General features: G+C 59.0%; 47 protein-coding genes and 12 tRNA genes (1 of these 59 running past the window's edge). 46 read left to right on the forward strand and 13 right to left on the reverse strand.

The genetic code is table 11. The features are described from left to right. The first annotated feature begins 50 nt into the window (after positions 1–50). The 20 genes from KJS47_RS22955 to KJS47_RS23050 all read left to right on the forward strand — a co-directional run bounded on the left by KJS47_RS22955 (position 51) and on the right by KJS47_RS23050 (position 14,320). Positions 51–126: transfer RNA gene (locus tag KJS47_RS22955), tRNA-Asn, on the forward strand. Position 127: 1 nt separating this feature from the next. Beyond that, positions 128–200: transfer RNA gene (locus tag KJS47_RS22960), tRNA-Thr, on the forward strand. A 9-nt stretch (positions 201–209) separates the two neighbouring features. Continuing rightward, positions 210–281: transfer RNA gene (locus KJS47_RS22965), tRNA-Glu, on the forward strand. A gap of 47 nt (positions 282–328) precedes the next feature. Further along, positions 329–404: transfer RNA gene (locus KJS47_RS22970), tRNA-Val, on the forward strand. Between the two features lie 37 nt (positions 405–441). Continuing rightward, positions 442–517: transfer RNA gene (locus tag KJS47_RS22975), tRNA-Thr, on the forward strand. A gap of 8 nt (positions 518–525) precedes the next feature. Continuing rightward, a tRNA-Gln gene (locus KJS47_RS22980) sits at positions 526–600 on the forward strand. Positions 601–603: 3 nt separating this feature from the next. Then, a tRNA-Lys gene (locus KJS47_RS22985) sits at positions 604–679 on the forward strand. A 6-nt stretch (positions 680–685) separates the two neighbouring features. After that, positions 686–766: transfer RNA gene (locus KJS47_RS22990), tRNA-Leu, on the forward strand. 58 nt (positions 767–824) lie between these two features. Beyond that, positions 825–899, forward strand: a tRNA-Gly gene (locus KJS47_RS22995). Positions 900–903: 4 nt separating this feature from the next. After that, positions 904–980 (forward strand) — tRNA-Arg (locus KJS47_RS23000). A gap of 16 nt (positions 981–996) precedes the next feature. Then, a tRNA-Pro gene (locus KJS47_RS23005) sits at positions 997–1,073 on the forward strand. A gap of 8 nt (positions 1,074–1,081) precedes the next feature. After that, a tRNA-Gly gene (locus KJS47_RS23010) sits at positions 1,082–1,155 on the forward strand. Positions 1,156–1,613: 458 nt separating this feature from the next. Continuing rightward, complete coding sequence (gene ppc / locus KJS47_RS23015) at positions 1,614–4,406, forward strand: phosphoenolpyruvate carboxylase (protein ID WP_213528134.1); 2,793 nt, start codon at positions 1,614–1,616, stop codon at positions 4,404–4,406. Between the two features lie 438 nt (positions 4,407–4,844). Further along, a complete protein-coding gene (gene sigW, locus KJS47_RS23020) occupies positions 4,845–5,435 on the forward strand; it encodes an RNA polymerase sigma factor SigW (RefSeq protein WP_213528136.1) in 591 nt (196 codons plus the stop codon). A gap of 52 nt (positions 5,436–5,487) precedes the next feature. Then, a complete protein-coding gene (locus tag KJS47_RS23025; RefSeq protein WP_213528138.1) occupies positions 5,488–6,093 on the forward strand; it encodes a zf-HC2 domain-containing protein in 606 nt (201 codons plus the stop codon). Between the two features lie 135 nt (positions 6,094–6,228). Then, complete coding sequence (gene cdaA, locus KJS47_RS23030) at positions 6,229–7,056, forward strand: diadenylate cyclase CdaA (RefSeq protein ID WP_213528140.1); 828 nt, start codon at positions 6,229–6,231, stop codon at positions 7,054–7,056. Then, a complete protein-coding gene (locus tag KJS47_RS23035; RefSeq protein ID WP_213528142.1) occupies positions 7,049–8,419 on the forward strand; it encodes a CdaR family protein in 1,371 nt (456 codons plus the stop codon). The genes cdaA and KJS47_RS23035 overlap by 8 nt, the downstream gene beginning before the upstream one ends. A 123-nt stretch (positions 8,420–8,542) precedes the next feature. Then, positions 8,543–9,883: a phosphoglucosamine mutase gene (glmM, locus tag KJS47_RS23040; RefSeq protein ID WP_213528144.1), complete on the forward strand. Its 1,341-nt coding sequence runs from the start codon at positions 8,543–8,545 to the stop codon at positions 9,881–9,883. Between the two features lie 652 nt (positions 9,884–10,535). Continuing rightward, on the forward strand, positions 10,536–12,365 hold the full coding sequence (gene glmS, locus KJS47_RS23045) for a glutamine--fructose-6-phosphate transaminase (isomerizing) (RefSeq protein WP_213528146.1): 1,830 nt from the start codon (positions 10,536–10,538) through the stop codon (positions 12,363–12,365). Between the two features lie 509 nt (positions 12,366–12,874). After that, positions 12,875–14,320, forward strand: coding sequence for a DHA2 family efflux MFS transporter permease subunit (locus tag KJS47_RS23050; protein ID WP_213528148.1), 1,446 nt, complete (start codon positions 12,875–12,877; stop codon positions 14,318–14,320). 100 nt (positions 14,321–14,420) lie between these two features. Here the strand turns inward: KJS47_RS23050 and cyoE are convergent, their stop codons facing one another. Continuing rightward, a complete protein-coding gene (gene cyoE, locus KJS47_RS23055) occupies positions 14,421–15,338 on the reverse strand; it encodes a heme o synthase (RefSeq protein WP_213528150.1) in 918 nt (305 codons plus the stop codon). A gap of 182 nt (positions 15,339–15,520) precedes the next feature. Here cyoE and KJS47_RS23060 point away from each other — a divergent pair, with 182 nt between their 5' ends. The 3 genes from KJS47_RS23060 (at position 15,521) to KJS47_RS23070 (ending at position 18,869) form a co-directional block, all read left to right on the forward strand. Continuing rightward, a complete protein-coding gene (locus KJS47_RS23060; RefSeq protein ID WP_213528152.1) occupies positions 15,521–16,159 on the forward strand; it encodes a TetR/AcrR family transcriptional regulator in 639 nt (212 codons plus the stop codon). Between the two features lie 258 nt (positions 16,160–16,417). Next, positions 16,418–17,845, forward strand: coding sequence for an MBL fold metallo-hydrolase (locus KJS47_RS23065; protein WP_213528154.1), 1,428 nt, complete (start codon positions 16,418–16,420; stop codon positions 17,843–17,845). A 292-nt stretch (positions 17,846–18,137) separates the two neighbouring features. Beyond that, the gene (locus KJS47_RS23070) at positions 18,138–18,869 is read left to right on the forward strand and encodes a class I SAM-dependent methyltransferase (protein ID WP_213528156.1); all 732 of its coding nucleotides are present in this window, start codon (positions 18,138–18,140) and stop codon (positions 18,867–18,869) included. A 203-nt stretch (positions 18,870–19,072) separates the two neighbouring features. Here the strand turns inward: KJS47_RS23070 and KJS47_RS23075 are convergent, their stop codons facing one another. Together KJS47_RS23075 and KJS47_RS23080 are read right to left on the reverse strand one after the other, a co-directional pair. Beyond that, the gene (locus tag KJS47_RS23075; protein ID WP_213528158.1) at positions 19,073–20,314 is read right to left on the reverse strand and encodes a CynX/NimT family MFS transporter; all 1,242 of its coding nucleotides are present in this window, start codon (positions 20,312–20,314) and stop codon (positions 19,073–19,075) included. Further along, positions 20,311–21,009 carry a FadR/GntR family transcriptional regulator gene (locus tag KJS47_RS23080; protein ID WP_213528159.1) on the reverse strand — a complete coding sequence of 233 codons (699 nt, stop codon included), beginning with the start codon at positions 21,007–21,009 and terminating at the stop codon, positions 20,311–20,313. Before KJS47_RS23080 ends, KJS47_RS23075 begins: the two co-directional genes overlap by 4 nt. Positions 21,010–21,302: 293 nt before the next feature. Here KJS47_RS23080 and KJS47_RS23085 point away from each other — a divergent pair, with 293 nt between their 5' ends. The 3 genes from KJS47_RS23085 (at position 21,303) to KJS47_RS23095 (ending at position 25,728) form a co-directional block, all read left to right on the forward strand. Next, positions 21,303–22,004: a response regulator transcription factor gene (locus tag KJS47_RS23085; protein WP_249716684.1), complete on the forward strand. Its 702-nt coding sequence runs from the start codon at positions 21,303–21,305 to the stop codon at positions 22,002–22,004. Next, positions 22,001–23,383, forward strand: a complete 1,383-nt coding sequence (locus KJS47_RS23090; RefSeq protein WP_213528161.1) for a sensor histidine kinase — start codon at positions 22,001–22,003, stop codon at positions 23,381–23,383. The genes KJS47_RS23085 and KJS47_RS23090 overlap by 4 nt, the downstream gene beginning before the upstream one ends. 131 nt (positions 23,384–23,514) lie before the next feature. Beyond that, a complete protein-coding gene (locus KJS47_RS23095) occupies positions 23,515–25,728 on the forward strand; it encodes an MMPL family transporter (protein WP_213528163.1) in 2,214 nt (737 codons plus the stop codon). 107 nt (positions 25,729–25,835) lie between these two features. On the opposite strand, the gene yedF is transcribed toward KJS47_RS23095, so the two are convergent. The 3 genes from yedF to KJS47_RS23110 all read right to left on the reverse strand — a co-directional run bounded on the left by yedF (position 25,836) and on the right by KJS47_RS23110 (position 28,269). Continuing rightward, entirely contained in the window at positions 25,836–26,108 is a 273-nt protein-coding gene (yedF, locus tag KJS47_RS23100) for a sulfurtransferase-like selenium metabolism protein YedF (protein ID WP_283772114.1), read from the reverse strand. 3 nt (positions 26,109–26,111) lie between these two features. Then, positions 26,112–27,479 (reverse strand): selenium metabolism membrane protein YedE/FdhT, encoded by a 1,368-nt coding sequence (gene yedE / locus KJS47_RS23105; protein WP_483874603.1) that lies wholly within the window; start codon positions 27,477–27,479, stop codon positions 26,112–26,114. Positions 27,480–27,555: 76 nt separating this feature from the next. After that, complete coding sequence (locus KJS47_RS23110) at positions 27,556–28,269, reverse strand: DedA family protein (protein WP_213528167.1); 714 nt, start codon at positions 28,267–28,269, stop codon at positions 27,556–27,558. A 342-nt stretch (positions 28,270–28,611) separates the two neighbouring features. On the opposite strand from KJS47_RS23110, the gene KJS47_RS23115 reads away from it, so the two are divergent. Both KJS47_RS23115 and KJS47_RS23120 read left to right on the forward strand, forming a co-directional pair. Next, positions 28,612–29,712: a citrate/2-methylcitrate synthase gene (locus KJS47_RS23115; RefSeq protein ID WP_213528169.1), complete on the forward strand. Its 1,101-nt coding sequence runs from the start codon at positions 28,612–28,614 to the stop codon at positions 29,710–29,712. Positions 29,713–30,031: 319 nt separating this feature from the next. Next, the gene (locus KJS47_RS23120; RefSeq protein WP_213528171.1) at positions 30,032–30,688 is read left to right on the forward strand and encodes a S4 domain-containing protein; all 657 of its coding nucleotides are present in this window, start codon (positions 30,032–30,034) and stop codon (positions 30,686–30,688) included. 210 nt (positions 30,689–30,898) lie between these two features. On the opposite strand, the gene KJS47_RS23125 is transcribed toward KJS47_RS23120, so the two are convergent. Beyond that, positions 30,899–31,444, reverse strand: a complete 546-nt coding sequence (locus KJS47_RS23125; RefSeq protein WP_213528173.1) for a hypothetical protein — start codon at positions 31,442–31,444, stop codon at positions 30,899–30,901. A gap of 578 nt (positions 31,445–32,022) precedes the next feature. After that, positions 32,023–32,580 carry a DJ-1/PfpI family protein gene (locus tag KJS47_RS23130; RefSeq protein WP_213528175.1) on the reverse strand — a complete coding sequence of 186 codons (558 nt, stop codon included), beginning with the start codon at positions 32,578–32,580 and terminating at the stop codon, positions 32,023–32,025. Positions 32,581–32,748: 168 nt separating this feature from the next. On the opposite strand from KJS47_RS23130, the gene KJS47_RS23135 reads away from it, so the two are divergent. Together KJS47_RS23135 and KJS47_RS24435 are read left to right on the forward strand one after the other, a co-directional pair. Next, positions 32,749–33,099: a hypothetical protein gene (locus KJS47_RS23135; RefSeq protein ID WP_213528177.1), complete on the forward strand. Its 351-nt coding sequence runs from the start codon at positions 32,749–32,751 to the stop codon at positions 33,097–33,099. After that, positions 33,099–33,194, forward strand: a complete 96-nt coding sequence (locus tag KJS47_RS24435; RefSeq protein WP_374707070.1) for a putative cross-wall-targeting lipoprotein signal domain-containing protein — start codon at positions 33,099–33,101, stop codon at positions 33,192–33,194. The genes KJS47_RS23135 and KJS47_RS24435 overlap by 1 nt, the downstream gene beginning before the upstream one ends. A 277-nt stretch (positions 33,195–33,471) precedes the next feature. Here KJS47_RS24435 and KJS47_RS23140 read toward each other — a convergent pair whose 3' ends face one another. Continuing rightward, on the reverse strand, positions 33,472–34,854 hold the full coding sequence (locus KJS47_RS23140; RefSeq protein ID WP_213528179.1) for an extracellular solute-binding protein: 1,383 nt from the start codon (positions 34,852–34,854) through the stop codon (positions 33,472–33,474). Between the two features lie 272 nt (positions 34,855–35,126). On the opposite strand from KJS47_RS23140, the gene KJS47_RS23145 reads away from it, so the two are divergent. Continuing rightward, positions 35,127–36,752 (forward strand): FAD-dependent oxidoreductase, encoded by a 1,626-nt coding sequence (locus KJS47_RS23145; protein WP_213528181.1) that lies wholly within the window; start codon positions 35,127–35,129, stop codon positions 36,750–36,752. A gap of 70 nt (positions 36,753–36,822) precedes the next feature. Here the strand turns inward: KJS47_RS23145 and wrbA are convergent, their stop codons facing one another. After that, the gene (wrbA, locus tag KJS47_RS23150; protein WP_213528183.1) at positions 36,823–37,452 is read right to left on the reverse strand and encodes an NAD(P)H:quinone oxidoreductase; all 630 of its coding nucleotides are present in this window, start codon (positions 37,450–37,452) and stop codon (positions 36,823–36,825) included. 503 nt (positions 37,453–37,955) lie between these two features. Here wrbA and KJS47_RS23155 point away from each other — a divergent pair. From KJS47_RS23155 to KJS47_RS23170, 4 genes are all read left to right on the forward strand, one after another. After that, complete coding sequence (locus KJS47_RS23155) at positions 37,956–39,950, forward strand: glycoside hydrolase family 15 protein (RefSeq protein WP_213528185.1); 1,995 nt, start codon at positions 37,956–37,958, stop codon at positions 39,948–39,950. 387 nt (positions 39,951–40,337) lie between these two features. Further along, positions 40,338–41,426, forward strand: a complete 1,089-nt coding sequence (locus tag KJS47_RS23160) for a Gfo/Idh/MocA family protein (protein WP_213528187.1) — start codon at positions 40,338–40,340, stop codon at positions 41,424–41,426. 102 nt (positions 41,427–41,528) lie between these two features. After that, a complete protein-coding gene (locus KJS47_RS23165) occupies positions 41,529–42,089 on the forward strand; it encodes a cysteine hydrolase family protein (protein WP_213528189.1) in 561 nt (186 codons plus the stop codon). A gap of 2 nt (positions 42,090–42,091) precedes the next feature. Then, on the forward strand, positions 42,092–43,558 hold the full coding sequence (locus KJS47_RS23170; RefSeq protein WP_213528191.1) for a nicotinate phosphoribosyltransferase: 1,467 nt from the start codon (positions 42,092–42,094) through the stop codon (positions 43,556–43,558). A 371-nt stretch (positions 43,559–43,929) separates the two neighbouring features. Here KJS47_RS23170 and KJS47_RS23175 read toward each other — a convergent pair whose 3' ends face one another. Continuing rightward, positions 43,930–45,114, reverse strand: a complete 1,185-nt coding sequence (locus tag KJS47_RS23175; protein ID WP_213528193.1) for a conserved virulence factor C family protein — start codon at positions 45,112–45,114, stop codon at positions 43,930–43,932. A 206-nt stretch (positions 45,115–45,320) separates the two neighbouring features. Between KJS47_RS23175 and KJS47_RS23180 the strand changes: the two genes are divergently transcribed. After that, a complete protein-coding gene (locus KJS47_RS23180; protein WP_213528236.1) occupies positions 45,321–45,785 on the forward strand; it encodes a mycothiol transferase in 465 nt (154 codons plus the stop codon). A 156-nt stretch (positions 45,786–45,941) separates the two neighbouring features. Here the strand turns inward: KJS47_RS23180 and KJS47_RS23185 are convergent, their stop codons facing one another. Both KJS47_RS23185 and KJS47_RS23190 read right to left on the reverse strand, forming a co-directional pair. Further along, on the reverse strand, positions 45,942–47,432 hold the full coding sequence (locus KJS47_RS23185) for a DEAD/DEAH box helicase (RefSeq protein WP_213528195.1): 1,491 nt from the start codon (positions 47,430–47,432) through the stop codon (positions 45,942–45,944). A 179-nt stretch (positions 47,433–47,611) separates the two neighbouring features. Continuing rightward, positions 47,612–48,322, reverse strand: coding sequence for a YhcN/YlaJ family sporulation lipoprotein (locus tag KJS47_RS23190; RefSeq protein WP_213528197.1), 711 nt, complete (start codon positions 48,320–48,322; stop codon positions 47,612–47,614). 296 nt (positions 48,323–48,618) lie between these two features. Here KJS47_RS23190 and coxB point away from each other — a divergent pair, with 296 nt between their 5' ends. The 10 genes from coxB to KJS47_RS23240 form a co-directional block, all read left to right on the forward strand. Further along, positions 48,619–49,611: a cytochrome c oxidase subunit II gene (coxB, locus tag KJS47_RS23195; RefSeq protein WP_213528199.1), complete on the forward strand. Its 993-nt coding sequence runs from the start codon at positions 48,619–48,621 to the stop codon at positions 49,609–49,611. Positions 49,612–49,640: 29 nt separating this feature from the next. Beyond that, on the forward strand, positions 49,641–51,521 hold the full coding sequence (gene ctaD / locus KJS47_RS23200; protein WP_213528201.1) for a cytochrome c oxidase subunit I: 1,881 nt from the start codon (positions 49,641–49,643) through the stop codon (positions 51,519–51,521). After that, positions 51,521–52,135: a cytochrome (ubi)quinol oxidase subunit III gene (locus KJS47_RS23205; protein WP_213528203.1), complete on the forward strand. Its 615-nt coding sequence runs from the start codon at positions 51,521–51,523 to the stop codon at positions 52,133–52,135. Before ctaD ends, KJS47_RS23205 begins: the two co-directional genes overlap by 1 nt. A gap of 4 nt (positions 52,136–52,139) precedes the next feature. Continuing rightward, a complete protein-coding gene (locus tag KJS47_RS23210) occupies positions 52,140–52,454 on the forward strand; it encodes a cytochrome C oxidase subunit IV family protein (protein WP_213528205.1) in 315 nt (104 codons plus the stop codon). A gap of 118 nt (positions 52,455–52,572) precedes the next feature. Further along, positions 52,573–53,439 carry a cytochrome c oxidase assembly protein gene (locus tag KJS47_RS23215; RefSeq protein ID WP_249716687.1) on the forward strand — a complete coding sequence of 289 codons (867 nt, stop codon included), beginning with the start codon at positions 52,573–52,575 and terminating at the stop codon, positions 53,437–53,439. Positions 53,440–53,756: 317 nt separating this feature from the next. Further along, the gene (locus KJS47_RS23220) at positions 53,757–54,479 is read left to right on the forward strand and encodes a hypothetical protein (RefSeq protein ID WP_213528207.1); all 723 of its coding nucleotides are present in this window, start codon (positions 53,757–53,759) and stop codon (positions 54,477–54,479) included. Between the two features lie 34 nt (positions 54,480–54,513). Beyond that, positions 54,514–54,918: a GntR family transcriptional regulator gene (locus KJS47_RS23225; protein ID WP_213528209.1), complete on the forward strand. Its 405-nt coding sequence runs from the start codon at positions 54,514–54,516 to the stop codon at positions 54,916–54,918. Further along, a complete protein-coding gene (locus KJS47_RS23230) occupies positions 54,915–55,817 on the forward strand; it encodes an ABC transporter ATP-binding protein (RefSeq protein ID WP_213528211.1) in 903 nt (300 codons plus the stop codon). Before KJS47_RS23225 ends, KJS47_RS23230 begins: the two co-directional genes overlap by 4 nt. A gap of 34 nt (positions 55,818–55,851) precedes the next feature. Beyond that, positions 55,852–56,754, forward strand: coding sequence for an ABC transporter ATP-binding protein (locus KJS47_RS23235; RefSeq protein ID WP_213528213.1), 903 nt, complete (start codon positions 55,852–55,854; stop codon positions 56,752–56,754). Further along, on the forward strand, positions 56,747–57,671 hold the 5' portion of the coding sequence (locus tag KJS47_RS23240; protein WP_213528215.1) for an ABC transporter permease. 368 nt of this gene lie beyond the right edge of the window; the window shows 925 of its 1,293 coding nt (coding positions 1–925); its start codon is at positions 56,747–56,749; its stop codon lies off the right edge, out of view. Before KJS47_RS23235 ends, KJS47_RS23240 begins: the two co-directional genes overlap by 8 nt.

A 57,671-nucleotide genomic window follows, 5' to 3' on the forward strand; every position in this document is an offset into this window, starting at 1 on the left:
TACTTGAACCGAAGGGTTCCGGGAGAGTAGGACGTTGCCAAGCAGTGCATTCCCTGATAGCTCAGTTGGTAGAGCACTCGACTGTTAATCGAGTTGTCACAGGTTCGAGTCCTGTTCGGGGAGCCATGCTTCCATAGCTCAGTAGGTAGAGTGCATCCATGGTAAGGATGAGGTCACCGGTTCGATCCCGGTTGGAAGCTTATTATTTAGGCCCGTTGGTCAAGGGGTTAAGACACCTCCCTTTCACGGAGGTAACAGGGGTTCGAATCCCCTACGGGTCATATCTTCTCCCACATCGCGGCAGCCTCGGCTGCTACGAAAAAGCTTTGGACGCTTAGCTCAGCTGGGAGAGCATCTGCCTTACAAGCAGAGGGTCGGCGGTTCGATCCCGTCAGCGTCCACCAGATATGTATATCCACGATTAGATCGGGAATACTATATGCCGTTGTAGCTCAATTGGTAGAGCAACTGACTTGTAATCAGTAGGTTGGGGGTTCAAGTCCTCTCGACGGCACCACGCAGTAATGGGGATTAGCCAAGCGGTAAGGCAACGGACTTTGACTCCGTCATGCCCAGGTTCGAATCCTGGATCCCCAGCCATGCGAGCCATTAGCTCAGTTGGTAGAGCACCTGACTTTTAATCAGGGTGTCGAAGGTTCGAGTCCTTCATGGCTCACCACCGTTTGCGCGTGTGGCGGAATTGGCAGACGCACTAGACTTAGGATCTAGCGTCTTTGACGTGGGGGTTCAAGTCCCTCCACGCGCATTCTTATTACTTGCCATTCAGAAGCTGTTATGGTAAGGTTAACAAGCTTCATTGTTTTGCGGAAGTGGCTCAGCGGTAGAGCATCGCCTTGCCAAGGCGAGGGTCGCGGGTTCGATTCCCGTCTTCCGCTCCATTATGTGCCCTTAGCTCAGCTGGATAGAGCGTTTGACTACGAATCAAAAGGCCGGGAGTTCGAATCTCTCAGGGCACGCCATTTACCATCTTTATTACGGGACGTAGCTCAGCTTGGTAGAGCACCTGGTTTGGGACCAGGGGGTCGCATGTTCAAATCGTGTCGTCCCGACCATAAAGCAAGCGGGTGTAGTTCAATGGTAGAACTCCAGCCTTCCAAGCTGGTAGCGTGGGTTCGATTCCCATCACCCGCTCCATTATTAGACCTTAAGGGTCTTTTTTTTATTATGTCTGTTGGATTGATCCTCGGATACATACTTGCGAAAAATGGCCGCACTCCGAGTGGCCCGTTTGCTTAAAAAAGGCTTCCGCTTGCGGAAGCCTTTTTGTTTGCTCGGGAAACGGCTCGGGAAACGGCTCGGGAAACGGCTCGGGAAACGGCTCGGGAAACGGCTCGGGAAACGGCTCGGGAAACGGCTCGGGAAACGGCTCGGGAAACGGCTCGGGAAACGGCTCGGGAAACGGCTCAGGAAGCGCACGTGGGCCTCTGAGCGATGCTGGCAAGCTAGTTCGTTCGGTGGACTGGCTCATGTCTCTTTTATGCCTTTATCTGACAGGGGGATTCTTTTTGGACGTTGCTGTGTTAAAATAATAAAATGTGAAGAATTTGTGCCACAGCAGAAGCAGTTCGTAGAGAAAACAACGGGGTGAGGATATGGCAGAGGAGATCAATGCTGTAACAAAAAGTCCGTCCGGCAATTTGCTGCGCCGGGACGTCCGCTTTTTGGGAAACATCTTGGGAGAAGTGCTCGTCCACCAGGGCGGCAACGAATTGTTGACGATTGTTGAGAAGATCAGGGAAATGAGCAAGACCATGCGGACTCATTACGATCCGGTACTGTATCGGGAATACAAGGAAACGATCAAGTCTTGCGCTCCCGAAATCCGGCACCAGGTCATTCGGGCGTTCGCCATTTATTTTCAGCTGGTGAACATCGCCGAGCAGAACCAGCGGATTCGCCGGAAACGTGAATACGAGCGGTCGGCCGGAGAAATGACCCAGCCGGGCTCGATCGAGAACGTGATCAAGGACCTGCATGCTCGTCAGCTGCCTGTAGAAGAAGTCAAGGAAATCGTGAAGACGATCTCGCTGGAGCTCGTCATGACGGCCCACCCGACGGAGGCTATGCGCCGTGCGGTCTTGAATATCCATCAGCGGATCGCCAAAGATGTGATGGAGCTCGACAATCCAATGCTGACCTACCGGGAACGAGAGCAGCTGCGGGAGAAGCTTCTAAGCGAAGTTCTGGCTCTATGGCAGACGGACGAAATTCGCGACCGCAAGCCGACGGTCATCGATGAGGTCCGCAACGGACTGTATTACTTCGACGAAACCCTCTTCGACGTCCTGCCGGATCTCTATGCCGAGCTAGAGCGTTGTCTGCATAAGTATTACCCGAATGAATCGTGGCATGCTCCGAATTTCCTGCGGTTCGGCTCCTGGATCGGGGGAGACCGCGACGGCAATCCGTCGGTGACGGCAAGCGTCACTTGGGAGACGCTGGGCATGCATCGGGAGTTGGCTTTGTCCAAGTATAAAGACAGCCTGCGCGCTATTCTGGAGCATATGAGCTTCAGCCTAAACATTGTGAAGGTAAGCGACGAACTCCTCGAATCGATCCGTCAAGACCGGGAGAACATTCCGCTGCGCTCCGAAGGACCGTGGCGCAATGAGAAGGAGCCCTACCGGATCAAGGTCATTTATATGCTGCAAAAGATCCGCAACACCGGGGATGCATCCGTAACCGATCCGAAAGCCATGTATTCTTCCGCCGACGAGTTTATTGCGGACCTGCAAATTGTGGAGCGGAGCCTGCGGGGGCATTATGCCGATTACGTGGCCGACCGCTACATCACAAAGCTGATCCGGCAGGCGGAGCTGTTCGGCTTCCATATGGCCAAGCTGGACGTGCGCCAGCACAGCAAGGAGCATGAATCGGCCATGACGGAAATTCTGCAGAAGATGGGCATCTGCCCGGACTATGCGGCACTTCCGGAAGAAGAAAAGATCGAACTGCTGACCAATATCTTGAACGATCCTCGCCTGGTCGCCTCCCCGTACATCGACTATTCGGAGTCGACACAGGAATGCCTGGATGTGTACAAGACGATCAAGGCGGCACAGAAGGAATTCGGACAAGGCTGCATTACGACCTATCTGATCTCCATGACGACCGGGGTCAGCGACCTGCTCGAGGTGCTGGTGTTCAGCAAAGAAGTGGGCCTGTACCGCAGAGAGGCCGATGGCACGCTTATCTGTACGCTCCAGCCGGTGCCGCTGTTCGAGACGATCGACGATCTGCATGACGCTCCGCGTATCATGCAGCGCCTGTTCGACATTCCCGCTTACCGGGACGGTGTCCGCAGCATGGGCGAGCTGCAGGAGATCATGCTCGGCTACTCGGACAGCAACAAGGACGGCGGCGCGTTGACCGCCAACTGGGAGCTGAAGGAAGCGCTGGAGAAGATCACGGAGACGGGCAACCGCAACCAGGTGAAGCTGAAGTTTTTCCACGGCCGCGGCGGTGCGTTAGGCCGCGGAGGGATGCCGCTGAACCGCAGCATCCTGGCTCAGCCTCCGCATACGATCGGCGGCGGCATCAAGATCACAGAGCAGGGCGAGGTGCTGTCGCAGCGTTACGCCATGAAGGGCATCGCCTACCGGAGTCTAGAGCAAGCAACCTCCTCGCTCATTACGGCCGCTTACATGGCGAAATACCCGCAGCAGGAGCAGAACGACCCGCAGTGGGACGCGATAATGAGCGACATCTCCGAGAAGGCGCGCCATAAGTACCAGGATCTTATTTTCCGGGACAAGGATTTCATGACGTTCTTCAAGGAATCGACGCCGCTGCCTGAGATCGGCGAGCTCAACATCGGTTCCCGTCCGAGCAAGCGCAAAAACAGCGACCGGTTCGAGGACTTGCGCGCGATTCCGTGGGTGTTCGCCTGGACGCAGTGCCGGTACCTGCTGCCGGCGTGGTACGCGGCCGGAACGGGCCTTCAGAGCTTTTATCAGAACCAGCCGGACCGGATGAAGGTTCTGCAGCAAATGTACCGCAAATGGTCGTTCTTCCGCACGACTGTCGACAATCTGCAGATGGCCATGGCCAAGGCGGATCTCGTCATCGCCAAGGAATACGGTCGGATGATCAAGGACAAGCAGCTGGCGGAGCGCATGTACAACCTGATCAAGAAAGAGTATGAGCTGACGTCTGACCTTCTGCTCCAGATTACCGGACAGCAGGAGATTCTCGACAATGTGCCGATTCTCCAGGAATCGATCCGCCTGCGCAATCCGTATGTCGATCCGCTCAGCTATATGCAAGTGGAGCTTCTGAGCGAGCTGCGCGCCAATCGAGAGAAGGGCGAGGACGACGCCGAGCTGCTAAGAGAAGTGCTGCTTACCATCAACGGCATTGCCGCAGGCCTGAGAAATACGGGCTGATCGGGCAGATCTGTACTCTTTGTACGAACCTTGCCATCGTACGGTTGTGCTCTTGGCACGAACTGTACCCTCGTACAGAAATAGCTGCCGATCACGGATCAAGTATTTCCGATGTCGGATAGCCAAGAACCGGACCCCGTGGTCCGGTTTCTTTTTTTCCTGCAGAATAGTCAGGGAAGGCAACGAATGCTGGCTGGTAATGTTTTGCTTTTTTGCTCCAGTTCCAGTACGATAAAGGGTGAGGCAATACCCGTTCAGGAAGATCATCCTGTTGGCGGATTGGCTGCCGCAGGCGTACATAGGAGAAGGGGCCCGCTGCCCGAGAGGAGTCAGGAATTGGTTGGCGGGCTATTTAGAACGGGAAGACAGGGACTTGGGAGAAGCAGGAGAGGTTTCCGAAGCCCGGATTCCGGGGATGGCCGGCATGGGGGAATGAATGTGAGCAGTGTCGAAGGACGTTTAGTCAAGCTATCAAGAAAAGGAGACCGGTCCGCGTTCGCGGAGCTGGTCGATATGTATAAGGACAAAATTTATCATTTGGCGTTCCGGATGCTCAGTCAGTCCCAGACGGCCGAAGATATTGTGCAAGAGACGTTCCTGCGGGTCTATCGGAATCTCGACCGGTACGATGAATCCCAGAAGTTCTCGACGTGGATCTATCGGATCGCGACGAATCTGTGCATCGACCAGCTGCGTAAGCGCAAGCCCAGCTATTCGCCGGATGCCGAGATGCCGGACGGCGAAGGGGCCGACTGGTATTCGCTCCTGCCGAGCGAGGAGGCGACGCCCGAGGACCAGATCATGCTGTCCGAGACGCAGCTGCAGATCCGGGAGGCGATCCAGTCGCTCCCCGAGAAGTACAAGTCCGTCGTCATACTCCGCTATCTGCACGACATGTCTCTGCAGGAGATCGGCGATGTGCTGGACATGCCGGTCACGACAGTGAAGACTAGAGTGCACCGGGGAAGGGAATTTTTAAGAAATAAGCTCGACGGCGATTTTGGTGATAAAAAAACTGAAACATTCTGAACCCTGGGACGTATAGTATCACACATCGGACGAGAAGAAAGGGGAGGCTCAGATGAACTGCAGGGAAGCCCTTCCTTGGATACATGAATATTTGGACGGCACACTCGAGGGGCCGCAGTCGCTCGAGCTCAAGAAGCATTTGCTTAGCTGTCCGGCATGCAGGGATCTGCTGAAGAGTATGGAACGAACGGAAGGCCTGATCCGAACAATGCCGAAGCCGGTTGTACCGGACGGATTGACCTCCCGCATCATGGGCGGCTTGCCCCAGAAGAAGAAAAAGACCGAGTGGCTGAAGTGGATTCAGAGACACCCCGCCATCTCGGTTGCTTCTGTGTTCCTGCTGGTTATGCTCGGGAGCTTCCTGTCGCTCTGGAACCAGGATACCGATCTCGTCGTCAAGGGCTCGGATCTGGACCAGGTGGTCATTACCGGCAATACGGTCATCGTGCCGGCCGGCAAAACCGTTAACGGAGATTTGATGGTCAAAGGCGGGACGATCAAGGTCGACGGAGACCTGAAGGGCAATCTGACCGTCATCGACGGCTCCATCAATCTGGCGTCGACGGCTCATATTTCCGGGCAAATCAAAGAGGTCGACCGAGCGCTCGACTGGCTATGGTTTCAAGTAAATGAAATCTATTCCTTAGCAACCCGGTAGCGGCGTACCGGGCTTTGCGGCCTCCCCCTTGCGTTTTCATAAGGGGGAGGTTTTTTGCTGAAAATATGGTATCATTTAAACAAAGAGAGAAACGAATCCGGAGCCTTACGAGAAGGATTCTCTGGGGGAACGCCAATGGAATTTCTGAGCAACTTGACGTTCAAAGCTTCCATTAAGGAAATTATTGATATATCCATCGTCAGCTATGTCATGTATCATCTGATTCTTCTTCTCCGCGGCACGCGGGCCATTCAGCTGCTCAAAGGGATCTTCGTGGTGGTCATCACTTGGGCGGTCTCCCTCTGGTTCGATCTGAGGACGCTCCAGTGGATGATGAACCAGATGTTTACCTTCGGGGTGCTGGCGCTTATTATTATCTTTCAGCCGGAGCTGCGACGGGCGCTGGAACAGCTCGGCAGAGGCAGGCTGTTCAGCCGGTCCGGCGGCGAGGAGGATCAGGAGATCAACGGCCTGATCGGGGAAGTCATGAAGACGATGACCAACCTGTCCCGCAGGCGGATCGGCGCGCTGATCGTCTTCGAACGGGAGACGGGGCTCAACGAGTACATAGAGTCCGGGACCAAGATCGACGGCGAGGTCAGCGCAGAGCTGCTCATCAATCTGTTTATTCCGAATACGCCGCTTCATGACGGAGCGGTGATCATGCGCAAATCCCGGCTGATGGCGGCGGGTTGTTATTTACCGCTGTCCGAAAATCCGTTCATCAGCAAAGAGCTGGGTACCCGGCACCGCGCCGCCATCGGCATGAGCGAGGTATCCGACGCGATCTGTCTGGTCGTGTCGGAGGAGACAGGCCAAATCTCGCTTGCGCTGAACGGGCTTGTTGTCCGGGACATCAAGGAAGAGGCACTCATTTCGAAGCTGTACGAAGAGCTGAAAGCAAAGGCCAACTCCAAGCCGAAGGCCCCCTTCTGGAAATGGAGGAGGACGAACCATGGATAAGTGGCTGCTCAATAATAATGTCGTCAAGGCGGTGGCCTTGGTCATCGGAATTTTGCTGTGGGTTGTCGTGCACATGGACGTGCCATCGGACAGCGCCAGCCAGTCGTCGATCAGCCGCGACCAAACCTATAACAACGTCAAGGTCGAGGCGGATTTCGATTCGAGCTCACTGACGATTAAATCGATCGAGCCGTCGGAGGTGTCGGTCATCCTGCGGGGGAAACCATCCTCGCTGAAGAAAGTGGACCCCGAAACATTCAAGGTGAAGGCCGACCTGTCGCAATACGGGCCGGGCACCTATACCGTGTACTTGCATACGTCGGGGCTGCCGAACGACGTGACGGCGGAGATCGTGCCGCAGTCGGTCAAGGTGGCGATCGAGGAGAAGCAGAACAAGCAGGTACCGGTCATCATCAATACGGTCGGGACGCCCGCAGACGGCTACAAGGCAGGGCTGCCGGTCATCAACCCGGGGAGGGTGCTGGTCACAGCCCCGCTCAGCAAGCTGGATCAGATCGAGACCGCTCGTGCCGACGTAAGCGTCGAGAAGGCGAACGCAGCGGTGACCAAGCAGGTTCGCCTGACCGTCTATGACAAGAACGGCAAGGTAGTCGACGGGGTTACCGTCAATCCACAGCTGGTCGAGGTTGAGATTCCGATTACGAGCCCGTTCAAGCAGATGCCGCTGCAGGTGAAGCTGAACGGACAGCCGGCCGAAGGATTCAGCGTCGCGTCCGTCAAGCAAAGCGCCGATCAGGTGACGGTGTTCGGACCTAAGGACGTGCTGGACCAGATGGACTTCTATGACGGGCTTCAAGTCGATCTGACAGGGTTAAAAGAAAGCAAAACCTTCACACTCAGCGTGACACCCAAAAACAAGGTCACGGAAGTTAACGTCAAGGAAGTGAAGGTCACGGTCGAGATCGTTCCTTCGGCGAAGAGAGAATTCACGAATATTCCTATCGAGATCATAGGGACGGGGACGGGCCTATCGGGTAAGCTGGCAGTCCCGGACGGAGGCAAGCTGAACGTGACGCTGGAAGGCGCACCGGCACAGCTGAATCTGATCAAGACACAGGATGTGCGGGCATCCGTGGACGCTAGCAACTTGCCGGCGGGCAAGTACGATCTGCCGATCGTGCTGCACCTGCCTGCCTACATCCGGTTTGCGAGCGGACAGCCGGAGCTGAAGGCGAGTCTGGAGCTGGTTCCGAACGGAACGGAGAGCAGTCCTTCGCCGACGTCAACACAGCAAGCTCCGACACCGTCACCGTCGCCCTCGGAGAGCCCCTCGCCCTCGCCGAGCAGCACGCCGGCGAACGCGCCGGCCGCCTCGGATCAGGTATCGCCGAAGCCTTCCTGATGGATGCCGAAGCCGAATCGCATGCATGACTTTGAAGAGAAGGCGTACAAAAGAGCCTCGTCAGTCAGCAGAAGCAAAAAGACGAACGAAACATAAGTTATAGAGATAAAGGGGAATGTTACTATGGGGAAATATTTTGGAACGGATGGCGTCCGCGGAATTGCCAATCAGGAGCTGACGCCGGAGCTCGCCTACCGCATCGGCCGCTGCGGCGGTTATGTGCTGGCGGGAGAAGTGAAGCGGCCTAAGGTGTTCATTGGTATGGATACACGAGTGTCCGGAGGGATGCTGGAATCGGCGCTGGCCGCAGGACTATTGTCGATCGGAGCGGACGTCGTTCGCCTGGGGGTTATCACCACGCCGGGTGTCGCTTATCTGACCCGGACGCTCGGCGCCGACGCCGGCGTCATGATCTCCGCTTCGCATAACCCGGTAGCGGATAACGGCATTAAGTTTTTTGGCGGGGACGGCTATAAGCTGCTCGACGATAAGGAGCTGGAGATCGAGCGTCTGCTCGACTTGGAGCACGATCATCTGCCGCGTCCGGTAGGAGGAGACGTCGGCCGCCTGACCGACGATGCGGAGGCCAAATGGCAGTACGCCACTTACCTGAAGACAACGGTAAGCTCCACGTTCTCCAGTCTCAAGATCGTGCTAGACTGTGCCAACGGAGCGGCTTATGAGCTGGCTCCGCGCCTCTTCCGCGAGCTGGGCGCCGAGGTGATTGCCATCGGGGATACGCCGGATGGTGTAAACATTAACGAGGGCGTCGGCTCCACGCATCCGGACCATCTGAAGGAAGCCGTCCTTCAGCATCAGGCTGATTTGGGCTTAGCCTTCGACGGAGATGCGGACCGTCTCATCGCGATCGACGAGCAGGGGGAGGAAGTGGACGGCGACTACATCCTCACGATTTTGGGCGACGCGATGAAGAAGGACGGCCGGCTGAAGAACAATACGGTGGTGACGACTGTAATGGCCAATCTGGGCTTCTTCAAAGCAGCTAAAGAGCTGGGCCTCGAGACGGCACAGACGGCAGTCGGTGACCGCTACGTAATGGAAGAGATGCGCCGGAGCGGCTACAACCTGGGCGGAGAGCAGTCCGGCCACGTCATCTTCCTCGATTACAACACGACCGGGGACGGCATGCTGTCCGCCCTCCAGCTGGTCGATACCGTCATCCGCTCGGGACAGAAGCTCGGCGAGCTGAAGCAGAAGCTGCAGAAGTTCCCGCAGGTGCTGGTCAACGTGCGTGTAGCCGACAAGAGCAAGCTGAAGGGCAATACGGCGATTGAGCAGGCCATCCGCGAGGTGGAAACGAAGCTCGGCGAGAACGGCCGGGTGCTCGTCCGCCCGTCCGGCACCGAATCGCTCGTCCGCGTCATGGCGGAGGGCCCGGAGATCCGGGAGCTTGAGGCGTTCGTGGAACAGATCGTACAGGTCGTCAAGGTGGAGCTGGCCTAAGCGCCCACCTGGCATGAGTATCGAAATGGAATAAAACGGAACAAATCGGAAGCGGCCCGCACTTCGAAAGAAGAGCGGGCCTTGCTTGTTTGGCTGGTTGAAGCGAAGGGTAAGGGTAAGCAAGACGGAACGCTAAAGAAGCGACACGTCGAAGAGTGAGGCAAGCTCGACGTATGGGGCGGAGGGTAAGGGATGGAATCAGGGGGAGGTGACCAGCCAGACGAAGCGGCCTGTCGTGGAACAAGTAGGAAAACGGACGGGGTTGCGTTCCGCCTGCAGATTGAATATGATGGAGTATGTCAGTTTAGAAGAGAAAGGAGGATAGCAGTTAGTTTCATGAAGCGCCAGAACTTGGGCGAGCCACGGAGAATGTCTGGTTTCCGAACGGAACCAGACATGAGCCCCCAAGTTGACGAGGTGAAGGTGTTCGAAACATTCGGCGGGGACCTTCCGGCAGCCATCAACTGCCGTTAAGTGGATCGACAAACCTCCTGGGTGACCGGGGGCACAAAACGATCTTCTTGATTCCATAGTAACGTCTTAGCAGGGTAGCCGCGCGAGGCGACCCCTTGGTTTCCTATTTGCTTTTTTACGTCATTAAGATCTTTGACAATCGTCCGTTAGAGACGAACATACAAAAGGGGGTTCTACCATGTGCGGAATTGTCGGATATATCGGCAGCAGCAAAGCGCAAGATATTTTGGTGGAAGGATTGAAGAAGCTCGAGTACCGGGGCTATGACTCGGCTGGGGTAGCGGTATATAATGGCGGCCGGCTGGAGGTCGTCAAAGCGAAGGGCCGTCTGGCGGAGCTGGAGGGCAAGCTGGAGGCGGCGCCCCTGTCGGGTACGATCGGCATCGGACACACCCGATGGGCTACCCACGGCAAGCCGTCCGACGTCAATTCCCACCCGCATGTCGACAACGAGCGCAAAATCTCGGTTGTTCACAACGGGATTATCGAGAACTACATCGCCCTGAAGGAAGAGTTGATCGAGAGAGGCCACCGGTTCGTATCGGAGACGGACACGGAGGTTATTTCTCACCTGATCGCCGACCTGTACGAGGGAGACATCGTGCGTGCGGTGCAGGCCGCCGTCAAACGGTTGCGGGGCGCTTACGCGCTGGGCGTGATCGCCGAAGAAGAGCCAGACAAGCTGGTCGCCGTACGCAATGCGAGCCCGCTTATTATCGGCGTGGGCGACGGCGAGAACTTCATCGGTTCCGACATTCCGGCCGTTCTGCCGCATACGCGCGATATTTATATCCTGAAAGATGGGGAAATGGCGGTGCTGACCCGGAACGGTGTCGAATTGTTCACACTTGAGGGGAATATTATTTCCCGGGAATTATTCCATGTCGATTGGGATCTGACGACCGCGGAAAAGGGCGGCTACGATCATTTCATGCTGAAGGAAATCCATGAACAGCCGAAGGCCTACCGGGATACGATGGGCAGCCGGATTACGGAGGACGGCAAGCGGGTAGTGATGAACGAGGTGAAGATGACGGCGGACGAACTGCGCACCATTCGCCACGTTCACATTGTTGCCTGCGGAACCGCCTATCATGCGGGACTGGTCGGCAAGAACGTTATTGAGCGTCTGGCCCGGATTCCGGTCGAGGCGGATGTGGCGTCCGAATACCGTTACCGCGCTCCCATCATCTCTAAGGAGACGCTGGTCATCGTCGTCAGCCAGTCCGGCGAAACGGCCGATACGCTAGCGGCTCTGCGGGAAGCGCAGCGGCAGGGCGCCCGCGTCATCGCGATTACGAACGTGGTCGGGAGCTCGGTTGCCCGGGAAGCCGATGATGTGATCACCACCTGGGCGGGTCCGGAAATTGCGGTCGCCTCGACCAAGGCCTACACGTCGCAGTTGATCGCGTTCTATCTGTTTGGCCTGTACCTCACCCAAACCTTGGAGACACAGGAGCCGGCCATGATCGAAGAAGCGATCACGGCGCTGCGCGCGCTGCCCGAGCAAGTGGAGACGCTGCTGGGCCAGGCGGATACCGTCAAGGCGTTCGCAGAGAAAATCGCGAACCATGACGATCTGTTCTTCATCGGCCGAGGCCTCGACTATGCTGTCGCGCAGGAAGGGTCGCTCAAGCTGAAGGAGATCTCCTATATCCACTCCGAGGCTTACGCGTCCGGAGAGCTGAAGCACGGGACACTGGCCTTGATCGAGGACGGCGTGCCGGTCATCGCCCTTGCCACGCAGCAGGAGCTGTTCGAGAAGACGCTTAGCAACATTAAGGAAGTGACCGCCCGCGGCGCCTACGTGATGGGCATCGCCCCGGAAGGCGACCAAGAGCTGGCAAAATCGGTGGACGAGGTGATTACGATTCCGCGCACGCTCGGTTTGCTGACGCCGGCACTGTCGGTCGTCCCTCTCCAGCTTCTTGCCTACTACGCTTCGCTTGCCAGAGGCAACGATGTCGACAAGCCCCGGAATCTGGCGAAGTCGGTGACGGTGGAGTAGGAGAAGGGAAGGGCGATTTGCTGAACAGAACGCGAATGAAGTCCTTGCCCAGCATATAGAGATGTAGACCTTTCAATAAGGGCCGAGCAGATGCAGGAGTATCCTGCCATCTGCTCGGCTTTTTTTTGCAGGCTTCTCATGTTCCAAGAAGAGGTCCTTGTCTCGCCTCCTCTCGTTAGGGAAGGGGGCAAGTGAACATGCAAACAGACGGGTAGCCTTCTCGCGATGGGCTGTGTAAATAATCTATAAGGAAGTCCCTTTCCTAAAGAGATTCTAATACCCAGCGTTCTGGAAAACTTGTGTCCGAATTGTGAAATCGCATGGAATGAGGCGGAAGTTTCACTTACATCAAGGAAAAATGATTTGTTATAGTTAACAACAGACCGGTCGGTAAGAACTATCGATAGTAAAAATCAGAAAGCAAAGCGATGATCATCCGCTGCAGAAGAAAAGAAGAAAGCAACAAAAATAATAGAAATCTTACCAACATGGTTGAAGGAGTCTGACAAGTGAAGAAGGAGATCAAAACAGGACCTATTATGGCGGCACTGCTGGTAGCGGGCTTTGTCGGGCTGTTTAGCGAAACAGCTTTAAATATAGCGTTGGAAGCATTAAGCCGGTTGTTTGAAGTGGATTCGACGACGATTCAATGGCTAGCCACCGGTTACTTCTTAACCCTCGGAATACTAGTTCCGGTAACCGGCATTCTCATGCAAAAGTTCACGACGCGTCAGATGTTCCTGGCGTCTTTATTTTTGTCCATAGGCGGAACGGTGCTGGCGGCATTGGCTCCCGTTTTTGGCGTTCTTCTGGCAGCACGGGTCATCCAGGCGGCGGGGCTGGCGATTATTTTGCCGTTGACGCAGAACGTGATCTTCACCATCTACCCGCCGCACAAACGCGGAGCCGCCATGGGAATCATGGGGCTCGTCATCTTGGCGGGACCGGCGTTCGGCCCTACGCTGGCCGGGATGATTCTCGATACGTTGTCCTGGCATTGGATATTCTGGTTCACCCTTCCGTTTCTGCTGTTCTCGGTACTGCTAGGGGCGCGCTATCTTCCCAATGTCAACGAGGTGCAAAAGGTATTGATCGATGTGCGGTCGGTTGCCTTGTCTACGATAGGGTTTGGCGGTGTCGTCTACGGCGTGAGCGTCGGCGGGGATCACGGCTGGACAAGCGTGGCGGTCTGGGGATGCGTTCTCGTCGGTCTGCTGGCTCTGCTCGCTTTTTCCATTCGTCAGACCAAGTTGGAGCACCCCATGCTGAATTTAAAGGCATTCCGCTTCCCGATGTTCTCGCTTGGTCTGATTATGAACATGATCACGTTCCTCAACATGCTCTCCATGCTGGTCGTCCTGCCTCTGTACATGCGGACGGCTATGCTGGTTTCCGCGTTCGTGACGGGCTTGCTCATGCTTCCGGGCAGCTTGCTCAACTGCGTGCTCGCCCCCGTGATCGGCCGGCTCTTTGATACGTATGGTCCTCGTGCAGTGATTACGCCAGGCACGATTCTGGTAGTCCTTGGCTACGGGCTCTATGCCGTTTACGGGACCGAACCCGCCTTGTGGCTGCTGGCGGCCACCCATATCGTCATGATGCTGGGCATTGGGATGGTGCTGGCCTCCGTTCAAACGAATACGCTGAACGCTCTACCGAGAGAGTACTACCCGGACGGCATCGCCATCACGCAAACCTCCCAGCAGGTCGCGGGGGCGATCGGCATCGCGGTCATGGTGTCGCTGTTCTCCGCGAAAAGGGCCGGCTATCTGTCCGGCACCGCCGGTGAACTGCCTGCCGCGGCGGCCGCAGGCTCGTCCTTCGTCTTTACGATCAGCCTAGTGCTGGCCATTGTCAATGTGGGGCTCTCCTTGTGGATGAAAAGGCCCCAGCCAGCCCCCTCCAACCAATCGGCGCCGAGGAAAGCGGCGTATGTGGAAGGGAAGCAGGCCTAACAAAACGGTGTCGGCGAGCTCTGGCCGTCCCGACAAAAAAGCCTTCGGAACATCCGTTCCGAAGGCTTTTTGACATGCAGGGTGAGGAGACGGGAGGCTGTTATCCCCAAATAATCCCCACCAGCGAATAGATAATGACCGTGGAAAAGACGACGGTCATATGAAGCAGCGAATACAGGAACAGCGATCTGGCCCACTTCTCAGGTTCCATCCGCTTGTAGCCCCAGATGTTGAGCACGAGCCAGCCGCCGTTCATGAGCAGGGCGACCAGCATCAGGCCGAGACTCAGCGAGCCGAGCAGGAAGCTCGTCGCCGTCAGCACGACCAGGTAAACGTTGGTCTGCAGATAGGTTCTCCGGATGCCTTTGACGACCGGCAGCATGGGGACGTTCGCCGCCCGGTATTCCTCATTCTTGCGGATCGCGATAGCGTAGAAGTGCGGCATCTGCCAGATGACGGCGATCACGAACAGGCCCAGAATGGCCGGATGCGTGATGTCCGGGTAAATCGCAGCCCACCCGATGAGGGGCGGCATGGCGCCGGAGATGCTCCCAATCTCCGTATTGTAGACGGACCGGCGCTTGCTCCATATCGTATAAGGCACGACATAAAAAAACAGCCCCAAAAACCCGAGGAACGCCGCAAGGGGTGTCGCCAGCGCCAGAATGGCGATGCCGACGACGGCCATAACGGATGCGAGCCAGAGCACGGTTTTGGGCCGAATGGCACCCGTCACCGTAGGCCGGTTCTTGGTCCGTTCCATGATGGCGTCGATGTCCCGGTCGTACAGGTTGTTAAAGGCTCCCGCCGCCCCTATGACCAGAATCGTTCCGATTAAAGCATAGAGCGCGGCGGGCAGCTTCTCGATCGGATCCAAATGGTACGTATATAAGGCCAGTGTCAGCCCGGCAAACATAGTAATCAGATTCGACTTGATAATCCCCGTCTTGATGGTCTGCTTGAGGATCTCGGACCTGGTCAATGCTTGTCCAGCCGGCTTGGTCGCTTTCTTTCGCATGATTCCCCTCTTCTCTTTTTCACATTCACTAGTCTTCTCTCACCTGATTCAGTATGCCACGACTGCCGGCGATTTTCCAAAGAAAACTTTCTATATTTAATTATATACGCAAGCGTATGTAAATATCATGTGAAATATTAGTGTCATATGATATGCTTGGGTGAAGTAAGGGAGGAACCGGCATGATCCGACGAAGGCTTACCCAGGAGGAACGCAAAAAGGAAACGCGCCGTCTGCTTATTCAATCCGCTGAGGAGACGTTCGCTCGGTGGGGGTTTCATGGAGCTTCCCTAGAGAAGATCGCCGACAACGCGGGGTTTAGCAAAGGGGCGTTGTACGCGCATTTTAAATCCAAGGAGGAGCTCTTCCTCGTCATTCTGGAAGAACGGATGCAGGCTCATGTGGACCGCATTCGGGAGGCCATGCAGGAGCATCGATCTCCGGACGGGCTGCTTGCCGCCATGAATGCCCGCTTCGAGGCGATGCGGGCGAGCGATCGAACCGGCAGCATGCTGCGTCTCGAATTCCTCCTGCATGCCATGCGCGAAGAGCCGGTGCGCCACCAGTGGTCCGAGAGGATGCGTGAGGCGGTCCAGCAGCTCGCTGATCTGCTAGACTCGTGGGGAAAGGAAACGCGCCAAGTGTCCTCCCTAACGGCGGAGGAGCTGGCGTGGGTGCTGCTCGCGTTGGAAAACGGGGTTGCCATTCTCTCCTATGTGGAAGAGGAACGGGTGCCGTCCGGGCTGTACGGCAAAGCTCTCCGTGTGCTGCTCGCGCTCGAGGAGCGGGACAATGCGTGTGGCCGGGAACAGAGCGGATAAAGGCCAAACGAAGAATAAAGAAAGGCGGGCCTTGGCTGAGCCTTTGAATAGAAGAAAGCTGTTGAAGGGAGACTTCAACAGCTTTTTTTGTATGGAGATGAGAAGGGCGGGGAGGGGTAAGGGAATGGGTAAAGGTTAAACATTAAAGGTTAAAGGTTAAAGGAGAGGACTCCCTCCTTGCCGGACGGGTGTAAGAGCGGGAATTTTGTGCCCAGTACCAGCTCTCCCGCTTATAGTGTAACAAAGAGGTGAAACAGCATGCTGTTGAAATACTTTTATCACGAGAAGCTCGCGCAGGCGTCGTATCTGGTCGGCTGCCAAGCGTGCGGAACGGCGATCGTCATCGATCCGCTGCGGGATCCGGCGCCCTATCGAAAAACCGCCCAGGACAACGGACTTACGATCGTGGCGGCTGCTGAGACGCATATCCACGCGGATTTCGTATCCGGCATCCGCGAATTCGCGCAGCAGGACGGCATGACCGTCTATCTGTCCGGCGAAGGAGGCGAACTCGGCCGCTACGAGGATGCGGAGAAGATCGGGGCACGTCTGCTCAAGGACGGGGACAGCTTTCAAATCGGAAACATCCGGTTCCAGGCTTTGCACACACCCGGCCATACGCCCGAGCACATGGCCTTCCTGCTGACGGACAGGGCGGCGGCCGACGAGCCGATGGGTCTGTTCAGCGGTGACTTCGTGTTCGCGGGCGACGTGGGCCGTCCCGACCTGCTGGAGAAGGCCACCGGCCGGGCGGATACGGCCAAGCTGGGAGCGCGGCAAATGTTCCAGTCGCTGCAGCGGTTCCGGACGCTGCCGGACTACCTGCAGGTCTGGCCGGGACACGGCGCGGGCAGCGCCTGCGGTAAGGCGCTGGGTGCCATCCCCTCGACGACGGTCGGGTACGAGAAGCGCTTCAACCCGGCGCTCGCCTATGAGAGCGAGGAGGAATTCCTCGCGTTTCTGCTGGAGGGCCAGCCAGAGCCGCCCAACTATTTTGCGCAGATGAAGCGGGTGAACCAGGAAGGGCCGGCCCTCCTAAGCTCGCTGAAGACGCCGGAGCGGCTCGAGGGAACGCAGCGGGAAGTAGAGGAGGCGCTCGAACAGGACGCAACAATCCTCGATCTTCGGCCGTCGGCCCGGTTCGCCGAGGGGCATGTGCCGGGAACGATCAACCTCCCGTACAACAAATCGTTCCTAACCTGGGCAGGCTGGCTGCTGACCGAGGCCAAGCCGCTGTATGTGATCGCGGCAGACGAGAGGCTGGATGAGGTGCTTGCGGATTTGCGGATGATCGGCATCGATCGGACGGCGGGCGTCTTTGGCCCGGAGCTGCTCTCTCGATATGAAGTGGAAGGCGGTCGTCTGCAAAGCTATGGGCAGGTGAAGCCCGAGGAGGCGGCAAGCAGGCTGGAGAAGGGTGAGGTGCTGCTGATCGACGTGCGGAACGCGGAGGAATGGAAGAACGGCCATATCCCCGGCGCGAAGCATCTCCCGCTCGGCCGTCTGCCCGCTCGGCTGGGCGAGCTGGACCCGGGCCAGCCGATCGTCGTCCAATGCCAGAGCGGCAGCCGCTCGGCGATCGCGGCCAGCGTGCTGCAGGCAGCAGGCTTTGCCGACGTTTCGAATCTGACGGGCGGCTTCGCCGGCTGGCAGCGGGCGGGGCTTCCCGAGCAGAAAGGCGACTAGCTAATGGAAACAGGGGGCCTTCCTGTGGGAAGGCCCTCTTTGGCGATCCAATAGGAGGTACCAGCATTTGTTTAGGAAGGAACAGTTGCTTTATGATCCTTTACGCTTGTCAGACTTGTATGTATAGTTTCTCTTAGACAGTCCATTTGGCTGAAACCGATTATGTGGAATCCTATAGACAACTATTATGAATGAGGTGAAAGACTTGGTTAGAAGGAGAAAGATAGCCTCCTAAAATAAAGGTTGTTGATGTTTTAGGGGGCTATCTTAAAGGACAGGAGATGTATCTCTTATGAAACAAAATAAATATGATGATGTCAACTTCTTTTCGGAATATGAAAAAATGCCTCGTTCCGTGCAAGGGCTTGAAGGCGCGGGGGAATGGCACGTATTAAAAAAAATGATCCCGGACTTGCAAAAGAAAAGGGTACTCGATTTAGGATGCGGGTTTGGCTGGCATTGCCGGTATGCTCGGGAGCAGCAAGCCAGTTCGGTTATTGGAGTAGATATATCGGAAAACATGCTCCAAAAAGCTCAAGAAATGACGGATGACTCTGCGATTTCCTACATGAGAATGCCAATAGAAGACATCGATTTTTCGGATAATCAATTTGATGTTGTCCTGAGTTCATTAGCTCTTCACTATGTTGAGTCCTTTGAACAAATTTGTAAGAAAGTCTATCGCTGTCTAAAGCCTGGAGGCACGTTTGTCTTTTCAGTGGAACATCCCATTTTCACTTCTCGGAGCGAACAAGATTGGTATTATGATGAAAACGGGAACCGTCTGCATTGGGCCGTAGATCACTATCAATCGGAAGGCTTGCGGGAAACAACGTTCCTTACGGAGAATGTTGTGAAATATCATAGGACGATTTCGACCTATATCAATGACTTGGTTCATGCTGGGTTTACGATTAGGGAGGTCAAGGAGCCGACTCCTTCGGAAGACATGTTGAAGAGCATTCCCGAAATGAAAGAGGAGCTCCGAAGACCGATGTTTTTACTCATTTCCGCAGAAAAATAAAGCGGATTAACAACCCAGCAACGTTTTTTCCATGATTAAACGGATCATTGCTTTATAAAAAAAAAAGGGAAACCCAAATGAACGGGGTTTCCCTTTTTTTTGCAAGTTCAACACTTGAAGTTAACAAAGGCTATCAAACTAACAGGGACAAAGCAGGCAGGATGCGGCCTAGAAGCTTCGAGGCGGCTGCGCCGATGAGAGTATCAGCGGACATGCTTCGCTCTGCCGGCCCCCATCCCGAACACGAAGATAAGGAAGCCCGCGGCAAGCATAAGCTGCAACGGAAGCTCCCAGCTGTCCGTGGCGTCATGGAGCCAGCCGAACAGGACGGGGCCTGCTGCGGCGAGCAGGTAGCCGAGTGACTGTGCCATGCCGGACAGCTCGGCGGCTTCGCCGCTCGTTCTCGCACGCAGCGTAATGAACATCATAGCCAGACTGAACGCCGACCCGCTCGCCATACCGATGAGGATGACCCATAGAGGAAGGAGCGCGGCGGAATGGCCGTACAGGATGCCGGCAAGGCCGGCGACATAGGAGAGAGCGGTCAAGGCCGCCAGACTCCGCTGGCTGCGCATGCGTCCGGCCACCACCGGCACGAGGAACGTGAACGGCAGAATGGCGAGCTGGGCGAGCGACAGCATCCAGCCGGCCGCGCCGGACGTCAGGCCGTACTGCTTCTGCAGCATCGCGGGCAGCCAGGCGATCACGGTATAGAAAATGAGCGATTGCAGGCCCATGAAGACCGTGACCTGCCACGCGAGTGAGGAGCGCCACAGAGGTTTTTCCTCGTGCCGGGCCTTCACGGCCGGCGGCTGGCCGGCATCCCGGTTTCTCAGGAGCGGCAGCCAGAGGGCACCCGCCGTCAGAGCTAAGAGGCTCCATACGCGGAGCGCACCGGTCCAGCCAAGCGGCTGCAGGGAGGCGAGCGGGACGCTGAGCCCTGAGGCGATCGCTCCGCACAGATTCATGGCGACGGAATACGTGCCCGTCATGACGCCGAGATTCCGGGGAAAGTCGCGTTTGATCAAGCCCGGCAGCAGGACGTTGCAGACGGCGATCGACAGGCCGAGTAGGAACGTGCCGCCGAACAGAGCCCCGGCACTGCCTCCGGAACGGATCAGAATGCCGGCGAGCAGGAGGAGAAGGGAGACCAGAAGCGTCCTCTCCGTGCCGAACCGGCGTGCGAGCCGGGGGGCGAACGGCGACAGAAGGGCGAAGGCGATGAGCGGCACGGTCGTCAGCGAGCCGGCCGCCGTATGGGAGATGCCGAGAGTCTCGCGAATCGCAGGCACGAGCGGCCCGACAGTCGTCAATGGAGCCCGCAGATTGGCCGCGAGCAGAATGATGCCGAGAATCAGCAGCCCGGTCCGCTGCGGAGCGGGGGCGGGCCGTGATCCTGGAGCCGGACCGGGGCGGGAGACCCCGGATACAGGATGACCGCTCATGGCGTCACCTCCCGGCCGTCCGCCACCGCTTCTCGGAACAGCCAGATATACTCGTCAACCGCAGCGGCCGCCCGCTTGGCGTCTCCGTTGGCAATCGCGTCGACGAGCTCGGTGTGGATCGTCTGGTGAATGACCGAAAAGGGGGTGAGCGCCACGGTCTCATGGACGGAGCTCTCCACCGCTTCGGTCATATGCCCGTACAGCTCAAGGAGCAGCCGGTTGCGGGACGCCTTCACGATCGCCAGATGGAGGCGGAAGTCCGCCTCCGCGTAGGCGAGCCGGTCCTGCACGTCGGCCGCCGCGGTGCAGGCGGCGAGCTGCGCCCGGAACTCCGCGAGGTCCTCCTCGCTGCGGCGGGCGGCGGACAGCGACGCGGCCTCCCGCTCCAGTGCGAGACGCACTTCAAGCGTCTCGAGCAGGCTCGCCCGCTCCAGACGCCGCTGCAGAGCAGCACCTAGGCCGCTGGAGGCGCAGACCGTCGTGCCGCTGCCCTGTCTCGTCTGCAGCAGGCCCGCATGCACCAGCGCCCGAACCGCTTCCCGCAGCGTATTGCGGCTGACGGCGAACTGCTCCATCAGCTCCGTCTCCGGAGGAAGCCGGGTGCCGACCGGCCATGCTCCGCCTTCGATCAGCTTCTCTATCTGCGCGACCACTTGCTCGACCAGAGAGATGCGGCTTGTTTTCTCTATTTCCATTCGGCATGCCTCCCAAAATTCGTAGGATGATTGGTCAACTTATATGACGGTACGTTACCACAGGACCATGCGGAGTGTAAAGAGGGGGCAAGGAGTCCGTTGAATTTATTAGGGCAGCGTGCAGGTTAGGATAACGTATAGGGGGCGAGTGTCTTGGGCGATAGCGGGGGCAGTTGCAGCGAGGGCTGTCTTTGGCTATTTTTAAGAGAAGCAAGGGCATGCGGCAGGAAGGGCGGAATCTGCCCGGATCATCGGACCGATTCGAACCAATCCTGTTGGGAAGCTGCCCGAACATGAGAAAGCTGAGGATTGCGATGAAACCAACCATATTACTTGTTGACGACGATAAGAATATTCTTCACCTGGTGAATAAACAGTTAAAGCAGGCGGGTTATGCGGCGCTTGAGGCCGCGAGCGGCGAGGAGGCGCTCCGGCTGCTGGACGCGCAGCCGGTCGACCTGGCGGTTGTCGATGTGATGATGCCGGGCATGACCGGCTACGATCTGACGCGCCGCATCCGGGAGAACTATGACATCCCCGTCATCCTGCTGACCGCCAAGGGCGAGATCCGGGACAAGGAGGCGGGCTTCCTCGCCGGCTCGGACGATTACGTCGTCAAGCCGTTCGACCCGAGGGAGCTTCTCTTTCGGATTCATGCTGTCTTTCGCCGCTATCAAAAGCAGAGCCAGCAGCCGATCCGGATCGGGGACGTCGTTATCCATCCGGCAGGCTTCGAGGTGCAGGTGAATAACCAGACGCTCATGCTGCCGCTCAAGGAATTCGAGCTGCTCGTCTGCCTCGCTTCGCGGCCGGGCCACGTCTTCACGCGCAGCCAGCTGATCGAATCGGTGTGGGGGATGGATTATATGGGGGACGAGCGGACGCTGAACGTGCACATCAAGCGGCTGCGCGACCGGTTCTCGGAGCTGACGGACAGCCTCGCCATTCGAACCGTCCGGGGCGTCGGCTACCTAGTTGAGGCCGCCGGCTCATGAGATCGATCTACTCCAAGCTCGCACTGACGTCGATCGGCATTATCCTGGTGAGCGCTCTGCTCGGCTTCTATATCGCCAATGCGTACTATCACGAGAGCATCAAGCCTCTGAACGACGAAAAAAACGTCCGTATCGCCCAGGCGATGACCGCCTTTCTCGAGGAGCACGGGGAGGTGCAGCTGGACAGCTACCTGGCGAACGTTGCCGCAGTCGGCTACCAAATCTGCCTCGTCGATGGGAACGGAGCCGAGCGTTACTTCGGCGCGGCGTTCAAGGACAAGCGGCTGGACGAGCCGATCAAGCGGCGGGTGCTGGCCGGCGAGGTTTATCACGGCATGAGGGAGTTCCCCAAGAAGACGTTCATGACGGGGTTTTTCGCCAACGAACTGCGCAACACGATCGGCGCGCCCTTCACCTATAACGGCACGCCCCATGCAATTTTCATCCGGCCGGACATCAAGCTGCTCTTCAGCGAGATCCATACGCTGCTCGGCTGGATGATCGCCATCATGCTGGTCGTGAGCATCGCCCTCGTCATCGTCAGCTCCAAGTTCCTCGTCAGTCCGATCGTCAAGCTGACCGAGGCAACCCGGGAGGTCAAGAACGGACGCTTCGCAGTCAAGCTCGACATTACCCGGAACGACGAGATCGGCGTGCTGGCGCGCAGCTTCGAGGAAATGTCGATGCGGCTCAGCCAGCTCGACGCGATGCGGACCGAATTCGTCTCGAACGTGTCGCACGATTTTCAATCCCCTCTGCTCAATATCCAGGGCTATACTCAGCTGCTGGCCCAGGAAGGGCTGTCTGCCGAGGAGCGGGCCCAGTACATCGCCGTCATCCGCGAGGAAACGGACCGGCTGTCCCTCCTCACCAAGCAGCTGCTGCTCCTCACCTCCCTCGACAAGGAGGAAAGCTACTGCCGGCCCGAACGGTTCGAGCTCGGACGCCAGATGACGGAGCTCGTGCGCAAATCGCTATGGCTGCTGGAGGAAAAAGGATTGGCGCTCACCTACACGATCCCGGACGTCTCCTTCTACGGGGATCCGGCGCTGCTCTATAATGTCTGGGAGAACCTGCTGACCAACGCGATTAAGTACAACAAAGAGAACGGCACGATCACGATCGTGCTGACGGACGAGCCGGCCCGGGTCGTCGTCGAATTCCGGGATACCGGCATCGGCATGACGGACCAGGAGGCGAAGCGGGTGTTCGACCGTTTCTATCGGGCCGACGCGTCGCGGTCCCGCGCTATCCCCGGGACAGGGCTCGGGCTCTCCATCGTAAGCCGGATCGTCGAGCTGCATCGGGGGACGATCGCGGTCTCCAGCCGGCCCGGGGAGGGAACCTCCTTCGTCGTCACCCTTCCCAAAAAGGACTAACTTAGTTTATTTTCCGTTCACTTTCGTTTCCTACAATCGAAGTAGGGAACGAAAGTTTTTTGTTTTATCCGGCTACTCCCATATCACCGTAGTCTGCTTAAAGACTCGCGTACAGAAAGGATGGTTACGCTATGTTGCGATTGGCCAAACGCATCACCGGCTGGGCAAGCAGCAAAAAAGGGGCCAAGCTGGTGCTCGTCCTCTGGATTCTCGCCGCGGTGCTGCTCGGAGGGCTGGCCCCTAGCGCGAGCGAGTATGCGACGAGCGTCAACGCCACGGGGCTGCCTGCGGACGCGCAGTCGCTCATCGCTGATAAGAAGCTGGAGGAGTATTTTCCGAAGGACCAGGGCGTACCCGCGCTGCTCGTGTTCCATAAGGAGTCCCCGTTTACGGACGCCGACTGGCAGCGGGTGGACGCGGTCAGCGAGCGGATCGAAGGGGCACAGCTGGACGCCGTGAAGGAGGCGATGCCGCTGCACAAGCTGCCTCCTGCGGCCAAAACCTCGATGCTGTCCGAGAGCAAAACGACGCTCATCCTGCCGGTTTCGCTCAAGGACAACCTGGAGCGAAAAGTGATCAACCAGACGGTCAAAGACCTGAACGTCCTTGCAGAAAATGAGCTGAAGGACGCGGGCGGTCTGCAGCTATCCATCACCGGTCCTGCCGGAATCGTCGCGGACTTGTCGAATATCTTCGCGAGCGCGGACGTCGTCCTGCTGCTCGCCACCATCGGCCTTATCTTCGTCCTGCTTATTCTCATCTACCGTTCGCCGCTCCTCGCGTTCGTGCCGCTCATCGGCGCCGCGCTCGTCTATGAGGTCGTCAACAAGACGATCGGCATCGCGGGCTCGCTTGGCATGGGCATCGAGAGCCAATCGGTCTCCATCATGTCGATTCTGCTGTTCGCGGCGCTGACGGACTACTCGCTCTTCATCGTTTCCCGCTTCAAGGAGGAGCTGAAGAAGGAGGAAGACAAGTACACGGCCATCAAGCGGTGCATGCAGGAAGTGACCGAGCCGATTCTGTACAGTGGAGGCACCGTTCTCGCCGCGATGCTTGTTCTGTTCACCGCTCTGTATGAGCCTTACCGCAATTTCGCCCCGGTTTTCTCCATCGCGATGGCGCTTATCCTGCTCGGCGGCCTGACGCTGCTGCCCGCTCTGTATGCGCTGGTCGGACGGAGGGCGTTCTGGCCGTCCGTTCCCAAGGCGGAGCCCACAGCCGCGGGCAAGCCCGGCTTCTGGGGCATGCTGGGAGAGGCGGTTGTGAAGCGTCCGGTCCGCAGCGGGCTTCTCGTCCTGATTCCGCTTGCCGCCCTTGCGCTGAATACACTGAACATCGAATACTCGTTCAACCTCATCAAGTCGTTCCCCGAGGACATTCAATCCCGGCAGGGATACGAGGCGTTGGAGAAGGCATTTTCGCCCGGCGAGCTCGCCCCGACAACCGTTCTCGTTGAGAACGACGCCGAGATCAAGACCGACCAAGCGCAGCGGCTGCGCGAAAAGCTGCTCGGGATGGACGGCGTCGATCAGGTGCTTCCGGACCCGGCGGCGCCTCAGCGCCCGGGTCAGCAGGAGTCGTGGCTGTCGGAGGACAAGAAGACGGCCAAGCTGGAGCTTAGGTTCGCCGGCAGCCCGTATGACCAGGAGACGATCGGACAGCTGGAGGCGATTCGGAAGCAGGCCGGCCCCTGGCTGGAAGAGCTGGGCCTGTCCGATGCGAAGCTTCACTTCGCGGGCGAGACGGCCAAGCAGGTCGATACGCGGGACGTCAACAACCGCGACACGCTCGTCGTCGTGGCGGCGATCACAGCGCTGATTACGCTGCTGCTCGCGCTGCAGACGAGGTCGGCCGTCGCCCCGCTCTATATGATGGCGACGATCATTCTGTCTTATTTTACGGCGATGGGCGCGGGGTATCTGTTCTTCGACAAGCTGTTCGGCTACACGGAGATCAGCTACCGGATTCCGCTCTATACGTTCATCTTCCTCGTCGCGCTCGGCGTCGATTACAACATCATGCTCATCTCGCGTATCAAGGAGGAAGCGAGGACGTATCCGATCCGGGAGGCGATCAGCCGGGGACTGACGATGACGGGCGGGGTCATCTCGTCGGCGGGCCTGATCCTTGCCGCCACCTTCGCGGTGCTGACGACCCAGCCGATTATGGAGCTGTTCATCTTCGGCTTCACGGTCGCCGTCGGCGTCCTTATCGATACGTTCCTCATCCGCACCATTCTGGTGCCGGCCATCATGGTCAAACTCGGCCGGTACAGCCTGTGGCCGCAGCTGCCCAAGGAGAGTGCGGCCGGCACGCCCGTCCGCGGCAGCCGGAGCTTGTAGCGGCACAGACCGGTACAGCCAATCGCACGCAAAAAAGACAGCTCCGCAAGAGAGCTGTCTTTTGCCTTGGTCTTGTTGGGAGGCGGCAAGAGCCGCCAGGTGCTACGTTAAGGCTTCAAAATGTAAAACCGGATAGTCGGGCCGTCGGTAATCGGCTCTCCGATCAGCTTGTAGCCCATGCGCATCGCTTCCTCGGGCACTGCGTTGAACGCCTGCGGGCAATCCGCGATCACTTCCAGCACTTCGCCGCTCTTGAGCTGCTCCATCGCATCGAGGCTGTAAACGACCGGATACGGGCAGGGCTCACCCTCGAGATTGAGGGTCATGGTCGGGCGAATGGCGTTTAAGTCGAGTTGGCTGGTTTGGTTCTCTTTGGCCATCGATTATGCCATCTCCTTTCTGCCTACGCCGGCTTTCATCAGAACGGCCTGGCCTTTGCGCTTCGCCATGTAGCGTACACGCTTCTCCCACAGGGAAGCGAAGGCGTAGAAGGCGAGCATGAGGCCGAGCGTGGCGAGAATCGCGCCCGTCCAGCCCCACTGGGAGACGAGGTTGATCTTAGGCGAGCCGGCGACGAGCTTGTCGTACAGGCCCCAATGGTCCCAGCCCCAGGCAAGCACGCCGGCGCCGATAATGTTGCCGATGCCGACGACGACGAACTGCAGCTGGCCCTCCATCGCGCGGTACATCCAACCGGTCTCGCAGCCGCCGGCTACCACGATGCCGATGCCGAACAAGAGGCCGCCGATGAGCGCCCCCGGACTTGCCCACATGATCTTCTGCGGCACGCCGAGGGAGATGATGACCGCCGTGCAAAGCGTGGCGGCAATGATCCCGACGGACAGCGCCTTGGCCATGCTGGATCGGCCCGTGATCCAAAGGTCGCGGAACGCCGAGGTGAAGCAGATTTGGCCGCGCTGGATCAGCAGGCCGAAGGCGATGCCGAACAGGCCGGCAAGGCCGAGCTTCGCATGTCCGCCCGCGATTTGCACCGCGACGAACACGATCGCGGCTACGAGCACGACGAGGCCGAGCCAAGGCTGGATCTTCGGCGTCGAGGAGATGAACGAGCGCGGGCCCGGAGCCGCCTTCTCAAGCTTCGGCTTGCCGAGCAGCAGCGGATGCAGCACGAGCTTCACGCCGATGTACGTGCCGCCCGCCATGCCGAGCATGAACAGCCAGGCGTGGAACGAAAATTGGGGAATGCCCGTGAAGAACGACGCCAGGTTGCAGCCCATGGCGAGCCGTGCACCGAAGCCGGCTACGATGCCGCCGATGAGACCTTGCACGAGCCGGCGCTTCTGCTTAGGCAGGCGCAGCTTGAACTGGCCGGCGAGCAGTACGCTCATAAGCGCGCCGAGGAACATGCCGATGACGACCCAGCCGTCGATTCGGTCGACCGGGCTTCCTTCCAGATGCATGATCTGCTCAATGTAAGTGAGCTTGTGCGGGTCGATGCCGACCCAGGACATGGCATGTCCGGCCAGACGGGTGAACTCCCCGGTGACGGCCCAGAACGTGCCGGTGACGCCAAAATACAGTGAACTTAAAACCCCCGCGATGACGGTGACCAACATAGGGTTCCAAAACCGTCCGAACAGCTTCTGCCGAAGCTCGGGTATCGAGTGAAGCAAATTCAACTGACTCATCCTTCCTTCCAGGATCATAGAATCAAGACCAACGACTATTGTAACAAAAAAAACCCTCGGCGGGGGACGGAATTTTGATGGAAGTACAGGAAGCTTCGGCAGAAAAACGCAGAACGGAGGAGAAAACGAGAGATCCGGAAGCGGCGCGAGGAACGCGCTTCTTGACGCCGACCGTCGGTTAGCGGCCTTTTCCGATCCGTTCGGCGGCGATCTCCGAGGCCGGGCTCGGCCGTGTGCTGGGCTCTCCGCCTGGACGAAGCTGCGTAAGCCGGGAGGCTGCCTCTCGCAGCCGAGCTGCTCCGGAGGCTTGGCGGCGCCGGCGCTTATACAGCGCCAGACCGGCGGCCAGGACAACGCCGATGAGAATCGCCGGGGCCGCGTAGCCGGCGAGCGCATGCAGCCATTCCTCGATGCGGCCGCCGAACCGGTAGCCGAGCGTTATGTAGACTAGTACCCATAGCAGTCCGCCTGCGCCGTTGTAGAGCAGCAGCGTGCGAAGCGGAACCCGGAGGGTGCCGGCGACATAGCCCGTGAAGTGCCGCAGACCCGGTACAAAATAGCTGACGAAGATCAGCTTGTCGCCGTACCGGCCAAACCAGTCGGTCAGCAGGCGAAGCCGTTCCGGCTTTAACAGAAAATACCTGCCGTGCGCCTCGAAGAAGGGAGTGCCGAGCCGGCGGCCAAGTGCATACGTGAGGATCGTTCCCGTCAGCGCCCCTCCGTACGAGCAGGCGACCGTCAGCCCGAACCGGGTTCCGCCGAGAGCCGCCATATGACCGGCGACCGCCATGGCAAGCTCGCCCGGAAACGGCAGCGCCAGCGATTCGGCGAACAAGCCGAGCACGAGCAGCAGGTAGCCGTATTGGTCAAACATTGTTTGCATCCATTCCATTCTCATGGTCCTCCTATCCGGTCTGCAAGTTCTCGTTCCAGTGTAACGGAGGCGTCTGCGCAGCAGAACGGCCGGGGGTGCAGGGGGCGAGCCGGTCTTTGGTCTGGCCGGTCCCCCGGCTGTTGGACTACCATGGGAATGCAAATAGGGCCCCTGGCGTGTCATGCGCCGATGGCCATTCGCCCCTTTTCACGAGTTTGTTGATAAAAAGGTTGTTGAAGAACGCAGGAAAATCGGAAATGATAAACAATTATTATCAGGATGAAACATTTATTGAGTTTTTATTTATCGAACCTTCCTGCTATGATGACGCTACAAGAAGATTTCGGAGGGGGAAGGGCAATGGCGAAGGGAACGGGATTGGAAGGCGTTGTCGCGGCGGAAACGGATATCGGATATGTAAACGGACAGACGGGTGAACTAGTCTATCGGGGACATTGGGCCAAGGAACTGGCGGTGCACCATTCGTTCGAGGAGGCGGCGCATCTCCTCTGGTACGGCCAACTGCCCGATGCGGAGCAGCTGGCGGAACTGCACGCGAAGCTGGCCGCCCATCGGCGTCTGACGCCTGAGCTGAAGGAGCTGCTGGACGCCATGCCGGCAAAAGCGCCGCTCATGAGCGTGCTGCTGGCAGCCGTTGGAGCGCAGGCGGCGGACAGTGAGGCTTGGCCGCCCTCGATCGAGGACGCGATTCGGCTCACCGCTATCGTACCGGCGATGATCGCCTATCGGCACCGCCAGCTGGCCGGCGCCCCATACGTGGAAGGGGGAGACGAGGAAGGCCATGTGGCCCATTATCTCCGGCTGCTATTCGGCCGCCCCGCCTCCGCCGCCCATATCCGGGCGATGAGCGCCTATATGGTACTGACGATGGAGCACGGCCTCAACGCGTCGACGTTCGCCGCACGGGTCGTGACCTCGACGGAGTCGGATCTGTTCGCGGCCGTTGCGGCGGCGATCGGCGCAATGAAGGGGCCGCTTCATGGGGGCGCTCCGTCCGGCGTGCTCTCGCTTCTCGAGGAGATCGGTGCGAAGGAGCAGGCCGAGCCCTACATGCGCGCCATTCTGGAGAAGGGCGGCCGGCTGATGGGCTTCGGCCACCGCGTCTACAAGACGCTCGATCCGCGCGCGGAGGCGCTGCGCGCCGTTTCGGCGGAGCTTGCGGGCGACGATCCGTGGCTCGATCTGGCCCGGCATGCGGAGGAGACGGCCATCCGGCTGCTCGCCGAATACAAGCCGGACCGCAGGCTGTACACCAACGTCGAGTTCTACGCCGCGGCTGTCATGCGGGCGGCGCAGATGCCGCCGGCTCTGTTTACGCCGACCTTCACGGCGGCCCGGGTCGTGGGCTGGACGGCCCATGTGCTGGAGCAGGCCGCGAACAACCGCATTATCCGGCCGCAATCGGTGTATGGCGGGCCGATGCCGGGCGGGAGAGAATAACAGGAAGCCGTTTTTTCCCGTGCGGCCGCTGGGTCCCTGCCCTAGAATGGAAGCTGGAGATATTCGGAAAGGGGCCATCCTATTTATGCCAGAAACTTTGTAATGGAGTGAACAAAGTGAATCGTGCCTTGTCCCGCGCGGCAGCGCAGCGGGAGAGGTGCGCCTTTTTCCCCCATTACGAAGGAACGCACGGCCTGGCCCTAACGAGCGCAGCGGAGCCCCTTTGACGGGATGGCTCCGTTTTTTTGTTTGTGTACAGGCGAATATCTCCCGCGGTGCGGGTTGCTTGCGTTCCTTCCTCTACTAAGGAGCGAAGGACATGTCCACAATAGAAGTAACTTGGAGCAGAATTCGGGAAGAGCAGATAGAGGAGCGGTACTGCCCGTCCTGCGGCGCCATGACAGGATTCGCCGATACCGGAATCCGGCGGCATAACGCGAACGGCAAGACGATCTACCGGTATGCGATCTACAAATGCCGCCGGGAGCATACGTGGAACCGGAAGCTCGCTGTCTACAAGGCCGGCAGCAGGGAAGCTGCCGTATGGGCGGCCTCCGCCGAAGGCGCCAAAGTGCCCAAGGCAGCGGAAGCGGCGGCCGCCGCCATAGCCGCAAAGGCGGCGAGGCAGACTGATGCATGGGAAGCGGGGACAGAGGCGATGGAAGCGGCGAAAGCGGATGGAGCATGGGAGAGAACCGTTTACGCGCCGGCCGGAGGCGGGGAGGCCGAACAGCGGCTCGACCTCGCCCGGCTGCTGCAAGAAGGCGTCGCCGTCGTCCGGATCCGGCTCGAAGAGATCGGCGAGCCGTGCCGTCTGGACCGTCTGCTCGCGGAGCGGGTGTCGGGCGCGAGTCGGAGCCGGATCGCCGTCTGGATCCAGGAAGGCCGCATTCTGCTGGACGGAAAGCGGACGGAGCCGTCTGCACGTTTACGTAGAGGGCAGCTACTGACCTGGCGGCTGACGGACGAAACTTAGCCGTACCAAGGAAAATAGAGGGAGAATGTCCTCTGGGCCGGTGTGGTGAGGCAAAGAGTTATGAGACTCTTTACAGACCGTCGGTCGGTTTGCAAAGAGGCAAAAAGGGATCTTTTTAAAGGTGCACTACAGCAAGAAGCTGGGGTTGCAAACGGAAACGCACGAAGAAGCCCGGCCGGGCTTCCTGTCGTTTGATAGAGGCAGCGTGGGTTACGGCGAGTACGGAGAAGGAGCGGGGTCCGTGTCGGAATCGAAGCCGGTCTGAAGAGATGCCGGCGATTCCACCTGCGCGGATTGCTCCAGCGTATTCAGCGTCTGCCGTTCGATGCTGCCGCTCAAATCCTGCAGCCCGCTGCCGATCGAGACCAGCACATCGCCCGCGGCGCTCACCAGACCGAACGACTGGCGGATCCTATACGGTATCGGATGCAGCTGCTCCTGCTCCTGGGCCTGCATCGCTTCGAATGTATCCTTCTCCGCTCCGAGGCTTTGCCGGTACGCTTCGGCGACCTCCGTCTTTTTCCGGTCCAGCCAGTCGGAGAGGTCCCTAAGCCGCTGCTGGCATTGCGCCAGTGCGGCGCGCTGGGCATCCGGCGAAGCTTGTCCCCCGCTAGCCTGCTCCAGCTGAGCGGACAGCTCCTCAAGCGCCGCGAGTCCGGCATTCATGGCACTTGGGGCGAGCCTCGTCTGCAGATCGGTCAGCAAATGGACGGCCGATTGGATCTGCTGCTGGACGGCTGCGTAATCGGTTGTCATAAAGGCAGGCCTCCTTATTTTGGTAGGTCGTCTGTAGTGTAGCCAGGACACAGAAATTTATGAGGGGGGTTGTACAAGGCTTTGGAAGCGAGGGAAAAACTATACGAAAATTATAGAATTAGCAGAACGGCAAAATGACGGCTCTTCAGCGGACGGGGACGATCAAGTAGATCGGAGAGGCGACGCATAAGGTTTGCCGCTTCGGCGGAGAAGCTGAAAGACACGAAGCGGGCGCGTAACCCGGAAGTAGGTCAGCCCGTTCAGAGGGGGCCGCAAGCAGGGAAGACTGTATCGCCTGCCGGATGAACAAAACGGCCCCCTCTATCCATGTACGCGGATAGAGGGGGCCGTCCTTGGTTCTAGGATAGGAGCGCGCTGCCCGGATCGTCGTACTCGAGAAGATCGCGCCGCGCTAGGCAAGGGCAAAGGCCGAATCGATAGCGGCCGGAAGAGGGAGCAAGCTGTAGCCGGAATGCGGCTGAAACCGGTTCCGAATTTGGCGTTAAGTCCCTTAACGGAGCGAACGGTTCATGCCCTTTGTTTTTCACCGGATTAACGGTCGGAACGGACGAACGAGATTAACCGCGCATCAGGCGGAAAAACTCACGCATGAAACCGGGCAGATCCGGCCAGGCGTGGCCCGACACGAGATTGCCGTCTACGCAGAGCGTCTCGCTGCTGTATTGGGCACCGAGCTGGGCGACGTCGGGGCGGCAAGCGGTATAGGCCGTAATCTTGCGGCCTTCGAAGATGCTCTTGTCCGGCAGAACGCCGAGCACGAGTGCCGCGTGGCAGATCGCGCCGACCGGTTTGTTCGTCTCGAAGAAGTGTCCTACGATGCGCGGGATATTCTCGTCCAGGCGGATGTATTCCGGAGCACGGCCCCCTGCGATAACAAGTCCCGCGTAATCCGAAGGGTCGACGTCCGCGAACGCGATATGCGATTCCAGCTGATATCCGGGCTTCTCGGTGTACGTGTCCCACCCCTCGAAGTCATGGATGACGGTGCGCAGCACTTTTTTCTTGGGGGAGGCGATAACCGCTTCGTAGCCCTCCTCTAATACCCGGTAGTACGGATAATAAATTTCGAGCGCCTCCACGGCATCTCCGGCGAGCAGCAAGATCTTGGTTGCCATCTTATCCACTCCTCACTTTGGTTAAAGTTGGTCCCTCCTCTGTATTACCTCATGCGAAGGCAGGTTTGTCAAATAGGTACTGGAAGAAACAACCAGTCATGCAAATGCTCCCTTCTCCCATACTAGAAAGGACAACTTTTCCATTTAAGCGAAGGAAGGATGAGCGGTGTGAGTTTAGGAAGAAACGGCTGGATCGCAAGAGCGGGCTTGCTTCTGGCGGCCGGCCTTCTCGCCGGCCTAGGCGGCCACAGCACGGCGGAAGCGGCCTCGGCAGGCCTTTTGGGCGGGAAGCCGGACGTAACAGGGTATCATCACCGAGATGCGGAAGCGGGTACGGGTGAGGAGACGTCTGGCGGCGAGGGGAAGAACCACCTAGAGAAGGAGAGCGGCGGCGAGGAGGACGCGAGCCAGTCGCAGCCCTTTATCCCCCGCACCCTGAAGGTTGGTCTGCCCGCAGCGGAACCGGCCCAGGCGGCGCCGAGCGGAGCGGAAGAGATGAGAAGGCTTCGCCAGGCATAGTGAGCGCCGAAAAGAAGAGCCGGTGCCGAACGCTCTGCTCGGTTGTGCTGTTCACCGCCGTCTTCGTGCTGGGCGCCAAGATGCACGAGCGCTAGCCGGGTGCCCGGGGCTTTTCTAGCCAGCCGGAGGTCCGGCAGCAAAACGACCGAAGCCCAAGGGGCTTTGGCTGTTTAGCGTTGGCGGCGCCGGGCGATTGTGACGAAAGTGCAATGGACGCGATCATGTGACAGAATCGCGCCCCTTGTGGGGAGCCGGCAGAACGGGATCAGATGTGTCCCCACGATATCCGCGTCGAGAGAGGGGGCTTATCTCGTCCCAAGACACTCCTTTTCCATCAAAAAGGGCCGCTGTGTAATGCAGCGGCCCTGCGGTCTACCGTTTTTTCTCCATCCGTTCTATTGTCTGGTCGACCGATTCGAGGCCGTACCAGAAGAAACGCATTGTCTCGTCCCATTCCTCTAGCCAATGCTTGTCCCGCATCTGGTCGTAATAGAACGTGCCGCCCTCGAGGAAGAAGTCGCCGACCAGCATGGATGTCAGCTCTTCCTTCGTCCAGACCTGATCGTTGATCATCTTCAGCACCGATAGGAAGCCGGCTTTGCGCGCGATCTGCTCCTGAATATCGGTACGGACCGAATAGCGGATAAAGGCGGCGGCGAGCTCCGCGTTCGGCGCTTCCTTGGGGAGCAGCAGGGCGTTGGCCATCAGCAGCGTCGAGGAGTGGGGGCCGAATGCGAGCGGAGCGATGCTCGGCTCGAACTTCAAATACTTGCTCCGCCAGGCGGCCAGCTCGATCGCCGTCGTGAGCACCATCGCGGTCTTGCCTTGCAGGAACGGCTCGCTTCCGAGTCGGAACGCGCCCGGCCGCACGAGCAGGGCGGACTTGTCCTCGTAGAGCAGCTGATGGATCAGCTCCAGCGTCTTGCGGAGCAGCGAGGGATTCTCCCATAACGTGCTGAGCGAATCGCTGTTCTGCAGGGCAAGCGTTGACCAGCGGGAGAAGCCCGAAGAGAGGGAGAGCCCGTACCGGTCGCAGATGCCGTCCCCATTCGTATCCGCCGTGACCCGCTTCCACGCCTCGCGGAACTGTTCAAGAGTCCAGTCGGCCGCGGGCTGCTCGGCGCCGCTCTCCCGGAGCATGTGCGGGTTATAGGCCAGAATAACCGGGGAGAACGTCACCGGAACAGCCATCAGGTTGTAGTTGTGGGTGAAATGCTCCATCAGCTTGGGGTAGAACAGGCCGCCGTGGCTGCGCATCTCGGCAGTAAGCGGCACATAATCTTCGAGCTGCTCAATCTCCCGGTAATGCGACTCCGTCAGCAGGAGCAGGTCGGGCTTCACGCCGGAATCCTCCAGCGCCTGCTTCCACTCCCAGGGATCGGAGGTCGGCAGGTTCACGACCCGGACATCGACGTCGGGATGATCCCGGACGAACGCGTCGACGATGAGCGGCATGCCGAGTTCCATATAGTAGGATGGGGAGATGGCGAACAGATGGAGCGTGCGGCGCCGCGAAGCGGCCGGAGCCTGCTCCGGATGGCTGACCATCGTTCCCTGTCCGGGCCGGCGGACGACCAATCCTTCGGCGGCGAGGATCTCGAGCGACTTGCGGACGGAGATCCGGCTAATGCCGTACTGGTTGCACAGCTCGTTCTCCGAGGGCAGGAACTCGCCGGGCTTTACATCACCGCGGAGAATTTTCTCCCGTAGTTCTTCGGCCAGGCGGGCGTACAGAAATTGTTTTTTGTCCGACATGTTTATCATCCATTCTACGTAAACGAGTACGGTTATTTATCTCCCCATTATAATACAGGATGCTAACGTATAACAACAACGGCACCTGTTATAAGCATCTGGTATATCAGGCGGCAGCGGTTCTAACGGGACGAGGCGGAAAGTAGGATGATAGCAGGGGCCGGACCGGCCGGAAGGACGATGGTCGGCCTTAGAAAACTGGGTGTATTCGGGCGCGGACAGATGTGCTAGACTGCTCGTAGACACACCGATACGGGAGGGTATAGATTCGCTTGAAAAACAGAATTCTGCTTGGCTCCGCCCTTGCTTTTGCGCTGAGCCTATCCGCGGGCATGGCTGTGAACCGCCCCGCTTCTGCACCTGGGAATTATGACATTGTGATCTATGGAGGTGGGCCGCAGGCGGTCTCGACGGCGCTGCAGGCGTCCGCGACGACCGAGGGCAGGGCATCGATCCTGATGATCGTGCCGGAGCGCGCTCCGGGCTCGATCATGTCGGTCGGCCGGCAGAATCTGTTTGACGTGAATTATTACCGCGCGAGCAAGCTTCCCGAAGGGATCGACCCGAAGTATGAAGGCTCCCAGGCCGGTTCTCTGTACCGGTTTCTCGGTGACCTGACAGCGGTATTCCCTCCGGAGAAGATGGAAGCTTATTTTCGGACCAAGCTGGCCGAGAAGCGGGTCCAGGTCCGCTACGATACGGATCTCGTTAAGGTAACGACCCGTCCGGCCGCCGCAGGGGCGGGCGAGAACGCGGCTGCAGGCAGCCACCGCGTCAGCTCCGTCGAGCTGAAGCCTCTCGTCCGGAATGCGGACGGCCATGCGGTTTTTGACGAGACGGCGCCTGGCGAGCCGGTCAGCGCCCAGGTATTCGTGGATGCCTCCGAGACAGGACGACTCGTGCGCCTATCGGGCCAGCATGTCGGCACGGTTGGACGGGAGGACCAGAACCCGGACGCGCGGCAGATGGCCGCGACTCTCATGTTCAAGGTGAGAGGCGTCGACGCCCAGAAGGCGGTCAAGGACTGGTCGCTCGAAGGCTTCACGATGTCGCCCAAAGGCTCCTTCCAGCTGTGGGGCGGGTACGAGATGCGGCAGCTAAACGCGCTCCAGCAGTACGCCGAGAGCGCGGGGCCGTTCCGGCTGAAGCCTTACAACGCCGGAGAGGACGGCTATTCGGGCGCCGGGGCGCCCGGGTCCCCGCGCATGGAGCTGTGGATGAACATGCTGCTCATCTACGACGTGGACGCCCGGAAGGCGGCACGGGACCGCGGAGCGGGCGAGGCGCTCTACCCGTCGGGCGGGGGAACCGAGCCGGAGCTCGCCCGGGAAGAAGCGGTCCGCGAGATCGCCAAGCCGGAATTTCTATCTCTCCTGCGGCAGCTCAAGGGCTTCGAGCAGGCCGAGCTCGTCCTCGTGGACGGCAAGCCGGAAGTCGGAGAGATTCTCTACCTGCGGGAGAGTATTCATACAGCGCAGGTCGCCGATCCGGCGACGCGCACATATCGGTTCGCGCTCGACCGGGAGGGCGTAACGGGCGGGGATACCAAGTATTACGAGCGCCGGATCGGGCTTGGGTACTATCACTTCGACTCCAACTCGTATAAGAAGGGCGAATCGCTCTCTAATCCGATTGGCAAGCCTTGGTACGTGCCATACGACGTGCTGGTCGGGCCGAAGCTAAGCAACGTTTTGCTCCCCGGCTACGCTGCCAATATCGATTCCTACGCCTGGACCGCCATGCGGGTCTATCCGAATCTCATCATGCTCGGCGACGCCGCCGGAACAGCGGCGGGGCTTGCGGTGAAGGGCGAATTCTCGCTCCACCGGCCCGAGCCGGAGCAGCTGCACCGGCTGCAGCAGACGTTGTTCCGCCAAGGGGCGATCCTGGACAAATAAGCGGAAGGTTAGCCCATGACAAAAAAGCTTGGCCCCCGGGCCAAGCTTTTTTTGTTGTGAGCTTCTCTCGCTAGGATCCGTTCGCAGCATCGCGCCCCTGCTGGAGCCAGCCGGCGACGGCTAGCGCGCGGTTCGTTTGATGGCGCGCCGCCTTGAGGATGGGTGCCTCCACTTCGCCGTCCCCGGCGGCGGTGGCGCTCGTTCCGTATGGGTTGCCGCCGGCCTCGAACACCGCCTGATCGGTATACCCGGGCGTGACGACAAGCGCACCCCAATGGAACATGGTCGTGTAGAGCGAGAGGATCGTCGCTTCCTGGCCGCCGTGGGGATTCTGCGCGCTCGTCATCGCCGTGACGACTTTGTTGGCGAGCTTGCCCTTGGACCAGAGCGGTCCGGTTATATCCAGAAACTGCTTCATTTGGGCGGCAATGCTCCCATACCGCGTCGGACAGCTGAAGATGAGCACATCCGCCCAGTCAAGGTCTTCCAAACCCGCTTCGGGGACGACCCCCGCCGTTTCGTCGTAATGAGCGAGCCATGCCGGGTTTGCGGCGATCGCCTCGCGGGGAGCGAGCTCCTTCACGCGGCGCAGACGGGTCTCTGCTCCGGTATCCAGGGCGGCTTGTTCGGCCTCCCTCGCCAGCTGGTAATTGGTTCCGGTGGAGCTGTAGTAGATGATAGCGGTCTTCAAAGCGGTCATGACACGATTCCTCCTAGACTGGGAATAAGGAATAGCTCAGCTGTGCAAGGGTGAGGGCCGAATCGTCTTGTAACCCCCATTAATACCCAATTCACTGGCAGGCGAAACGGGGAAAATTTAGCGAATTTTGTCCTTTTGGCTGCAGTGCCATTTTTCCTATCGGCCAAAACTAGAAGGATCTCCTATTGAAGAGCGGAGGCGGGGCTAGTAACATGGGGACAAGCTAGAAAGGTCCAAAAGCTAGAGAACGAAAAAGCTTGATAGGCTCAAAAGCAAGAGAACTCCAGTGCTGCAAAGAACAAGAACTTGAAAGCTCGGCGCTTAAATCTCAGTACTTGAAAACTCAGTACTCGAAAACTAGGAACGAGAAAGCTAGGAACGAGAAGGCTCAACACTCGAACGCTAGGAAAAAGCTAGGAACGAGCTCAGCAGCTGGCTTCTGTTCCCAAGGATGGCCTCCATGAGACAACAAGGCCGATAGGAAAAACGAAGGTGGGGATCGCATGCCAAGGCATCTGGTGGTAGGAAACGGACACATACTCGTCAATCTGGACAACCGCGCGTACATTCGCGATATCTACTATCCGTTCGTGGGAGAGCAGAATCATCTGCAAGGGTACCCATGCCGGATCGGCGTATGGGCGGACGGGCGGTTCAGCTGGCTCGAGGAGGAGGGGTGGACGTTCCGGCTTGGTTATGCGGAGGATTCCCTCGTGACGCAGGTGACGGCCGTTCACGCAGAGCTCGGGCTGACACTCGAGATCAACGACGGGGTCCATCAGCGGGACCCGGTGTTTTTGCGCAAGGTGACGGTCCACAATCATTGGGACTGCGAGAGGGAAATTCGGCTGTTCTTCAACCAGGATCTGTGCATCAACGAGACCGAGGTGGGCGATACCGCCGTTTACTATCCGGCGAACCATTCGGTGTTCCATTATAAAAAAGACCGCTACTTCCTGTTCAACGGCCTCGCCGGCGGACAAGGCATTCATCAATTCACGACCGGCGTCAAACGGTTCCATCACGCGGAAGGGACGTGGCGCGATGCCGAGGACGGAGAGCTGATGGGCAACCCGATCGCCCAGGGCTCGGTCGACAGCACGATCAGCCTGCGGCTGCGGACGGCGGCGGGTGCCGCTGGCGAAGCGTACTACTGGATGAGCATCGGGCGCTGCCTCGAAGACGTGCTGGAGCTGGATCGCTACGTGCGGGAGAGCGGACCCGGCCATCTGCTGGATCGGGTGCGCATCTACTGGCAGCGCTGGACGAACAAGACGGAGCGGGATTTTGCCGATCTGCCGGAGTCCGTCTCCCGCCAGTTCAAGCACAGCCTGCTCATGGTGCGCACCCAGACGGACAACGGAGGCGCCATCGTGGCAGCCAACGATTCGGACGTCATGCAGTTCAACCGCGATCACTACAGCTACATGTGGCCGCGTGACGGCGCGCTCGTCGCTTACGCGATGACCGAGGCGGGATACGGCGGCATGGTGGAGCCGTTCTATCACTTTTGCCGCAGGGGCCTCTCCAAGGAAGGCTACTTGCATCACAAATACAATCCCGACGGCACAGTCGGCTCCAGCTGGCATCCGTACGTCTCTGGCGGAGAGGAGCAGCTGCCGATCCAGGAGGACGAGACCGCGCTCGTGCTGTTCGCTCTCTGGGCCGATTACAAGCGCAGCGGCAATCTGGAGCTATCCCAGTCGCTCTACCCCGACTTGATTCGCAAAGCGGCGTCCTTCCTCGGCGGCTATATGCTGGAGGTGCTGGATCTGCCCAAGCCGAGCTACGATCTGTGGGAAGAAAGATACGGAATCTTCACGTTCACCTGCGCGTCCGTTTACGCGGGACTCGCAGCAGCCGCGAACTTCGCGAGCCTGTTCGGCGACGAAGCGAGAAGCACGCGGTACCGCCGGGCGGCCGAGCGCGTCAAGACGGGCATGCTCAAGCATCTGTGGAACGAGGAGGCGGGCCGCTTCGCCCGCGGCCTGTACCGGCAGGGCGGGGAGTGGGTGCAGGACATGACGCTGGAGAGCAGTATCTATGGCATCTTCGCTTTCGGCGTGCTAGAGGCGGACGATCCCCGCGTCGTCTCGACGATGCGCGCCATCCGGGAGGGCCTCACCGCCAAAACCTCGGTCGGCGGCGTCGCCCGCTACTTCAACGACTACTATTACCAGCGCTCGTCCGATCTGGCGAATGTGCCAGGCAATCCGTGGATCATCTGTTCTCTATGGGTGGCCGAATGGGAGATCGCGGCCGCCCGGACGGCAGACGAGCTCGCCGGCGCCCGCCGGACGCTGGAATGGGCGGCCGCCCGGGCGATGGAGAGCGGCGTGCTGCCCGAGCAGGTCGATCCGTACGACGGCAGCCCGCTGTCCGTCGCTCCGCTCACTTGGTCTCATGCGACCTTCGTGCTCGTCTGCGTCAAATATATGGAAAAAGCCGCCCAGCTGACGGCCGACCGGGAGCTTGAGACCGCAGGCTGGAGACGCTGACGGACGCGTCCGCCGTGGCTTGGGCCAAGCTCCGCCCCAGCTTGCCGGCATGCCCCCCACCGCTCGCTCCCCGTTTCGTTACACGGCGGCACGGGGCTGAACTTTTCCTGCCGGAGAGGGGCTTTTCCCAACCGGGCCCGCATCCGTTATAATAGAAGAAGCCGGGAACGCTAGTCCTCGCGACTATCGTTCCTTTTTTTCATGACGGGCATTGCGGACGTCGAGCTGCTGCCTAAGGCAGCGCCCCGCCGGGAACGACCACCATTCTAGACCGGCTGCGAGTGCGGGGATGTTCCGGGGATCGGCGCGGTTCGTGCCTGCGGTCCACACGGACGGCAGGCCGGCCCCGCCGTCCCTCTTCAAATGGGAGAAGAGAGGGATGGGACGATGAGCAAGCAGGATGGGATGAAGGATGGCATGACGTATGCGCCGGTAGGCAAGGCAGCGCCGGTCGTAGCACCGGGAGAGTTCGCCTTCGCAGCGATCGGGCTGGATCACGGCCATATCTACGGCATGTGCAACGGGCTGCGGGAAGCGGGCGCAACGCTGAAATGGGTCTATGATCCGGATCCGGCCAAGGTGAAGGAGTTCTGCAGCCAGTATCCGGAGGTCAGGGCGGCGGACAGCGAAGAGCGGATTCTGGAGGACCCCGAAGTGAAGCTGGTCGCGGGTGCGGCCATCCCCTCCGACCGGTGTGCGCTTGGTTTGCGCGTCATGCGCAGCGGCAAGGATTACATCACGGATAAGGCTCCGTTCACGACGCTCGGGCAGCTGGAGCTGGCGCGGGAGGCGGTCCGGGAAACGGGACGCAAATACGCGGTCTACTACAGCGAGCGGCTGCATGTCGAGAGCGCCCTGTTCGCCCAGCAGCTCGTTCAGGACGGCGCGATCGGAAGGGTGCTGCAGGTGATCGGGCTTGGCCCGCACCGGCTGAACGCATCTTCGCGACCGGACTGGTTCTTCCGCAAGGAGAAGTACGGAGGCATTCTGTGTGACATCGGCAGCCATCAGGCGGAGCAGTTCCTGACGTTCACCGGCGCGAGGGATGCGCGTGTAGCGGCGAGCAAGGTAGCGAATTACCGCCATAAGGAGGCCTATCCGGAGCTGGAGGATTTCGGCGATTTTACGCTCATTGGCGATAACGGGGCGACCGGGTATTTTCGCGTCGACTGGTTTACACCGGACGGGCTCGGCACGTGGGGAGACGGCCGGATGATTCTCCTCGGCACCGACGGGACGATCGAGCTGCGCAAGTACATCGACATCGCCCGGGAGCGGACGCGGGATCACGTCTTCCTCGTGAATCACGAAGGGGAGCACTACTTCCCGGTTCACGGCAAGGTCGGCTTTCCTTATTTCGGCCAGCTCATCCGGGATTGCATGGACCGGACGGAGACCGCCATGACCCAGGAGCATGCGTTCAAGGCGGCCGAGATCAGCCTGATGGCCCAGGCTCTGGCGGTGCGGGTCGAATAGAGGCAGGCGGCGGAACGAGGCGGAGGGAAAAGAATGTAGCGGCAAGGGAATACCAACACTATACAGACAGGATCATCGGATTGCGGAAGGGAGTCGTTCGAATTGAAGGCGCTCATCGTTGTCGATTTTACATATGACTTTGTTGTGGGGAAGCTGCCGGTCGGCGATCCGGCGCTCGCCATTGAGGAGAGAATCGCCGAGCTGACGGAGACGTTCGCCGAGCGGGGGGACTGGGTAGTCATGGCGGTCGACCTGCACGAGGAGAACGACCCGGATCACCCGGAAGCGAAGCTCTTCCCGCCCCACAATATCCGCGGGACGGCGGGCCGGGAACTGTACGGCCGGCTGAAGGACGTGTTTGCCAAGTATGCCGACCGCATCACTTGGATGGACAAGACGCGGTACAGCGCGTTTCACGGCACCGCACTCGAGGAGGAGCTGCGGAAGCGGAACATCCGCGAGGTTCACCTGGCGGGCGTCTGCACCGACATCTGCGTGCTGCATACCGCAGTCGATGCGTATAACAAAGGGTTCCGGACCGTCATCCACGAGGATGCGGTCGCAAGCTTCAACGCGGCGGGGCATGAATGGGCATTGGGCCATTTCAAAGGAACGCTGGGCGCGGCGATCGCACGCAAGGGCAGCATCAAGGAGGAGGCATAACGGTGGATTGCGAGAATTTGGCTCTGCATACAGATAAATACCAGATCAACATGATGTACGCGCATTGGCGCAACGGAACGCACAACCGGAAGGCGGTGTTCGACGCGTTCTTCCGCAAGCTGCCGTTCGGCAACGGCTTTGCGGTGTTCGCCGGGCTGGAGCGGATCGTCAACTACCTGAACGCACTGCGGTTCGATGAGCAGTCGATCGCTTACCTGGCCGAGCAGGAGGAGAATTACGACCCGGCGTTTTATGACGAGCTGCGGGCGTTCCGGTTCACGGGGAACCTGTTCTCGGTCCGGGAGGGCCAGCTCGTGTTCCCGAACGAGCCGCTCATCCGCGTCGAGGCGAGGGTATTCGAGGCGCAGCTGATCGAAACGGCGCTTCTGAACTTCATGAACTTCCAGACGCTGCTGGCGACCAAGGCGGCCCGCATCAAGCAGGTGGCGAGCACCGAGACCCTGCTCGAGTTCGGCACGCGCCGCGCCCAGGAAGCAGATGCGGCGATCTGGGGCGCCCGCTCAGCCTATATCGCCGGCTTCCACGGCACCTCCAACATGCGGGCGGGCATGATGTTCGGCATTCCGACTAAGGGAACTCACGCCCACGCCTGGGTGCAGGATCATGCAACGGAGGAGGAAGCGTTCCGCCGGTTCGCCGACGCCCTGCCGGACGAATCGGTGCTGCTCGTGGATACGTACGATACGCTGCGCAGCGGCGTGCCGAACGCGATCAAGACGGCCTGTTATCTGCAGGAGAAGGGCAAGCGGCTCAAGGGCATCCGGCTGGATAGCGGCGACCTCGCCTACCTGTCCATCCAGGCGCGCAAAATGCTGGACGAAGCCGGTCTGACCGACGCGACCATTACGGCTTCGAACGATCTGGACGAGAATACGATTCTCGACCTGAAGGCGCAGGGAGCGCGGATCGACGTCTATGGGGTCGGCACCCAGCTCATCACGGCGGGGGACCAGCCGTCTCTCGGCGGGGTCTACAAGCTGGTCGCGCGGGAAGACGACGAAGGCTACGTGCCGGCGATCAAAATCTCGGGCAATCCGGAGAAGATCACGAACCCGGGCATCAAGAACATCTACCGGATTCTCAACAAGAAGACGGGGAAGGCCGAAGGCGACTACATTACGCTCGCTGACGAGCAGCTGGACGAAACCCGGCCGCTCAAGCTGTTCAATCCGACCCATACCTTCATTCAGAAGCGGGTGAAGGATTACCATGCGGTGCCGATTCTTGAGCCGATATACGTAGAGGGCAAGCAGGTCTACCAGCTTCCGACGCTGGAGGAGATCCGGCACTACCACGAGGAGCAGCTGCAGCAGTTCTGGCCGGAATACTTGCGCAAGCTGAATCCGGAGGAATATCCGGTCGACCTGAGCGAAGCGCTCTGGGAGCTGAAGATGCAGCTCATTCGCGAGCATCTGGATGCTTCCGGCGATTCGGACGGGAAGGAATAGCAGGAAAAGGGAGCGGGAGCTTCCGCCCCACCCCGGAGGGTGGGCCGACGGCTCTAAGCTCAGCCGTTTCCTACGGAAGAATCGAGCAAACTTCCAGCCGTGGCCGGAGCCCCGGCCACAAAAGAAAGCAAAAAGAAAGGACCGAACGGCGGCTGCCGGTTCGGTCCTTATGTATAACGGAAACGTCCTGCTGCAAGATGGCTGAAAGGCGGGCGGGCGGCTTGGTGCCGCTGCAGCCGCGAGGTGCGTGCCCTTCCCGCAGCTAGACAGCTATCGGATGCTCGGCCCAAATCCGGCTCACGCCGGGTCCCGGTTCCGCTCGGTTAAGGGTAGGGCGGACGGGACCGGACCGAGAGGTCGGGCGATGCTAGCTACCGGTCGCGGTTGGTCATCTGCTGCCAGACGGAGCCTTGGGCCTCCTCGCCGCCCTCGATCCGCTCGATGGCGAGGCGGATCTGCATACGGACCTCGAATTCGGGGTCCTCGGAGGCGGCGCGCAGTCCTTCGAGCGCCGATTCGTCGCCCTGCTCGAAGAGGAAGCGGGCGGCCCGCCAGCGGACCAGCTTGTTCGGGTCCTGCAGCGCCTGCAGCATCGGGCCGATCGCCTCGGGGCTGCCGATGTCCGACAGTGTGTCTCCGGCGGTGCGGCGGACGGCCACCGACTTGTCGCGCAGCGCGCGGAACAGGAACGGCAGCACCTCCGGCGTCTTGATGTCGCCGAGGTAGACCGTCGCCAGGCGCCGGATCGACATCTGCGGATCGTCGAGCGCACGGGCGAGCAGCGGAATCGCCTCCTCGTCCGGCGAGAACCGCTCCAGCGCGGCGAACCGGACTCGCCAATCGTCGCTCTGCAGCGCCTCGGCGAGATGGGCTCTCGCTTCCGTTCCGTCATGGCCCGCCGGCTTCTTGGCTTCGGCGGCTGCCTCGGGATCGGCTGCTTCGGCAGGGGTCATCGCCATCGCTTCTTTGACGAGCTCCGTCAGCCGGCTCTCATCATAGGCCGCTTCCAATTCGCGGACGATCTCGGCGAGAACGTCGTCCAGCTCTCCGTAGCGGACGCCGTGCTCCACCAGCTTCCGTTCCGTTATCAGGTTGGGAGAGGCGGCACCGGCCTCCATCGCGGCGTTCGCGAACCGTTCGGGCAGGGCAGCCCGCCGTTCCTCGCCGCCGCTCTTGACCCGCACCTGCATCGGGATGGCGCGGAACATCTGAACGAGCACGGTCACCTCGCCGAACGCGTCCCCGGCCCCTTCGGCACCGGGGCCGACGCCGGCCGGCGCCTGGCGGTCGAATTCGCTGCTCTCGCCAAGAATGCCGCGGGCTTCCCTCAGAATCCGCTGCCAATCTCCCTTCGGATGGCGGTCCAAGGCAATAAAATCGGCTGTATGAAAGACGCCCGTCACGCCGTCGATGGCCAGCAGGCCGCGCAGCGGCTCGGGTGCCTTGTCCCGCTCTGCGGCGGCAAACGCTCTGCGAACCCCGATCGGAAGCGACTCGTCCATGTTCAGCTTCATGGAATTCGGGCTTGGCGTTGGTTCTATAGATACGATTTTCATAGCGTTGTTCGTGCCCTCCTTGCTTTCCAGTGGGTTCTTCCTATATCATAACACATCTTATGATACTCTATAGACAGAGGAGGGGTTCCATGAATAACCAGAAAGAAGACTATGCAGCTGAGTGGAGCCGGCGCCTTGCGGATGAAGACGTCTACCGGATCGGTCCCAGGCCGGGCTATTCGCCGCAGATCGGCCAGCTTGTCGCGATGATGGGCTATGCGCGGCATACGACGCTGGCGGCGGTCCGAGGGCTGACGATCCGGGAGCTTGACGTGCGTTTTGACGAGGCGAGCAATTCGATCGGGATGCTGCTCGGGCATATGGCTGCCGTGGAGGCGATCTACCAGGTACTGACGTTCGACGGCCGTAGCTTTACCGAGGAAGAAGAGAGCCGCTGGGGGCCCGGCCTTCAGCTCGGCGAGGAAGGAGCCAGGGTTCACCGGGGCCGTTCGCTGGACGAGTATTTGGCCGATCTGGAGGAAGTGCGCGGCCGAACGCTGCGCGAGCTGGCTCGCTTGGGGGACGACTGGTTGTTCGTGGAGACACCGTTCTGGTACGACAAGCAGGCGAACAACTATTTCAAATGGTTCCACGTGATCGAGGACGAGCTCAGCCACCGCGGCCAGATCCGCTGGCTGCGCAGGCGCCTGGCGGAAGCGGGTGAGGCCTGACGGCTCGAGCGGGGCGGCCGGAGAGGGCCCGGCTCTGCGCGGGCCTGCGCACCTCGCTCGCTTCGCGGGCACACAGAAAGCCGAAAGGACCAGCGGCGAACCGCTGGTCCTTTCGGCTTTCTTGCCTGCGAAGCTACGCTCGGCCGCGCACTGGCGTCAGCGCCCGCGCCGCCCGCGGCCGCCGCCGGGCCGTTCGCCGCGTGTGCCGGAGCGCCCGCCCGCGGCAGGCTTGCCGGAGCGGCCCGCGCCGCCTTCGGCGCCAGGCTTGGCGAAGCGCCCGCCGGGCTGCGCGGCAGCGCCAGCTCCACGTGCGCCGGAGCGTCCGCCGGGCTGTGCGGAAACGCCGGCGCTGCGTGTGCCGGGCCGCCTGCCAGCGGCCGGCTTGCCGGAGCGTCCGCGACCCGCGCCGCCTTCGTTGCCGGACTTTGCGAAGCGCCCGCCGGCACGCGCGGCAGTGCCGGCTCCGCGCCGTCCTTGCTCCGGCTTCTCGTTTCCTCCGCCGGCCCCGCCCGGCTTCGCAGCCCGGGCTCCGACCTGCGCCGCCTCCTTGCGGAGCACCTCGCGCATGCCGCGCTCGATCTTCTCGAGATACATCGCATCGCGCGGTGCAGCGAACGTGACGGCGACGCCGCGTTCGCCGGCTCGTCCGGTTCGGCCGATCCGATGGATGTAGGTTTCGGTATCGTGGGGGATGTCGTAGTTGTAGACGTGCGTGACTCCCTCCACATCAAGCCCGCGGGCCGCCATATCGGTGGCGACGAGCAGCTGTATCTTCGCTTCGCGGAACCGCTTCATGACCTGCTCCCGCTTGGCCTGGGTCAGATCGCCGTGCAGCTCGTCCGACAGGAAGCCGCGTTCCTGAAGCGAAGCGTTCAGCTTGGAAGCGCGGACTTTGGTCCGGCAGAAGATCATGGCCAGGTACGGATTTTGCTCCTGAACCGCCTTGCAGAGCGCATCCAGCTTCTGACGGTCGGTTGTCTGGATGACGACCTGCTCGATCGCCTCCACGGTTCGTCTCTCGGGGTCGATGCGAATATCGACCGGATCGTTCGTGTATCGTCTCGCCAGCGAGCGGACCGCTTCCGGCATCGTGGCCGAGAACAGGAGAGTCTGGCGGTCCGAAGAGGTCTGGGCAATCAGCTCCTCGACCTCGGCGAGGAAGCCCATATGCAGCATCTGGTCTGCTTCGTCCAGTACGAGCACGTCGAGCTTGCCGAAGTGGATGCTTCCCCGGCGCAAGTGATCGAGCAGACGACCCGGTGTCCCGACAATGACGTGCACGCTGCCATCCTCAAGCCGCTTCAATTGCCGCTCGACGTCCTGCCCGCCGTAGACGGCGAGCACGTTGGCGTCCACAACCGGGCCGAGTCTGGACGTTTCCTCCGTGATCTGCAGCGCCAGCTCCCGCGTAGGAGAGATAATAAGGGCTTGCACCGCTTTTTTGCGGGGGTTCAGCTTTTGAAGAATCGGAAGGACGAACGCCAGCGTTTTGCCGGTTCCCGTCTGCGCCTGAGCCACGACATCGCGTCCCGACAGAATGGCGGGGATCGCCTGCTCTTGGACGGGCGTCGGATGGACGATCCCGTCCGCCCGCAGCCGCTCGTTTAATTCGCTGCTTATTCCGAATGCCGTAAATGGGTTAGGCATCTGTACAACTCCTTTGGGTAATTCGAATCCCAATGATTGTACCACGAAATGGAGAAGGGCACGAACATCCGCTACATTTAAATGTAGAAAAGTCTCCCGTTTTCCTCTTATTGGAACAGGTCATTCAAGACGGTGCCGAGATGGGATGAATCTCTACTATAAATATAGGAAAGCTATCCTTACCGGTTTCGGGCCGATTGAGGGAGTACGTTTCCATTGCCGCCGAACAGGCGGTTCACCATTTTATTGAAGTCTTCCGCATACCCGTCCAGCGGGTGGCCCTTCCAGCTTTCCTGCGCATACATATTCATCTGGTTGATGAACTCGCGGTTTGCCGAGATGTGAACCTCCACGACAGCCGGATGGTAAGCCCGGATCGTCTGGGCAATCCGCTGCTTGAACGCATGCGAGAGGTTCTCCGGCTTGGAGACGGTCCAGTAGTTGTTGATGCCGGTAGCCAAGTCGTTGGGATTCGCGTATTGGCTGAACGTTTCCGGGTTGTAGCGGCCGAGCGAAGTGCCGGAGTTATTCGTTTCCTGGCGGGGGCCCGAGCCGCCGATCGTACCGGTAGCCGTGTTGTCGACAAGAATGGCTACATAGGCGTTCTGGTCCGTCAGCATAACCAGCGCCGAGTTCACGCCGTCGATCGCCTCGACCCGGCGGGACAGCGTCTGGCTGAACATCAGCCTCTTGTTGTCGTGAAGCGTCGGGCCCAACATCCGCGGTCCGTACGCGCGGGACATCTTTTCGTCTTTCGAGGCGCCCTTGGTGCTGCCGTAATTGTAATTGTTCCGCTTGTCACCGTATTCGTTATAGCCGCAGGCGGATGCAATCAGAAGCATCCCACCGGCAACCGTGGCCGCCGAGATCCGTATCCAATTTTTGGTCATAGTCTGCACTCCTCCCCGGAATCCCGATAATGGTTCTGTCATAGGTTTAGGATTGATTTTTCGACAGGAAATATCCGCTCGCTTCCGTGGAAAAGCTGCATAAATTAGACAGCTTTAGGAAATAACCAAGAAGGAAAAACTGTGTAGTGGCGGGGATTTAGAACATTGTGTGAACTTTTCTTGAAAGATTGACAAACAAAGTTAACGAATCTATAGTTAATAAAGTGATTGCGTCGATTGACAAGGTGTGACATCCGTGTTAACGGTTAACAACTGACAAGTGGGGTTGATAAGTGATGAATCGATGGAAATTGTTGTGGCGTCTCATGCCCCTGTTGGCGGTATTGGCGCTAGCCGGATGTGGGGATCCTTCCATATCCGCGATTGACCCGCAAGGGCCGGTAGCATCAGAACAGTTCTTCCTGATGAAGCTCAGCCTCGCGGTAATGATCTTCGTTTTTGCGGTGGTCATGATTATCTACATATATGTCTTGGTTCGCTACCGCAAGAAGAAGGGCCAAGATCAAATCCCCAAGCAGGTTGAGGGGAACCACGTACTCGAGATTATCTGGACTGTCATTCCGATTCTTCTGCTCATCGTCATTGCCGTGCCGACTATCAAGTATACGTTCGAGCACTCCAAGGATCTGAGAGAAGAAGAAGGCGTCGTGCACATTAAAGTAACCGCTCACCAGTTCTGGTGGCAGTTCGAATATCCGGATAACAACATCAACACCGCGCAGGACATGTACATACCGGTAGGCAAGAGAGTCGCTCTCGAGCTGACCTCTTCCGACGTGAAGCACTCCTTCTGGGTGCCTGCCCTGGCCGGTAAGATCGACACCAACCCGGGCATGAGCAACATTATGCACCTGCAGGCCGACAAGCCGGGGATTTACCGCGGCAAGTGCGCCGAGCTGTGCGGCGCGTCCCACTCTCTGATGGACTTCAAGGTTGTCGCCGTCAGCGAAGCGGAGTACAACCAATGGGTGGAGGGCAAGAAGACCCCTGCCAAGGTAACCGCAGACACCGCGAAGGGCGAGCAAGTGTTCAAAGACAACTGTCTGTCCTGTCACGCCGTTGGCGGCGAGGGCGCCGGTCTCGGCCCGAACCTGAACGGCTTTGCGAACCGTACCGAAGTAGCTGGCGTTCTGCCTCACGACGCTGCAAGCGTGAAGAAGTGGATTCAGGATCCGCAAGCTCAGAAGCCTGGCACTAAGATGCCGAAGGTCAATCTGAACGAAGATCAAGTGGACCAGCTCGTCAAGTACTTAGAAACGCTTAAATAAGGACATCTGTAGAAAAGGAGGTTACCACGTTGGCTCATTCTCATGCTGTGAAACGATACAGCGGGTTGATGGATTGGCTCACCACCGTCGACCATAAAAAAATCGGCATTTTATATTTTCTCGCCGGCGGGATCTTCTTCTTAATAGGAGGACTGGAAGCCCTACTGATCCGGATCCAGCTGATGTTTCCCGACAATCAGATCTTCATCGGCGGAACGTATAACCAGATTTTAACGATGCACGGCACCACCATGATCTTCCTGGCCGCGATGCCGCTACTGTTCGGGTTTATGAACGCGATCGTGCCGCTCCAGATCGGCGCGCGGGACGTAGCGTTCCCTTTCCTGAACTCCCTGGGCTTCTGGCTGTTCGTGTTCGGGGGACTGCTGCTTAACCTCAGCTGGTTCCTCGGTGGCGCACCGGACGCAGGCTGGACGGCTTATGCGCCGCTCTCCAGCGATACGAGCCTGAGAGGCGTCGACTTCTACGCCATGGGCCTTCAGATCGCCGGTCTCGGCACGCTGATCGGGGGCATCAACTTCCTGGTCACGATTATCAACATGCGTGCACCGGGCATGACCTTCATGAGAATGCCGATGTTCACCTGGACCTCGTTCGTTACATCGGTGCTGATTCTCTTCGCTTTCCCGGCCGTTACCGTTGGTCTGGTCGAGCTCACCTTCGATCGTCTGTTTGACGGTAACTTCTTCAACGTCAGCAAGGGCGGTAACGAAGTTCTCTGGGAGCACATCTTCTGGATCTTCGGTCACCCTGAGGTTTACATTCTGATTCTGCCGGCGTTCGGGATTATCTCCGAAGTCGTATCGACCTTCTCCCGCAAGCGGTTGTTCGGTTACAGCTCGATGGTTTTCGCGACGCTGCTGATCGGCTTCCTGAGCTTCATGGTTTGGGTTCACCATATGTTTACGACCGGCCTCGGACCGGTAGCGAACGGAATCTTCGCGGTAGCGACGATGGCCATCGCGGTACCGACGGGGATTAAGATCTTCAACTGGCTGTTCACGATGTGGGGCGGACAGATTATCTTCAACTCGTCCAATCTGTGGGCGATTGCCTTCATCCCGACGTTCGTCATGGGCGGAATGACGGGGGTCATGCTGGCGGTGCCCCCGGCGGACTTCCAGTATCATGATTCCTACTTCGTCGTTGCGCACTTCCACTACGTTATCGTAGGTGGTCTGATCTTCGGGATCTTCTCCGGGTTCTATTACTGGTGGCCGAAGATGTTCGGCCGGATGCTTCATGAAGGACTCGGCCAATTGAACTTCTGGACGTTCATGATCGGCTTCCACCTGACCTTCTTCCCGCAGCATTTCCTCGGATTGATGGGAATGCCGCGACGGGTGTTCACGTACGAGACGGGCGTACAGCTCGAGATGGGCAACATGGCCAGTTCCATCGGCGCCTTCTTGATGGGCATCGGAACCATCGCCTTCGTGCTTAACATCATCATCACCGCACTGAAGCCGAAGAACGCTCCGGCCGATCCGTGGGACGGACGTTCGCTCGAGTGGTCGATCCCATCGCCGGCTCCGGAATACAACTTTAAACAAACTCCGCTTGTGCGCGGTCTGGACGCTTTCTGGAAAGAGAAGCGCGCTGGCAACAAAGAAATGACGCCTGCCGAGCCGATCGGCTCGATCCACATGCCGTCGCCGACGATTCTGCCGTTTTTCATGTCCGTCGGGCTGTTCATCGCCGGATTCGGCTTCATGTACGCCAAGTACGATTTTGAGAACGGATTGCTGGCCACGCTGTTCGGCAATCATATTATCGCGATCATCGGTTTGGTCATTACCTTCCTCTGCATGTTCCTGAGATCGGTATATGACGACCACGGTTGGCATATCGAACCGGAAGAGTTGGAAGACAAGGGGGTTAAGGCTTAATGGCTAACGTACATGATATGGGAACGCTGCCGGCCGAACCCGAGAAGGCAACATTGGAAGGAAAGAACAAGATCCTGGGCTTCTGGCTGTTCCTTGGCGGCGAGATGGTACTCTTCGGCACTCTGTTCGCCTCCTTCATCGCCCTCCGCAATTCGGTTCCGGAGGGACCGACCGGAGACCAAATCTTTAAGCTCGGCATGGTTGCCGTCGCCACCTTCATCCTCCTCACCTCCAGCTTGACGAGTGTCATGGCCATGATGGCCATGCACCGTCAGCAGGTGAAGAAGATGCTCACCTGGCTGTGGGTGACCGTTGTCCTCGGCCTCGCATTTCTGGGTCTCGAGATTTATGAGTTCGTGGAGTATGTGCATGAAGGCCATACGTTCACGAGCAGCGCGTTCGGCACCTCGTTCTACACGCTTGTCGGATTCCACGGCGCGCACGTCGCCTTTGGTGTCTGCTGGATTGCTCTTCTCTGCATCCAGGGCATGAAGAAAGGCCTTACTGTTGTCACGGCTCCGAAGTTTTATGTAGCCAGCTTGTACTGGCACTTTATCGACGTCGTATGGGTCTTCATTTTCAGCGTCGTGTACTTGTTGGGAAAGGCGGGTTAAGCGAATGAGCGAACAGCAGCATACATCGTCCCCGAGCGGGCGTCATCGCCTGGAAGGTCCCAAGAACCACTACATCACCTACATTGCCTCGATCCTTCTAACCATGCTGGCTTTCGCCGCGGTTATGTATCTGGGGCTTGATAAAATGTTCCTCGTCATCTTCCTGGTCGGAATGGCCATCGTGCAAGCCGTCCTCCAATTGGCGGTCTGGATGCACATGAAGGAACGGGATCACGTTTACCCGATCATCGGAATTGCGTTCGGCGCGTTCGTTGCCATCGGGGGTTTCATGGCCGCCATCTTCTGGATGTGGTGGTAAGGTAAACAGCAAGGCCTATAGGCAAGGGGCGGAGTCGGTCAATCAAGTCTAACTCCGTCCCTTTTGCTATACCTGCCCCACGCCAACCCACATCATTGTCAAAGGGGGTCGCGATCTCATGAACAACCACATGAATCATATGGGCCACTCGCAGGATGCCACGTTTTTTGCGCTCTGGCGGCCGGATATCTTCCTCATTGTGGTTCTGCTTGGCGCGCTCTATTTTTACTTCATCGGCAAGGGACGTGGACGCTTCCAAGACGCCAAACCGGTATCCGGGAAGCAGAAATTCTGGATGGTGATGGCGCTACTCACCCTGTATTTCGGACAGGGCAGCCCGATCAACTATTACGGACACAGCTTGCTGTTCAGTTCCCACATGACGCAGATGTCCCTCATGTATCTGGTTTTTCCACCGATGGTCTATGCCGGTCTGCCAGATTGGATGATCGCTTCGGTGCTGCGCAAGCCGTTTGTCAAGAAATGGGTCTATCCGTTCAGTCAGCCGCTTTTGGCTCTGTTCCTGTTTAACATGATGTTCTCGTTCTACCACATTCCGTATATCTTCAACGCGGTCACGGCATCGTCGTGGGGGCATCTCACCTATCACTGGGTCCTCGTGTTCGTGTCGTTCCAGATGTGGTTCCCGATCTTCGTTACCATTCCCGGCTGGAACCGGATTTCGGATCTGCAGCGGCTCGGTTATATCTTCGCGATCGGCGTTCTGCTGACGCCAGCGTGCGCGTTGATCATCTTTGCGAAGACGCAGCTGTACGATCCCTACCTGAACGCTCCTCAGCTGATCTCCTGGCTGCCTTCGATCGACGACCAGCAGCTCGGCGGGGTTATCATGAAGATTATTCAGGAGATCGTCTACGGAACCATTTTGGCCGTGACGTTTTTCCGCTGGTACCGTACCGAGAAGGCGAAGGAAGCGGATATGGACGCCGCGTTCCTCGAGCGGAGCCAGCTGCCGACCAGCTGACCGCCCTTCTATACAAGCCGGAGGCAGTGTCTCGGAGAGAACTTCTGGGACGAGCTCTCTTGACTGGACGTCGCGCGGCCGCGCCGGCACGCCAGCCCCGAAGCTTCGAACCGGAGGCACCGATTGATCCCATCGTACCGGTTAGGAGCGCGTCATAACCCGACAGACCGAATCAGCCAGCTTTCCCTATGGGGAGGGCTGGCTTTTTTTTTGTGCAAAGGGATTGCCAAAGGGGAAAATAGTGGGTATACTGTGTATAAAGATATAAACAGTAGTAACAGCAGCTTTAGAAACTAGGTGGGAGAGTGGTCAACGTCATGCAGACGAACAAACAGGGGGCTTTGCTGAGCATGAGCTTGCGCAGGCACGGACTGGGCATTGTATGGTCCGCCGGGTTTATGCTCTTTGCGGCTTTTATAGGAACGTCGCTTATATTCGGGGCTTATAAAGTACCCGAGGTGGAAACGTTCAACATGGTGGTCCTGGATTTCTATTTCCTCGGGCTGGTTCCTTCGCTCGGCTTTCTCATGCTGACGGCCGACTACAGGAATTATTTCAAGCAGGCTACGTTTTCCCGCAAGCTGGCCTTCCTCAAGAGATATCCAATCTCGACGGAGGAGCTGGTGAAGGCAAGAGTCGTGGAGTACCTCCTGACGCTGGTTGTCATGGAGATCATCTTTTTCGTTCCGGTCGGATTCGTTCTCGTTCAGTCCTTTGGGCTTCAGACAATTGGAGAGTATCTCCTGTTTGTTGCGTTCTGGACCGGCTTCTCTCTCTTGATCGGCAGCTGGTACCTGTACCTGGAAATGTGCAGCCGCGAAAAAAAGTACCTGCTCGTGTCGTTTCTGTTGTTCATTCCTTATGTCGGCATTCCGATCGGCATGGCTCTCCTCGGAACACATCTCGTCCAAGGAAGCATTTGGCTGATCGGGAACTACGGGATCGTGCCGCCGCTTCTTACCCTCGCAGCCGGGTTCCTGTCTTTGTATGGGTTCTCTCGCCTGATGGTCAAGGGAGTCCAGAAACGGGATTTGGCCTAAAGTACGCCAGGTAGTAAAAAGGGGGCAAGAGAGAATGCGCATACCCATTCATGTTTCAAGCGATAGCGCGGAGCCGCTGTACTCGCAAATCAAGGAACAATTGCGTGCGCTCATTCTGAGCGGGCATTTGAAAGAAGGCTATCTGCTCCCGTCTAACCGGGAATTCGCAGCCGATCTGGCCTGCAGTGTCATCACGATCCGGCGGGTGTACCAGGATTTGGAGAAGGAAGGGCTGCTGCGTTCCCGCCAGGGAACGGGGACCTTCGTCGCCAAGGTGGGGAGTGAGGAACTGGAGCAGTATCGGTACAAAGCGGTTCACGACGCGCTGCAGGAAGCCATAGAGCTGGCCTACCGGGTGCAGTGTCCGCCGGAAGAAATTCGGGCGATCGTGGAGCAGCTGATCCAGCTGCTGGAGAAGAGTAAGGGGGAACCGAAATGAGAACAGGCAGCGAAGCCGTTATTCTGCAAAGCGTAGAGAAGCATTACGGAGACGAATTCGCTTTCGGGCCGATGGAGCTGGCCGTTGAAGAGGGAATGGTCACTGCAATCGTGGGGCCGAACGGCTCGGGCAAGAGCACCATGTTCCGCCTGCTGATGAATCTGCTTCAGCCGGACGAAGGCGAAGTGAGAATCTTCGGCAGCACGTATTCCGAAGGGGAAACGGCGATCAAGGGCCGAATCGGCTACGTGCCCGAGCTGTCCGATTACGATATGGCGGCTCGCAGAGTCGGGGACATCGCCGCGTTCCTGTCGCTCTGGTATCCGCATTGGAGCGAGGCCGAATACAAACGGCTGCTGGATGCCTTTGGCCTGAAGGATAGCAGCAAGCTGAAGGGCATGTCCAAAGGAACGCTGCGCAAGGTCGATCTAATCATGGCTTTGGCGGCCCAGCCGCACTTGCTGCTGCTCGACGAACCGTCGTCGGGCCTCGATCCGCTCGCTTCCGGACAGCTGATTGATGAAGTGAAGCGGTTCATGGACCAGGAAGGGCGGACCGTGCTTCTCGCGACTCATATCCAGGAAGAGGTCTGGAAACTGGCGGATTATGTCGCGTTTCTCTATGAGGGCCGGCTGATCGGAACGTACGAGAAGGATGAGCTGAAGGACGGCTGGAAGGCTGTCTGGATCGAACGGTTGCCGGAACGGCCGGAAGAGCTTCCCGGCTTCATTGGACTGGAGGGCGAAGGCCCCTACCGGATCGCGACACGCGATTACGCCAGTGCTGCGAGCCGCTTGAAGGAAGAAGGGATCCGCATCCTTCAAACGGAAGCTCTAGAGCTGAATGCCATTCTGGCTCAGCTGATTCGGGAACGCAGGAATGCGGCGCGCAAATCTTAACGACATTGACTATTAAGCAGGGGAGAGATATCGGATGACGACGCTGCAGCTGGATCGCGTGACGAAGCAGTATGGGGACAAAACGGCGGTGAATGCCATCAGTCTGGAGGTACGCCAGGGTGAGATCTTTGGTCTCTTGGGCGGCAACGGAGCGGGGAAGACGACGACGATGCGCATGGTGCTTGGCTTGATCTACCCGGACGCCGGGCAGATTCTATGGAAGGGCAAGCCGTACCGCAACGAGCTGCGCAGCCAGATGGGCTATCTGCCCGAGGAGCGGGGCTTGTATCCGAAGATCAAGGTCAGCGAGCAGATTCTGTATCTGGCAGAGCTGCGCGGCCTCTCGCGCCAGGAGGCCGACCGCAACCTGAAACGTTGGCTGGATCGGTTCCGGGTACCGGAGTATTACGACAAACGGGTGGAGGAGTTGTCCAAGGGCAACCAGCAGAAGATTCAGTTCATCGCCTCGGTCATCCACGATCCCGACATTCTCATTCTGGACGAAGCGTTCAGTGGGCTGGACCCGGTCAATGTCGAGCTGCTCAAGGAAACGGTCCTCGAGCTGCGCGGAGAGGGCAAGACGATCCTGTTCTCCAGCCACCGGATGGACCATGTGGAGGAGCTGTGCGAGAATATCTGCATCCTGCACCGGTCGAATACGGTGCTTAAGGGCAGCCTGCGGGAGATCAAGCAGTCCTTCCCCAAAGAGAGGGTGCTCCTCGAGACCGATCGGCCGGTAGAAGGATTGGAGCAGATTCCGGGCGTTCTCGCCGTGAAGCGGAAGGAGAACGGGACGGAGCTGCGGATCGGCAGCGACAAGGCCGCGCGTCTCATCCTGGAGACGGCCATGCAGCAGGCCGCCGTCAACCGGTTCCAAGTTATGGAGCCGACATTGAACGAAATCTTTATCAAGAAAGTGGGCGATCCGCATGAATAAGCTGGCCACCGTTATTCGCTTCACATTTTGGAACCGGGTCAGGGCCAAGTCCTTCCTTGTGACCTCCCTTATTATTGTGCTGCTGCTGTCGGTTGCAATCAACCTTCCTCATCTGATCTCTGCGTTCTCCGGCAATTCCGGTTCCAAGGAAGGGATGACGATCGGCATTCTCGAAGACCGGGCGGGCTACGGCCGGGCGCTCGCGGATCACCTCGGGACGGGGGAAAGCCAGAGCCTGCGCGGGGAGCTGCTGTCCGCCTCCTCGGAGGAAGAGAGCGAGACCGCAGCCAAGAAGAAGCTGGCGGACGGCACAATCGAAGGCTATGTCTCGTTCGGTGCTCCTGCGAACGGCGCGTTCCCCGCGGTGACCTACAAATCGGAGAGCAAGCTGGAGGGCCGCAGCCTGTATGAGGTGCAGGCCTCTCTGGAGGCGTTCCAGCGCGATTGGGTCGTGCGGGAGCTCGGCCTGACACCGAAGCAGGCAGAACAGCTGAAGGCGCCGCTCTCTTTTCACCCCGTGACCGTCGGTGATTCCGGAGAGGCGGCACCCGGCAAGACGGAAACGCAGGAGAAGGTAAGCTACTTTCTCGTTTATGTGCTGATCATTCTGCTGTTCATGATGATGACGATGTACGGCAATCTGATCGCGACGGAAATCACGGCGGAGAAGAGCTCCCGGGTGATGGAGGTGCTCATCTCGAGCATCTCGCCGCTGACGCAAATGTTCGGCAAGGTGATTGGCATGCTGCTGCTTGGGCTGGCCCAGCTGCTCGTGTTCGTGGCGGCTGCCGCCGTCAATCTGTCCGTCCCGGCGAACCAGGAGATGATCGCCTCGCTCGGTATCAGCTGGAGCGACCTGCCGCTCGTCCTCGTCCTCTATCTGTTCGTGTTCTACCTGACGGGCTTCTTCCTGTACG

The organism is Paenibacillus sp. J31TS4, from assembly GCF_018403265.1.
Classification (GTDB): domain Bacteria; phylum Bacillota; class Bacilli; order Paenibacillales; family NBRC-103111; genus J31TS4.

Coding starts and splice junctions, on each gene's coding strand:
- ppc (WP_213528134.1), top strand. CDS start 1,614: ATGGCAGAGGAGATCAATGCTGTAACAAAAAGTCCGTCCGGCAATTTG.
- KJS47_RS23025 (WP_213528138.1), top strand. CDS start 5,488: ATGAACTGCAGGGAAGCCCTTCCTTGGATACATGAATATTTGGACGGC.
- cdaA (WP_213528140.1), top strand. CDS start 6,229: ATGGAATTTCTGAGCAACTTGACGTTCAAAGCTTCCATTAAGGAAATT.
- KJS47_RS23035 (WP_213528142.1), top strand. CDS start 7,049: ATGGATAAGTGGCTGCTCAATAATAATGTCGTCAAGGCGGTGGCCTTG.
- glmM (WP_213528144.1), top strand. CDS start 8,543: ATGGGGAAATATTTTGGAACGGATGGCGTCCGCGGAATTGCCAATCAG.
- glmS (WP_213528146.1), top strand. CDS start 10,536: ATGTGCGGAATTGTCGGATATATCGGCAGCAGCAAAGCGCAAGATATT.
- cyoE (WP_213528150.1), bottom strand. CDS start 15,338: ATGCGAAAGAAAGCGACCAAGCCGGCTGGACAAGCATTGACCAGGTCC.
- KJS47_RS23060 (WP_213528152.1), top strand. CDS start 15,521: ATGATCCGACGAAGGCTTACCCAGGAGGAACGCAAAAAGGAAACGCGC.
- KJS47_RS23065 (WP_213528154.1), top strand. CDS start 16,418: ATGCTGTTGAAATACTTTTATCACGAGAAGCTCGCGCAGGCGTCGTAT.
- KJS47_RS23070 (WP_213528156.1), top strand. CDS start 18,138: ATGAAACAAAATAAATATGATGATGTCAACTTCTTTTCGGAATATGAA.
- KJS47_RS23075 (WP_213528158.1), bottom strand. CDS start 20,314: ATGAGCGGTCATCCTGTATCCGGGGTCTCCCGCCCCGGTCCGGCTCCA.
- KJS47_RS23080 (WP_213528159.1), bottom strand. CDS start 21,009: ATGGAAATAGAGAAAACAAGCCGCATCTCTCTGGTCGAGCAAGTGGTC.
- KJS47_RS23085 (WP_249716684.1), top strand. CDS start 21,303: ATGAGAAAGCTGAGGATTGCGATGAAACCAACCATATTACTTGTTGAC.
- KJS47_RS23090 (WP_213528161.1), top strand. CDS start 22,001: ATGAGATCGATCTACTCCAAGCTCGCACTGACGTCGATCGGCATTATC.
- KJS47_RS23095 (WP_213528163.1), top strand. CDS start 23,515: ATGTTGCGATTGGCCAAACGCATCACCGGCTGGGCAAGCAGCAAAAAA.
- yedF (WP_283772114.1), bottom strand. CDS start 26,108: ATGGCCAAAGAGAACCAAACCAGCCAACTCGACTTAAACGCCATTCGC.
- KJS47_RS23110 (WP_213528167.1), bottom strand. CDS start 28,269: ATGGAATGGATGCAAACAATGTTTGACCAATACGGCTACCTGCTGCTC.
- KJS47_RS23115 (WP_213528169.1), top strand. CDS start 28,612: ATGGCGAAGGGAACGGGATTGGAAGGCGTTGTCGCGGCGGAAACGGAT.
- KJS47_RS23120 (WP_213528171.1), top strand. CDS start 30,032: ATGTCCACAATAGAAGTAACTTGGAGCAGAATTCGGGAAGAGCAGATA.
- KJS47_RS23125 (WP_213528173.1), bottom strand. CDS start 31,444: ATGACAACCGATTACGCAGCCGTCCAGCAGCAGATCCAATCGGCCGTC.
- KJS47_RS23130 (WP_213528175.1), bottom strand. CDS start 32,580: ATGGCAACCAAGATCTTGCTGCTCGCCGGAGATGCCGTGGAGGCGCTC.
- KJS47_RS23140 (WP_213528179.1), bottom strand. CDS start 34,854: ATGTCGGACAAAAAACAATTTCTGTACGCCCGCCTGGCCGAAGAACTA.
- wrbA (WP_213528183.1), bottom strand. CDS start 37,452: ATGACCGCTTTGAAGACCGCTATCATCTACTACAGCTCCACCGGAACC.
- KJS47_RS23155 (WP_213528185.1), top strand. CDS start 37,956: ATGCCAAGGCATCTGGTGGTAGGAAACGGACACATACTCGTCAATCTG.
- KJS47_RS23160 (WP_213528187.1), top strand. CDS start 40,338: ATGAGCAAGCAGGATGGGATGAAGGATGGCATGACGTATGCGCCGGTA.
- KJS47_RS23175 (WP_213528193.1), bottom strand. CDS start 45,114: ATGAAAATCGTATCTATAGAACCAACGCCAAGCCCGAATTCCATGAAG.
- KJS47_RS23180 (WP_213528236.1), top strand. CDS start 45,321: ATGATGGGCTATGCGCGGCATACGACGCTGGCGGCGGTCCGAGGGCTG.
- KJS47_RS23185 (WP_213528195.1), bottom strand. CDS start 47,432: ATGCCTAACCCATTTACGGCATTCGGAATAAGCAGCGAATTAAACGAG.
- KJS47_RS23190 (WP_213528197.1), bottom strand. CDS start 48,322: ATGACCAAAAATTGGATACGGATCTCGGCGGCCACGGTTGCCGGTGGG.
- coxB (WP_213528199.1), top strand. CDS start 48,619: ATGAATCGATGGAAATTGTTGTGGCGTCTCATGCCCCTGTTGGCGGTA.
- KJS47_RS23205 (WP_213528203.1), top strand. CDS start 51,521: ATGGCTAACGTACATGATATGGGAACGCTGCCGGCCGAACCCGAGAAG.
- KJS47_RS23210 (WP_213528205.1), top strand. CDS start 52,140: ATGAGCGAACAGCAGCATACATCGTCCCCGAGCGGGCGTCATCGCCTG.
- KJS47_RS23215 (WP_249716687.1), top strand. CDS start 52,573: ATGAACAACCACATGAATCATATGGGCCACTCGCAGGATGCCACGTTT.
- KJS47_RS23220 (WP_213528207.1), top strand. CDS start 53,757: ATGCAGACGAACAAACAGGGGGCTTTGCTGAGCATGAGCTTGCGCAGG.
- KJS47_RS23225 (WP_213528209.1), top strand. CDS start 54,514: ATGCGCATACCCATTCATGTTTCAAGCGATAGCGCGGAGCCGCTGTAC.
- KJS47_RS23230 (WP_213528211.1), top strand. CDS start 54,915: ATGAGAACAGGCAGCGAAGCCGTTATTCTGCAAAGCGTAGAGAAGCAT.
- KJS47_RS23235 (WP_213528213.1), top strand. CDS start 55,852: ATGACGACGCTGCAGCTGGATCGCGTGACGAAGCAGTATGGGGACAAA.